The following is a 56,152-nucleotide window of genomic DNA, read 5'->3' as shown; positions in this document are numbered from 1 at the left end:
TCCCCACCTCGCCCCGCCCTTCTGCGGGGAGAGGTCGACCGGCGAAGCCGGTCGGGTGAGGGGCCGGGCATTGCGCTCAATCCAAAATCAGCATTCGCGGGGAGGCCGCAGCCCCTCACCCCACCCCTCTCCCCGCGAAGAGCGGGGCGAGGGAGCGCGCTGCCGATGTTGCGGCCCTGCGGCTCACTTTTCCGCAATTAATCCTGGATCTTCGAGAAATCCGCCACCGCGCGCGTCGCGGCGCGGATCTCATTCAGCAGCTTCAGGCGATTTTCGCGGACGGATTTGTCGTCGGCGTTGACCGTGACGTGCTCGAAGAACGCATCGACCGCCGGCCGCAGCCCGGCCATCGCGGTCATCGCCGCGGCGAAGTCTTCGCGCGCCACGGCCTCGGTCGCCTCCGCCCGCGCCCGATCGATCGCGGCGGCGAGCGCCTTCTCCTCGTCCTGTGCATACAGCGACGCATCCGGCGCACCGTCGAAGGCGCGACCGTCCTTCTTCTCCTCGATGCGCAGAATATTCGCCGCACGCTTGGTACCGGCGAGCAGGTTCTTGCCGTCGTCGGTCGCAAGGAACGCCGCGAGCGCCTCGACGCGGCGGACGATCATCAGGATGTCGTCCTGGCCTTCCAGCGCGAACACGGCGTCGACAAGATCGTGACGGGCACCTTGATCGCGGAGCTGGACTTTCAGGCGATCGGCGAAGAAAGAGAGGAGGTTGAGTTGAGCTGCGTCGGCCTTCGCGAAGATTTCCGAATAGAGACCTTCAATAGAACGTTCCAGGCTACTTATCAGTTCAACCTCAAGAGAAGCATGGTCCTTATCCGAATTGAGAATATCGAGCGTCGACGTAAGTTGTTTTGTGAAACCACGCTCTCGCGCGAGCGCACCAAGGATTCGAAAACGCATCTCAATCAGCAATGACTTTCGTTGAAGATGCATTCGAATGCCGTTATCCACGAGCAGCCTGATTACCCCCAACGCCGCGCGTCGCAGAGCATACGGGTCCTTGCTCCCCGTTGGCTTCTCGTCGATCGCCCAGAAGCCGACCAGCGTATCCAGCTTATCAGCCAACGCCACCGCGATGCTCACCGGATCGGTCGGGACGCGATCAGCCGGGCCTTGCGGCTTGTAGTGCTCTTCGCACGCAGCGGCGACGCTGGCGTCTTCGCCTTGCGCCAGCGCGTAGTATTTGCCCATCAGGCCCTGCAGCTCGGGGAATTCGCCGACCACTTCGGTGACGAGATCGGCCTTCGCCAATTCGGCCGCACGGGCGGCCTTGTCTGGATCGGCTCCGACCAACGGAGCAATCTCACGCGCAAGACGAATGATCCGATCTATACGTTCGCCTTGAGTACCAAGGCTCGCGTGGAAGACGATTTTCTGATCCCGAATCTTCTTGAGACGCTGATCCAGCGGACGCAAGCCGCTATCGCGATACTCCGGAAGGGATTTATGATCGGTCTCCCAGAAATGCCGCGCGTCGCTCAATCGTGCGCGGATCACGCGTTCGTTGCCGGCGGTGATCGCGGCGCCGCCGTCGCTGGCTTCGATGTTCGCGGTCAGGATGAACTTGTTGGCGAGCTTGCCGGTCGCGGGATCAGAGACCACGAAGCACTTCTGGTTGGCGCGGATGGTGGCGCGGATCACTTCGCCGGGGATCGACAGGAAGGCCTCGTCGAACGAGCCCATCAGCGCCACCGGCCATTCGACCAGCCCCGACACTTCGTCGAGCAGCCCCTGATCCTCGACCAGTTCGTAGTTCTGCGCCTGCGCCAGCGTCTTGGCGTCGGCGAGGATGATGTCGCGGCGGCGCTGCGGGTCGAGCACGACCTTGGCGGCATACAGCTTCGCCTCGTAGTCCTCGAAGCGGCGCACGCTGATTTCGTCCGGCGCCATGAATCTGTGGCCGCGCGTCACTTGCCCGGCCTGGATGCCGCTGATGTCGAACGCCACCACGTCCGGCTCTTCGGTGTCGATGCCGAACGTCGCGACGATCGAATGCAGCGGCCGCACCCATTGCAGCGCGCCGGGCTTGGCCGAGCGCTCGCCCCAGCGCATCGATTTCGGCCACGGGAAGGTGCGGACGATCACCGGCAGGATCTCGGCCAGCACGTCGATCGCCGGCTTGCCCGGCTTTTCGATCAGCGCGACGTAGAAGTCGCCCTTCTTCGGGTCCTTCTGGATCGTGGCCTCGTCCAGCGAGGCGAGCCCGGTGGCCTTGAGGAAGCCCTGCACGGCGGCATCCGGCGCGCCGACCTTCGGCCCCTTGCGCTCGTCCTTGAGATCCGGCTGCCGCGCCGGAATGCCGTGCACCGTCAGCGTCAGCCGCCGCGGCGTCGCGAACGCCTTGGCGCCCTCATAGACGAGTCCTTCCGCCACGAGCTTGTCGGTCACCAGCCGCCTGAGATCGTCAGCAGCCTTCGCCTGCATCCGCGCCGGGATTTCTTCGGAGAACAGTTCGAGGAGGAGATCGGGCATTATTCCTTCTCCCCACGCACGGCCCCACCCTCCCCTTGAGGGGGAGGGTCGCTCGCCAACGGCGAGCGGGGTGGGGTGACAGCGATCGCGTTATAGATTGCGTCCATCACGGCGTCGGTCTTGCTCATCACATCATTGTTCCAAAATCGGATCACCCGGTAGCCTTCCGACTGCAGCCATTGCGTTCGCGTTTCGTCACGCCTCAGGCCGTCTTCGTCGCCGTGTTGTGAACCGTCGACCTCGATGATCAATCGCTTCGCGAGGCAGGCGAAATCGGCGATATAGGGCCCGATCACAACCTGCCGTCTGAAGTGACTTCCTTCCACATTCATTCGTCGTAGTTGCCGCCACAGGATGTCTTCGGCAGCGGTGCTGTTCGTCCGCAGTTTGTTCGCGGTGGTGCGCTTGAAGTCGCTGATCTGGCGTTTGACCATGTCGCAACCGCTGTCACCCCACCCCGCTCGCTCACGCGAGCGACCCTCCCCCTCCAGGGGAGGGTGAAGAACCGCCCGCCTCCGTGTGCAGCCACGCCTCGCCGCAGGCTTTCGCCAGGTCGCGGACGCGGAGGATGTAGCTTTGGCGTTCGGTGACCGAGATCACACCGCGGGCGTCGAGCAGGTTGAAGACGTGGCTGGCCTTGATGCACTGGTCGTAGGCCGGCAGCGCCATCAGATGCGCCTCGCGTTTGCCGCCATCAGCAGACATTTGCCAGCCGGCATCGAGGTACTTTTTGCAGGCCTCTTCCGCCATCTTGAACTGCGCGAACAGCATGTCGGTGTCGGCGACCTCGAAATTGTGTTTCGAATATTCCTTCTCGGCCTGCAGGAAGACGTCGCCATAGGTGACTTTATCGGCGCCGTCACGGCCGTTGAAGTTGAGGTCGTAGACCCGGTCGATGCCCTGGACGTACATCGCCAGCCGCTCCAGGCCATAAGTGAGTTCGCCGGCGACCGGGGCGCATTCGACGCCGGCGACCTGCTGAAAATAGGTGAACTGGCTGACTTCCATGCCGTCGCACCAGCACTCCCAGCCGAGCCCCCAGGCGCCCAGCGTCGGGCTCTCCCAATCGTCCTCGACGAAGCGCACATCGTGCAGCGCGGTGTCGACGCCGATCGCCTGCAGCGATTTCAGATAGAGGTCCTGCAGATCCGGCGGCGACGGCTTCAGGATCACCTGGAACTGATAATAGTGCTGCAGCCGGTTCGGGTTCTCGCCATAGCGGCCGTCCTTCGGCCGGCGCGACGGCTGCACATAGGCGGCGCGCCAGGGTTTCGGCCCGAGCGCGCGCAGGGTGGTCGCCGGATGGAAGGTGCCGGCGCCGACCTCCATGTCGTAGGGCTGCAGGATCACGCAGCCGTAGTCGGCCCAGAACCGCTGCAGCGTCAGGATCAGGCCCTGGAACGATCGTTCCGGGCGCATGTGGGGAGGCGTCGGGTCCATGAGCGGCTTTGGATTCGCAAGGGTTTTCGGAAAGCGGCCGGACCGTATCGGCAGGGCCCCCTCAAATCAAGGCGATGCGGACCTCAAACCGCAGCGCCGACGGGCATTAACCCGCCGTCAACCATGACTGACGCGTCCCGGCGGAGCGCTGAAATTCGTTAGCAACTGCCGAGTAACGATCGGACCGTGGGATTTGCGTGCGGCTGGGGAGCCGTGCGCGGACGCGATGGGAGCCCCGGCATGACGACAATTCAGATGATCGGCGCACTGATGGTCGCGCTCACCATCGTCCCGCTGCTCTCCGGCGAAATCCGGGACCGTCGCTAGGATTTCGGCGCGCGCGCCAACTCAGTTGCAACCTCCAAGGTTGCGTGCCGGCCCTGCGGGCGATGCCCAGCCCCGGGGCCGGCGCCGGAAGGTCGGACGCTCGGAATGCGCGGCGATCAGCCCGGCCGATACGCCCCGGTCACCGGGTCCTTGCGTAAAGTCGGAATCTCGGCCGGCTGCGGCTCGGCGAAGATCGCGGAGCGCGCGTCGTCCAGTTCCTGATTGATTCGCCCGGCGGTCCTGAAGGCCCAGCGCACCAGGGCGATGCCTACCAGACTTCCGGCAAGTACAAGCAGCGGCGGCATTGGTCGATCCTCGTCTCGGGTCACGTCACGCCCCGCGGACAGTCTTGCTGAATCGCGCCCCCTCTGCAATCGCCTCCGGCGGGGCGAAACAGCGCGTTTGGGACCTTCTAAAAGCCGTATTTCGCCCAGATCGCGCGCGCCTCCAGCGCCGAGATCAGCTGATCGGGCAGCGCCGCGAAGCCGTCGAGCGAGGCCTCTGTGCCGGCGCCCGACGATTTGCGCATCAGGCCCGACAGCAAGCCGGTCGGCGCCGCGATCACCGGCGTGCGCACCTTGTCGCCGAATTTGTCGCGCAGCACCGCGCGGAGGTCGCCGATCGCATCGGACAGACCCAGCGACACCGAGGTCGCGCCGGCCCAGTACTCGCCGGAGAACAGCTTGGCGTCGTCGCCCTTCAGCCGCGCACCGCGGCTGTCTTTCACCAGCGAAATGAACAGCGCGTGGATCTCCTGCTGCAGCGCCTTGACGCGGGCGACGTCGCCGGGATCTTCCGGCAGAAACGGATCGAGCTGCGCCTTGTGCTCGCCGGCGGTGTACAGCCGGCGCTCGACGCCGATCTTCTTGATCAGTTCCTGAAAGCCGAAACTGCCGCCGACCACGCCGATCGATCCGACGATCGAGGAGGGGTCGCAATAGATCTCGTCGGCGCCGCAGGCGATCATGTAGCCGCCCGAGGCCGCGACATCCTCGACGAAAGCATAGACCGGCAGTTTCTTTTCGGCCGCCAGCGCGCGGATGCGCAGATAGATCAGCCGCGACTGCACCGGCGAGCCGCCCGGCGAGTTGATCGCCAGCGCCACCGCCTTGGCGTTGCGCGTCGCGAACGCACGCTCCAGCAGCTTGGCGACGCCCGCCAGCGACATGCCCGGCCGCAGCGGCGTGACGGCGCCGATCACGCCCGACAGGCGCACCACCGGCACGACCGGAATATCGGAGCGGAACCGGGCCGGAATCCATTTGCCGAAAGTGTCGAGCAGGCTCGCGGAGCTGCGACCACTCGTCGCCGGATCATTCATGCATTCACCCAAATGTTGATCTATTTCCAAACCCGAATCAGCTGTGGTCTGGAACGTGTTTTGCAGAGCAGAGTTTCATATGGGGACGCGGCTGCAACGACGCAGCGGAGACGATCATGAAAATCTATTTGTTGATGCTGCTGATAGGGGCGATTTTGGCCTCGGTACACATCACGGCGAAGCCGGATCCGCGAACCAAGTCGCTTCCGCATTGATCAGGCCGAGCAATTTTTGCCCGGCGCTCGCGATGATGTGACCGCGGGTGGCAGGATCTGCTCACCGTTCAGGACGGCGCGTGCGAGCGCGGTCGGTGTTCCCGATGCCTCGTTCAAATGGACCGCCGCGTGGATCTGAAGCGGCGCACGTCCGCCTTTGACCGCGCGGATCAGCACCCGGATCGCCGGTTCGTCCGGTTTGCCGTGGACGGGTAACAACGCCAGGCTGCCGAAGCCGCGGGCGAGCGCCGCCAGCACTTCGGCCAAGCCATCGGCGCGCCAGATCAGCGTCAGGGCGCCGCCCGATTTCAGCACGCGTCGCGCAGCATGCACCCATGACTCCAAAGTTGTGGCGGTCGCCACATGCGCAGCCTGCCGCGCGCCGTCGGGCGAACCGCGATGCCGCGACGGATCGTTGAACGGTGGATTCATCAGCACGACATCGACGCTGTCGGGCAACAGGTCGACGGCCGCGAAGGCGTCCGCACCGGCCTCCACATCCAGCACCACCGCCGCGGCCCGGATACCGTTGGCTGCGGCGTTTGCGCGCGCAAGCGCGGCCAGTTGTGGATCCCGCTCGACCAGCAGCAGATCGAGGCCCCCGACCCGGGCGGCCAACGCCAGCCCGGCCGCGCCGACGCCGGCGCCGAACTCGACGACTCGGTCCCCCGGCCGCGCTCTAGTCGCCGCTGCCAGCAGGATGGCGTCATGGCCGGCCCGATGACCGAGGACCAGTTGTCGCAGCCGCAACCGCCCGCCGAGAAAGCCATCCTCGGTGGTCGCGGCAGGATCAGTCATCGCCGCGCAATTCATGGGCGAGGCCCGCGTCAGTCAAAACCTGACGCGCGCTTCGGAGATCGTCCGGATGGACCAGAACGCGCCTTGGAATCACCCCGACCGAGCCCTCCAGGATGCTCATGTTCTGGTCCATCACCAGATAGTGGATCTCGGCGCCGTCGAGCAGCGCCCCGACCGCCGAGATCAACACCACGTCATTGGTCCTCACCAGTTCCCGCAACCTTGCGCCTCCCCTGATCCCTGCATTATAGCTCCCGGCGAACGACTTGGGTGGCCGACTTGGGCAACCGACTTGGGCGAATGCTCGTCTCGTGAGGCGGTCGGTCCCATGTTATAGTCGGGATCTGGACGAAGAGCGAAATCGCCGACCGGCACCGCGTCGGCGTCCCCACTTCGCCCCGAGCAACGAAATCAGGGAGTTTTCGCGCGGACTCGATGTGCCGGAAACCTCCCGAATCTGGAGACTGAGCGTGGCCGTAGTCGTACCTTTCGAAGGCCCCCCGCCCGCCTCGATCGATCAATTGGTCGGACTTGTCGCGGCGGACATGGAGCGGGTCAACGCCACCATCCTGTCGCGCACCGGCTCGGACGTCACGATGATCCCCGAGGTCGCGAACCATCTGATCTCCTCGGGCGGCAAGCGGCTGCGGCCGATGCTGACGCTGGCGATGGCCAACCTCACCGGCTATGCCGGCGACGGCCACATCAAGCTCGCCGCGGCGGTCGAATTCATGCACACCGCGACGCTGCTGCACGACGACGTCGTCGACGAGAGCGAGATGCGCCGCGGCAAGAAGTCGGCGCGGATGCTGTGGGGCAACGAGGCCAGCGTGCTGGTCGGCGACTTCCTGCTCGGCCAGGCGTTCCGGATGATGGTCGAGGTCGGCTCGCTGCGCGCACTCGACATTCTGTCGGCGGCCTCGGCGACGATCGCCGAAGGCGAGGTAATGCAGCTCGCCGCCGCCAAGAACACCGCCACCACCGAGGACGAATATCTCGCGGTGATCCGCGGCAAGACCGCCGAACTGTTCGCCGCCGCCTGCGAAGTCGGGCCCGCCATCGCCGACCGGCCGAAGGCCGAGCAGTCGGCCTGCCGCTCGTTCGGCATGAACATCGGCATCGCCTTCCAGCTCGTCGACGACGTGCTCGATTACGGCGGCAAGGCCGCCAAACTCGGCAAGAATGTCGGCGACGATTTCCGCGAGGGCAAGATCACGCTGCCGGTGGTGCTGGCGTTCCGCCGCGGCAACGATTCCGAGCGGGCGTTCTGGATCAAGGCGCTGGAGCGCGGCGAGATCACCGAGGCCGATCTCGACCAGGCGATCAAGCTGATGACCAAGCACCGCGCCCTCGAGGACACCATCCAGCGCGCGCACCACTACGGCGCGATGGCCGTCGACGCATTGGCGCTGTTCCCGTCGTCGCCGATGAAAACCGCGCTGGAGCAGGTGGTGGCGTTCTGCTTGGCGCGGTCGCACTGAGCTGCAGCCGGCGCTGGGACTGCCAGCCGATCACCTGCGACCACGATCCGGCGAGACGCGCGCCCCTTAGGGCGCGCTCCTCATCCTGGCGCTGCGCGCTGTCGACGGTTCAGCGACGGCCGACGCGATTGACCGGACCGCCCATATTGCGCCCGACACCGCCGACACCGACACCCGGACGACCAACGCCGGCACCGACGCGACCGACACCGACCGGCCCGGCAACCGCGGCGCGCGCGACTGGTGCGCCGTAGCCGACGCTACCCGCGACGCAGCCGCGCGGTCCGCAGGCCACCACGGCTTCCGCCGGCTTGGTATCGACGGCGACGAGGCCGAGCATCGACAGCGTGAGAGCGGCGAGAACAAGGCGCGGCGAGAGAACACGATCGGTCATGGCAAGCCTCCATTTGATTTGAGCGGGGTAGTGCTGCGGATGTCCGAAGCGGCGCCCGCAGTCGCCGGGTCTCAACTCAGAGCGGCGAATCCGCTCGCGTCATCCCTGAACGCGGGAGGCCGACATCGCGAATTGTCCGGTAGCCTGTCGTCGGCGCGCAGCCGCCTTTTTGGGCTGGCCTTGCAATGCGCCGGAGTTTCCTCGCCGACCACCATGACGCGCAAACATGACGAATGCCTTGGTGATTTCGATTGTATTAGTTCAATCACGATCAAAAGGCCTGCGCCAATCCGACGACAACGCAAGCGGCGGCGCCCCGAGGCGCGCCGTCTCGGGCGGTGGGCTCGGCATGACGCTGCGGAGATGGTCGGTTCGGCCGTCAGCGGCGTGGCGGGAACTAGCTCAGGCTGCCGGCGTGGATCCACCAGCCGGGATGCGCGGCGCGTAGCACCTCGGCGCCGGCCTTCGTATCTTCATCGCTGGCGAACAGCGCAAAGCAGGTCGCGCCGGAGCCGGACATCCGCGACATCCGCACCCCCGGCAGCGCGGCGAGCGCCCGCAGCACATCGCCGACGATCGGCTCGACCTTCAGCGCCGGGGCCTCGAGATCGTTCGTGCCGCGCCTCACCGCCACGATCCAGTCGGCAACGGACGCATCCACCGCGGGCCAGCCCTTCGATTTCAGCACGTCGACAATGCCGACATTGAGCTGACCGGCACGCAGGCCGAGCGCCTTGAACACGTCCTTGGTCGCCACCGGCACGCGCGGATTGACCATCACCGCCGGCAGCCGCGGCAGCGGCAACGGCGTCAGCGTATCGCCGACTCCGGTCATGACGCAGGGCCGGGACGGCAGGCATACCGGCACGTCGGCCCCGGTGAGACGCGCCGCCTCGACCACGCGCGGATCGTCGGCCGCCAGATCGTTGGCGCGGGCGAGCAGCCGCAACGCCGCGGCGGCGTCGGCCGAGCCGCCACCGATCCCGGCCGCGACCGGCAGATGCTTGTCGAGGACGAAGGCGCCGCTGCGCAGTTTCGGGACGCGCTCGGCGAGCAGTCGGGTCGCCTTGAGCACCAGATTGTCGGCGGTGTCGCCGCAATCCTGCGCGCCGGGGCCGGAGGTGACGAGGCTCAGTTCGGCACCCGGATGCAACGTCAGGCGGTCGGCGCAATCGGCGAAGGCCACCACGCTTTCGAGGTCGTGATAGCCGTCGACGCGGCGGCCCACGACTCGCAAAGTGAGATTGACCTTGGCGCGGGCCTGGTCGCTCAACGCCGTTGTCGGCAATGCGTCACTCACCTCAGCCGCCCTTGTCGTCGTCTTTTTTCTTGTCCGCCGACGCCGCCGACGAGGTGTCCTCCGGGAGACCGTTGGCGAGCTTGGCCTCGATCTTCGGCAACTCTTCCGGATCCGGCTTGAGATCGCGGGCGTGCGCCCACTGGAAGCGCGCCTCCAGCGTTCGCCCGACGCGCCAATAGGCGTCGCCGAGGTGATCGTTGATGGTCGGATCTTCCGGCTTCAGATCGATGGCGCGCTCCAGCGTCTTCACCGCCTCTTCGTAATTGCCGATGCGGAAATAAGCCCAGCCGAGCGAGTCGACGATGTAGCCGTCGTCGGGGCGCTGATCGACGGCGCGCTTGATCATCTTCATCGCTTCGTCGAGATTGATGCCCTGGTCGATCCAGGAATAGCCGAGATAGTTCAGAACATGCGGCTGCTCGGGCTGCAGCTGCAGCGCCTTCTTCATGTCGACCTCGGCCTTGGCCCACTGCTTGGAACGCTCCTCGCAGATGCCGCGGAAATAATAATAGACCCAGCTGTTCTTCTCGGTGCCGGTGAGCGCATCGATGCCCTGGCTGTAGGTGACCGCGCAATCGGCGAACTTCTTGCGGCCGCGCTCGATGTTGCCGAGCGCCATGATCGCCTCGAGGTCCTTGCCGTCCTCGGCGATAACCGTCTTCAGGATCTTGATCGCTTCCTCGCTGCGGTCGATCGCGTCGAGATCGGTGGCGAGCTGGATCTGGGCGTTGCGCTTGAGCGGCGAATCCGCCGGCACGCGCTCGTAGACCTTCACCGCCATCTGCGGCTTCTTCACCGATTCGTACAGATCGCCGAGCGCCAGCAGCGCCAGCGCGTGATCGGGCTTCAGATACAGCGCGAGCTGCAGATAGACCAGCGCGAGGTCCTCGCCGCCACGGCGGGTCAGCGACGCTCCGATACCGTACAGCGCTTCGGCAGCGCCGGCCTGCGGGCTGTCGACCAGCGGCGGCAGCTTCTTGCCGGCCTTGGCGTCACGCAATCCCTCCAACACCAACGGATGGCGCGACAGCTTCTTGTCGAAGCCCTCGTAGATCGCGACCGCGGAGCCGTCGTCCTTGTTGCGCGACAGCCAGCGCGCATAGGCATCCGTCACCCGAAGCGCGGAATCGTCGAGCTTGTAGGCCCGCTCGAAGCGGACGCCGGCGTCCTTCTGCTTGTTGGCGAGCTCGAGCATCATGCCGGAATGCAGATCCTTGAAGATCGGATACCATTCCGGACCGGCGAGCTTGTCGATATTGGCGACGGCGCCCTTGACGTCGCCGGCGCCCTCCATCGCCCAGCTCGACAGCAGCGTCGCGACCAGATCGGTGATCGGGCCGCGGACCGACAGATTCACGTTCTGGACCGCTGCGGCGTATTTCTTGGTCTTCAGATCGCGCACGCCGATCACCAGCCGCGCCACGCGGTTGGTCTTGTCGATCTTGAGAATCCGGTCGGCGAGCTTGACCGACTCCTCGATATTGCCTTCGGCCAGCGAAGAGATGAAGGCGCGGTCGAGCAATTCGTTGTTCTTCGGGTCGGTGCGCAGCGCCGACCGATAGAACGCCGCGGCCGAGGCGGCGTCGCGCTCGACGCTGGCGTGGCGGGCGGCGAGATAGCTGCCCGCCGTGGTCATCGACCGCAGATCCTGGCTGGTCGGAAACTGCGCGGAATTGTCGCCCGGATGGTCCGGAGTCTGCGCCAGCGCCTGCCCCGCGATCGGCAGCGCCGCGACGGTGACGGCGACAAACATCGAACGACGGAAGCGGTGAAGAAGCATCAAATGCCTAGCTCCAGGAAAGGGCTCGGATGTCCCGGCCGCCGAGCCGGCAGCGTTTGGCCGACGACAATGCCGGGTTTGGCGCCCGATCGCAAGGATCGGACCAGGCACGCATCGACCGCACCGCTCCGCAAAGTGTCGCGGCGCGGCCCTCGATCCGATTGAGACGGTGGCAACATGGCAGCATCGTGACCGGCGCGTCGCTCGCAGCGCGCCGGCGCTCACGACATCGTGGCTTACATGCCCTGATAATTCGGGCCGCCGCCGCCTTCCGGAGGCACCCAGGTGATGTTGCCGTTCGGATCCTTGATGTCGCAGGTTTTGCAGTGGACGCAGTTCTGCGCGTTGATCACGAAGCGCGGACCCGACGGCTCCTCGACCCATTCGTACACCGCCGCCGGGCAATAGCGCCCCGACGGTCCGGCGAAGACGTCGTGCTCCGACGTCTTCTGCAGGGCCATGTCGGCGACCTTCAGATGCACCGGCTGGTCTTCCTCGTGATTGGTGTTCGACAGGAACACCGAGGACAGCCGGTCGAAGGTCAGCTTGCCGTCCGGCTTCGCGGCCGGATGCCGCTCGTGCGACTTGGCGGGATCGAGCGTCGAGCGGTCCGGCTTGCCGTGCGACAGGGTGCCGAACACCGAGAAGCCGAGAGTCGAACACCACATCTCGAATCCGGCCAGCACCACGCCGACCGCGGTGCCGAACCTCGACCACAGCGGCTTGACGTTGCGGATCCTGAACAGGTCGCGGCCGATCGCGGAGTCGCGCCACGATTCCTCGTAGCTCTTGACCTCGTCGTTGCTGCGCCCCGCGGCGAGTGCGGCGGCAACGTGCTCGGCGGCGAGCATGCCGCTGCCGATCGCGTTGTGCACGCCCTTGATGCGCGGCACGTTGACGAAGCCCGCGGCGCAGCCGACAAGCGCGCCGCCGGGGAAGGTCAGCCGCGGCACCGACTGCCAGCCGCCTTCGGTGATGGCGCGCGCGCCGTAGGAAATCCGCTTGCCGCCCTCGAAGGTCGGCGCCACCGAGCGATGCGTCTTGAATTTCTGGAACTGCTCGAACGGCGACAGATAAGGATCGTCGTAGTTGAGATGCACGACGAAGCCGACCGCGACGAGGTTGGTGCCGTAGTGATAAAGAAACGAGCCGCCGCCGATATTGTTGCTGAGCGGCCAGCCGAACGAATGCGCGATCCGGCCCTTGCGGTGTTTCGCCGGATCGATCTCCCAGACTTCCTTCAGGCCGATGCCGAATTTCGGCGGGTCGCTGTCCTTGTCGAGCTTGTACTTGGCGATCAGCTGCTTCGCCAGGCTGCCGCGCGCGCCCTCGGCGAACAGCGTGTACTTGCCCAGTAGCTCCATGCCGCGCGTGAACGAATCCTTGGGCTGACCGTCGCGGCCGATGCCCATGTCGCCGGTGGCGATGCCGCGCACTTCGCCGTTGTCGCCGTACAGCACTTCGGTGGCGGCGAAGCCGGGATAGATTTCGACGCCGAGTTCTTCGGCCTTGGGGCCGAGCCAGCGGCACAGATCGCCGAGCGACCCGATGAAGTTCTTGTGGTTGTTGAGCATCGGCGGGACCATGATGCCCGGGACCTTGTAGGCCTTGTCCGCCGTCATGACGTAGAAATGATCGTCCTCGACATGGGTCTTGAGCGGACAGGTCTCGTCCTCACGCCAGCCCGGCATCAGCTTGTCGAGCGCGCTGACGTCGATCACCGCCCCGGAGAGGATGTGCGCGCCGACCTCGGAGCCTTTCTCGACCACGACCACCGACAGTTCGGGGTTGATCTGTTTCAGGTGGATGGCGGAAGCCAGTCCCGAGGGTCCCGCGCCCACGATCACAACGTCGAATTCCATCGATTCGCGGGGGGGCAGCGTTTCATCGCTCATTTAATTTTCTCGCAGGGACACTCTTGAACGTTTCCAGCCGGTGTTCTTTCTTATTTTTCCGCGAAGGACAACCTCCCAAATGTACCGGCTGCCCGATCGTTCCGGCTTTCATGCGGGGTTTTTCTCGGGCAGAGTCCGCTCTGCGAAACCGCCGGGCGCGTCCGGCCGTGCCCTCCCATCGCCGATCGACCGCCTATCATGACGCCCGAACCCGCGCCGAGTCTGAAGCAGCTGCTGGCATTCTATCTCGAGGCCGGGGTGGACTGCGCGCTGACCGACGAGCCGATCAACCGGATGCTCGACGACGAGACCGCCACGCCGGCCATAGCCGACGCGCCGGTCGCGCGGGCAGACACAATTCGGCCGCCGGCGCCGCGGCCGACAGCGTTGCCCGGCGTTGCGCCGCCGTCGCCGGAGGCCGCGATCGTGTCGGCCCGCGAGGCCGCCGCCACCGCGCCGACGCTCGAAGCATTGCGCGCATTGATGGAGCAGTTCGAGGGTTGCGCGCTACGCTCGACGGCGACGCGGCTGGTGTTCGCCGACGGCAATCCGCAAGCGCGGCTGATGCTGGTCGGCGAAGCGCCGGGCCGCGAGGAGGATATCGAGGGGCTGCCCTTCGTCGGCCGCTCCGGCAAGCTGCTCGACCTGATGCTCGCGGCGATCGGCCTCGACCGCAGCCAAGTCTACATCGCCAATGTGATCCCGTGGCGGCCGCCGGGCAATCGCACGCCGACGCCGCAGGAGACTCAGATCTGCCTGCCGTTCATCAAGCGGCAGATCGAGCTCGTGAATCCCGCAATCCTGGTGACGCTCGGCAATCCCTCGACCCAGACGCTGCTGTCCACCCGCGACGGCATCACCCGGACCCGCGGACGCTGGTTCGACTACGACAACGGCACGCGCATGATCCGCGCGATGCCGACGCTGCACCCGGCCTATCTGTTGCGGCAGCCGACCTACAAGCGGCTGGCGTGGCAGGATCTTCGCGCGATCGCGACGGCGCTCGCGGCAAGCGAGTCGCCGGCGGACTGATCGCGACGACAGCTACGGCGACGCCTTCGGCCGCACGATCGCCCAGCCGATCCGCAACGGCGGCTGGCGTCCGGCGATCATCCGCTCGAACGCGCGCGGCAGCTCCGGCACGATGTCCGGAAACCGCTGCGCGATCTCCGGCGGCGGCTTGCCGGCGGTGTCGGCGGCGCGCCAGACCACGAGGCCGCCGCGCTCGCTGAACGTCGCCGGTGTTACCCAGGGCGTGCGGGCCGGCGCCGCATCGAGAAACAGATGCGGCCGCGACCTGCCCATCGCGATCAGTCCGGCGAGTTCGGGATCGCCCGCCACCGCCGGCAGCGGCCGGCCGGTGCGGCGCTCGAAGCTCTCGCCGAAGAACCGGGCGATATCGCTGGCCGGCAGCGACGTCGCGCGTTCAGTGGGGCTCGCCCAGGGCTGCACCACCGCAGCAAGGATCACCGCCACCGCCGGTGCGGCCACCAGCGCGGCCCAGGCGGTGCGCAGCACGCGTTGCCGGCGCAGGCGGATCAGGTCCCCGGTCGCCATCACCACCGCGAGCCCGACCAGCAGCAGCGCGATGCCGGCGCCGCCGAGGACGTGAGACAGACCGAACAGGCCCGCGGCGATGCAGCCGAGCAGCGCTGGCGCCAGCGCGAAGACATACACGAACTGCCGCGCCAGCGGATCGACCGGCGCCCGATAGACCACCGGCGCGTCGTCCGACCCGCGATCGAACCTGGTGTTGAGCAACGCCAGCAGCGCAACGCCACCGAGCGCGACCAGCAGGCCGCCGAACAATTCGGCAGCGAGGATCGCACGATCACCGAGTTCAGTGGACGCCGGCAGCGGTGGCAGCGCGAAGATATCGGCACGGACCAGCCAGATGCCATAGGGCAGCACCAGCACCGCGATCACCAGCAGGCCGAACAGCGGATCGAACGACATCAGCGCGCGGCGGCTGCGTGCGGTCGCGAGCGCGAAGCCGATCGGCAGTAGCAACAGCGCGGGCGCGGCAACTGTCGTCAGCAGGAGAAGCCCGACCTCGATCGACAGCGCGAACCAGGCGCTGCGCCGACCCCGGCCGATGATCTCCCAGCTGTGCCACAGCACCAGCGCCCACAGCGGCCGCGCCAGCACCAGCGGCCCGAAGGCGACGCCGGGCTCCGCGAACGCCGTGATGGTCGCGGTCAGCAGCACCGCGATCACGGCGTGCTGCGGGCCGACCATGCTGCGCGCGAGCTGGAACAGAGCGTAGAATGTGACGATGAAGCAGAGCTGCGCCAGGATATAGACGCCGACGATGTGGCCGCCCGCGGCGCGAAAGGCGATGTCGGCGAGCCAGAACGCCAGCGGCGGGCCGAGGTCACTGCCGACCTGATATTCGCGGCCGTAGGCGAGCACGGTGGCGACACCCTCGGGCGGGCTGGCATAGACCAGCAGCGGCACCACCAGCCACAGCAGCGCCTGCGCTGACACCACCAGCCAGAACATCAGCCGCGGCCGGGCGCGGATCAATTCGATGATCAGGGAGGTGAAGCGCATGCGGGGCCAGCGGAGTTCGGTTCGCCCGTGATAGAGGCCACCGGCGCACCAGGCAACCGGCTTGGCCCCGCCTACAGCGTGGCTGCGTGACCGGAATCAGCCGGTGTGCCGAACAGATCACCGGTGAGACCTGTCGGTTCGGCCGGCGCCCCCTCGATCTTCTGCCAGGCGGCGGCCACTGGCGCGAAGAAACGGCGGTGATGCACGGACGGGCCGAGCCGTGCCAGCGCCGCGAGATGCTCCGGCACGCCGTAGCCCTTGTGCTGCTCGAAGCCGTAGCCGGGGCAGTCCTGCGCCAGCCGGCACATCAGCCGGTCGCGCGTGACCTTGGCGATGATCGAGGCCGCGGCGATCGACGCGATCAGCCCGTCGCCGCCGATCACCGCCTCGCTTTCGCAGCGCGTCGCGAGCCGATCGCGGCCGTCGACGAAGACGTGCTGCGGCAGGTCCGGCAGCGCATGCACCGCGCGGGTCAATGCCCACAGCGAGGCACGCAGGATGTTGTCGCGGTTGATCCGCTCCGGCGAGGCGCACGCCACCGAGACCTGCGCGCTGGCGCAGATTTCCTCGAACAGCTCTTCGCGCTTCTCGGCTGAGAGCCGCTTGGAGTCGTCGAGCCCCTTGGGCACCCGCTTGGGATCGAGCACCACCGCAGCCGCGACCACCGGGCCGGCGAGCGGCCCGCGACCCGCCTCGTCGCAGCCGGCGACCGGCCAGATGCCGCGCTTGATCAGCGCCCGTTCGCGCCGAAAGCTCGGCGGCGCGACGGCGATCACGCCCTTGCCCAGTCCCTTGGCGGGCGAGGCTTTGACGGCCTGCGCCGTTCCGGTGGCTTTGCTTGACGTCGCGGCAGACTTCGCCGCCTTGGGCGTCGTCTTCGCCTTGCCGGGCGCGGCCTTGGCAGGCTTCGTGGAATTCCGAATCATGTGGCGATGCTGCGGGCAGGCACCGGCACGCGCAACCGGAAATTCAGCGCCATGCCCGCTATTCAAGCGACCTCGAAGCCGCCGGAACTTGCCCCCTCCCCATCAGTCCCGCGCGCGTGGCAGCCCCGCTAGAACAAACTCAGCTGCTGCCCCGCCCGCTCCGGCTTTTCGAAATGATCCGTCGTCAATTTCGAGCGGCGCTTGTTGAGGCCGAGCCGCGCGCAGGCGGTCTCGAAGCGGCGACCGATCATCCAGGCGATCGGGCCGGTGCCTTTCATCCGCGTGCCCCATTGCGAATCGTAGTCGCGGCCGCCGCGCATGTCGCGGATCAGGGTGAAGACGTGGCGGTAGCGATCCGGATAGTTCGCCATCAGCCATTCGCGGAACAGGTCGCGCACTTCCAGCGGCAGCCGCAGCATCACGTAGCTGGCCTCCTTGACGCCGGCATGGGCGGCGGCGTCGAGGATGCGCTCGATCTCCACATCGTTGAGCGCCGGGATCACCGGCGCCACCATCACGGTGGTCGGAATCCCGGCCTCGGAGAGCCGCTTCAGCGCTTCCAGCCGCTTCTCAGGCGCGGAGGCGCGCGGCTCCATGGTGCGCGCCAGTTTCGGATCCAGCGATGTCACCGACAGCGCGACCTTGGCGAGCTGGCGCTTCGCCATCCGCGCCAGAATGTCGATGTCACGCGTGACCAGCGCCGATTTGGTGACGATGCCGACCGGATGGCCGGTCTTCTCCAGCACTTCGAGAACGCCCCGCATGATCTTGTGCTCGCGCTCGATCGGCTGATACGGGTCGGTATTGGTACCGATCGCGATCATCCGCGGCTGATAGTCGGCAGCGGCGAGTTCTTTCTCCAGCAGCGCCGGCGCATCCGGCTTGGCGAACAGCCGCGATTCGAAATCCAGCCCCGGCGACAGGCCGAGATAGGCATGGGTCGGCCGCGCGAAGCAATAGACGCAGCCGTGCTCGCAGCCGCGATACGGATTGATCGAACGATCGAAGCCGATATCCGGCGACTCGTTGCGGGTGATGACTTTCCGCGCGGTGTCGAGCGCGACCGTGGTCTTGAACGGCGGCAGCTCGTCGAGGCTCTGCCAGCCATCATCGAACGCGACCCGCGCCTCGGCTTCGTAGCGGCCCGACTCGTTGGATTGCGCGCCGCGGCCGCGCCGCCGCTGCTTGTCGATCGCAATTTCAATCTCAGGAAACGGAGAGATTGCGCCCACCGGCTCGGAGGGCGCCGTGACCGGCGGGCGCTTGAGGGCATTGGATGCTCTGCTCATGGTTCGAAGATAGCGGGTCGCAGGAACAAATCAAGAACATATTTGGCGGATCCACAGCGGGCCGCTGCGGTCGACCGCCGCCTGCGATCTGTGCATCGCAATTCCCGGCTGATTTCGGCGGCACGAGGTGCTAAGCGTGCACCAAATGGTCGTAACCACGTCATTTGGCGGACATGCTGAGCGTCATCATTCCCACCGACGGAGTTGAGCGGACCGCGGTCGCCACCTTGGCGGCGCTGGTGCCTGGCGCTGCCGCCGGCGTCGTCCGCGAGGTGGTGCTGGTCGATCGCAAGAATGACGGGGTGATCGAGCGGGTCGCGGACGTCGCCGGCTGCGGCTTCCTCGCGGTGCAGGGCAGCCGCGCCGCGGCGCTGGCGGCGGGCGCGCGGCAGTCGCGGTCGCCATGGCTGATGTTCCTGCATGCCGGCGCGGTGCTGGACTCCGGCTGGATCGAGGAAACCTCGCAGTTCATCCAGGGCGTGTCGCTGAGCGGCCACCCCCGCGCGGGGATTTTCCGCTATGCGCGATCGCCCTATGCGGAGCCGAGCTGGCGCGAGACGTTCCGCAGCCTGCGCAGACAGATCGCGGGACCGCGGGCCGATCAGGGCCTACTGATCGCCCGCGACCACTACGACCAGCTCGGCGGTCACGATCCGGAGCGCTCCGAGGCTCGGCTGCTGCGGCAGCTCGGCCGCTCGTCGCGCACCCTGCTGCGCAGCCGGATCGTGCTGGTCTGACGGCAGCGCCGCTGCGCTTCCCTCCACGTTTCTATGAACTCTCTCCCCGCCCCGGCGCACCAGCCGAATGGTGTCCGCTCGAGGCAACTCGACGGCCCAAGCCGCTTCGCAAAAATTACTTGCCATCGGCAACTATATATTTGACAATGGCAACCATTGAGGAGTTGCCATGTCCAGCCCCGTCCCGCCCGATCAGGTCGACACCGTCCGCGGCTTCAACCGGTTCTACACCCGCCGGCTCGGCGTGCTCGAGCAGCATCTGCTGAATACGCCTTTCTCGCTCACCGAAGCCCGCGTGCTGTACGAGCTGGCGTATCGCGAGGCCCCGCTCGCCAAGGAAATCGGCGCAGAGCTGGGCATCGACGCCGGCTATCTCAGCCGGATCCTGCAGAGCTTCGACGATCAGGGCCTGATCAGCCGCAAGCCGTCGCCGGACGACCGGCGGCAGTCGCGGATCGGCCTGACGGCGAAAGGCCGGACCACCTACGGCCGGCTCGAGCAGCGCTCGCAACAGGAGATCGCGGCGATGCTCGCGGGCCTGCAGCCGTCCGAGCGATCGCGTCTGGTGGCGTCGATGACGACCATCGAGCGGCTGCTCCGCGCAGCCCCGTCCCAAGGCCCGGTCCTGCGCGGCCCGCAGCCCGGCGACATCGGCTGGGTGGTGCAGAGCCACGGCGCGTTCTACGCCGCCGAATACGGTTTCGACACCTCGTTCGAGGCGCTGGTCGCCGAGATCGCCGGCCGGTTTCTCGCCTCGCACGATCCCAGGCGCGAGCGCTGCTGGATCGCCGAGCTCGACGGCGCGCAGGCCGGCTCGCTGTTTCTGGTGCAGGCCAGCGACGAGGTCGCCAAGCTGCGGCTGCTGCTGGTGACGCCGCAGGCGCGCGGCCACCGGCTCGGGCAACGGATGGTGCAGGAGGCGATCTGCTTCGCCCGGCAATGCGGCTATCGCAAAGTGACGCTGTGGACCCAGAGCATCCTCGTCGCCGCGCGAAAAATCTATCAGGACGCCGGCTTCATCCTGGTCGCGACCGAGCCGCATCGCAGCTTCGGCACCGACCTGATCGGCGAGACCTGGGAGCTGACACTGTAATGGCGCCGCGTCGCGACCAGTCGCGGCGCGTCACACCCGAACTGATCGCGTTCCACGCCCGGCGTGGGCGGGAGCTGCAACGCGTCGCGATCCATGCGGCTTTGCGGGCGCTGATCGGCTGGCTGCGCGCGGCGCTCGGCCGGCGCCGCCTCTGAGCGGCCGCGTCACGCGGCGCGATCGGCCACCATCGTCTCGACGAATTGCGGATAGCACTCGGCGAGTTCGGTGGTGACCCGGCCGCGCAGCAGCGAAAGCGTTTCCGCATCCGGCTCCGGCGTGAACGGCACCTCGTCCGGCACGTCGTAGTCGAAGCCGGTGGCGGCGCGGACAGCGGCAGCCGAGCCGCCGCGATGCACGCTGCGCAGCGCAAAGCGCTTGTTCTCCTTGTCGAAGTCGAACAGCGCGAGGCCAGTCAGCAGCGCATGCGGCCCGCCGCTGCGATGAATGCCCTCGCTCGATCCCGGCGCGCTGACGAAATCGACCTTGTCGACCAGCACCCGCGGCGAGTGTTCCTCGCGGAACAGGATCACCCGCGGGATCAGATAATACATGAAGGCGGAGCCGAACGAGCCCGGCCAGCGCACAGTGCTCGCCGGATAGTCGCCGGTGCCGACCAGATTGATGTTGGCCTGCCCGTCGATCTGCCCGCCGCCAAGGAAGAACGCGTCGATGCGGCCTTGGGCGGTGGCGTCGAACAGTTCGAACGAGCCGTTGGTGAAGAAATTATGCTGGCGCGAGCCGAGCACGATCACCCGCACGCGCTCGCGGCCGCGGCTCTCGTTGCGGGCACGCAGCAGCATCGCGCCGGCTGCCGGCATCGGCGACGACGCGCCGACCGCGACGGTGCGGACGCCGTCGAGCAGATCGGCGATGGTGGCGATCAGGATTTCGCGGGACGTCGCAGGCAGCGCGCTCATGCCACCGCCTCGAATGCCTGCGCGAAGCCCTTCATGTAGGCCGCGAAGCCGTCGGCCGAGCGCGCCATCTTGGCGTAGCGTGCGACTTCGGCCGAGTCGGTGACGTATTCACCGGCGAGGCCCAGCGGCCAGGCGCCGTGCTTCGCCTCGGCGATCGCGCCGACATACAGCGCCGGCAACACGCCCGCCGCAGAGCGTTCGTCGGCGAGCAGCGAGGTCTCGACGATGCGCTCGACCGTCACCAGCGTGGTCTTGGCCGCATAGGCCATCGCCGCGAGCTCGGTCTGCCGTCCGATCCGGACATTGCCGAAGCGATCGGCCTCGGGGGCGTGAAACAGCGCGATGTCGGGCCGGATCGCCGACACCACGACGATCGGGTCGTTCTCAGCGAACGGATTGTCGATCACCTTCCAGTCCGGCCGCGAGGCCAGCAGGTCGCTGCCGATGATGCCGCGGATCGGCATGAACGGCACGCCCTTCTGACCGGCGACGAGGCCGGCGAGAATCGCCGGGCAGGTCGCATCCATCATCTTGAACGCGCCGTTGCGAATCCCGTCGGCGAATCGCGGCGCGCCGCCGGCTTCACCCAGCGTCACCGCGCTGGTCTCGAGCGTGCCGACCAGCCCCTCGCCGATCAGCATGTCGGCCTGCATGCCGCTGATCGGAACGCAAACGAGGTGCAGATTTTTCGGGCGGTTGGCGAGGATGGCGGCGGTGGCGGCCATCGCGACGCCGGCATTGTCGGACGACAGCGCCACCGTCATGCCGTCGCGCACCTGCGCGGCCAGTTGCTGCAGCGAAACGATCTCTCCCACGGCATCCTCCCTCGTCGCCGCGTGGTCGCGGCTGTCGTTGGGACGGATGGTTTCGTGAGCCGGCGGAACTGTCAAGCCGCGGCGCCGCTCACCACGCATGCGGCGGGATTAGGCCTTGTCGCGGCGCAGGTGTTCGTCGAGTCGCGGCATGATCTCGACGAAGTTGCACGGCCGGGTGCGGTAATCGAGCTGTGCGGCCAGAATGCCGTCCCAGCCGTCGCGGCAGGCGCCGGGCGAGCCCGGCAGGCAGAAGAGGTAGGTCGCGCCGGCGACGCCGGCGGTGGCGCGCGACTGGATCGTCGAGGTGCCGATCTTGGCGTAGCTCATCATGTGGAACGCGATCGAGAAGCCGTCCATGCGCTTTTCGAACAGCGGCTCGATCGCCTCCGGCGTGACGTCGCGGCCGGTGAAGCCGGTGCCGCCGGTGGTGATGATCGCGTCGACGCCATCGTCGGCGATCCAGCGCCGCACGACATCGCGAATCGCCGCGATATCGTCCTTCACGATCTCCCGCGCCGCGAGATGGTGTCCCGCCGCCGTCAGCCGCTCGACCAGCGTCGCGCCCGACTTGTCGTCGTCGAGCGAACGCGTATCGGACACGGTGAGCACCGCGATGTTGAGCGGGATGAAAGTCTTCGGCTGTTCGGAGGAGGCCATCATCGGTCCTTGCTGCATCTCAACTCTGCGGCCGTCATCCTGAGGTGCGAGCGAAGCGAGCCTCGAAGGATGAATGCTGTGCGCGTTTTCCATCCTTCGAGGCGCGCCCGTCGGGCGCACACCTCAGGATGACGCTGTGCGCGTCTCAGCCTCTCTTACAGCCTCTCCGCCGCGAAGGTGTTGCACGACTGGATCGTGCCCTGCTGATAGCCGGTCATGAACCAGCGCTTGCGCTGCGCGGCCGAGCCGTGGGTGAAGGAATCCGGCACCACGTCCCGGCCGGCGTTGCGCTGCAGCGTGTCGTCGCCGATCGCGCTCGCCGTGGTCAACGCCGCGTCGATATCGCCGGGCTCCAGGAAGTTCGGCCGCTTCTTCTCCTCCCGGTTGACCCAGACGCCGGACAGGCAATCGGCCTGCAATTCGACGCGCACCTGCAGCGCGTTGGATTCGGCGCGCGAGCCCGCCTGCTGCTGCAGGCGCGTCACGCGCGGCAGGATACCGAGCAGGTTCTGGACGTGGTGACCGGCCTCGTGGGCGATGATGTAGGCCGCCGTGAACCGGCAGGCGCTGCCGGAGCAGCCCTTGAAGCGGGTTTCGACCTGCTTGAAGAAATTGGTGTCGATGAAGATCTGCTTGTCCGGCGGACAATAGAACGGCCCCATCGCCGATTGCGCCATGCCGCAGCGACCGCCATTGGTGGAATTGCGGAACAGCACGATCTTCGGCCCGACATAGGTCTGGCCATTGGCCTTGAAGATTTCGGTCCAGCGATCATCGATCTCGCCGAGCACGCCGGAGATCATCTTGCCCATGTCGTCGGTCGGCGCGCCCTGCTTGCCGGGCGAGGACCGCTCGCTCTGCTGGGTCGGCGCGCCGCCGGTGAGCATCTCGGCGCCGCTGATCAGCAGCCGCGGATCGATGCCCGTGGCCCAGCCGATCAGGCCGAGCACGACGATCGCGCCGATCCCCAATCCGCCGCCGCCCATCGGAAATCCGCCGCCGCCGCCACCACCGCTGTCGCGTCGGTCGTCGATATTGTCGCTGCGACGGAAATCATCGTCACGCATCAGCTTTACCCCGGTTCACGGCGTCCGCCGGCCGCACGATGCGGTCGGCACGAACGCATTCGCGACAATTAGAAATAACCTGCCCGGCAAATATTGCCTAGTGCGCAGATCAGCGGCCTCACGCGCGCTCATCGATCGTCGACCTCCCTCGGGCCTTGGACGGGCCTTGGAAATGACCCGCAAACTCGGTCCCCGACGCATGGTAGCAGGCGACCGAGAGAACGACGGCGCGCCCAGGTCGTTCCCGTCGCGACGAATTCGATTTCAATTAAGTCGATTTTTACTTTGCCGGGGCATGGTGTCGCCAGTCGGTTGTTTAGTCCCGCGTCTCCGACGGCGTCACATGAGTCAGAGTAGTTGAGTCATGATTTTGTCGCGTCGCGGGGCGTCTGCAAGGGCGCCCCGCACTCAATTCGAGTCCGCTCCGGAGAATCGAATCATCGTCGGCGATTGCGTCGCCGAGATGTCGAAGCTTCCGGCCAAATCGGTCGATCTGGTGTTCGCCGATCCGCCGTACAATCTTCAACTCAAGGGCGCGCTCAAACGCCCCGACGAATCGCAGGTCGACGCGGTCGACGACGATTGGGACAAGTTCTCGTCGTTCGCCGCCTATGACGACTTCACCCGCGCCTGGCTGCTCGCGGCACGCCGGATCATGAAGCCGTCTGCGACGATCTGGGTGATCGGCTCGTATCACAACATCTTCCGCGTCGGCGCGATCATGCAGGACCTCGGGTTCTGGGTGCTCAACGACATCGTCTGGCGCAAGACCAACCCGATGCCGAATTTCCGCGGCCGCAGATTCACCAATGCCCACGAGACCATGATCTGGGCAGCGCGCGACGAGAACGCCAAGGGCTACACCTTCAACTACGACGCGCTGAAGGCCTCGAACGAGGACGTCCAGGCACGCTCCGACTGGCTGATTCCGCTGTGCACCGGCGACGAACGGCTGAAGGGCAAGGACGGCAAGAAGGTGCATCCGACGCAGAAGCCGGAAGGCCTGCTGGCGCGCGTGCTGTTGAGTTCGTCGAAGCCCGGCGATCTGGTGATCGATCCGTTCAATGGAACCGGCACCACCGGCGCCGTCGCCAAGCGTCTGCGCCGCAACTACATCGGCTTCGAGCGCGACCGCACCTATGCGGACGCGGCGCGGGCGCGAATCGATGCGGTCGAACCGCTCCCGGAAGACACGCTGAAACCGTTCCTCACCGCGCGCGACGCGCCGCGGGTGGCGTTCTCCGAACTGATCGAGCGCGGCATGATCTCGCCGGGCGCCAAACTGGTCGACTCGAAGAAGCGCCACGGCGCGCTGGTCCGCGCCGACGGCGCGATCATGCTCGGCGACAAGGTCGGCTCCATCCACCGCATCGGCGCAATGGCGCAGGGCTCCGAAGCCTGCAACGGCTGGACCTTCTGGCACGTCGAGACCACCAAGGGCCTGCGCCTGATCGACGAACTGCGCGCCGAAGTGCGCAGCGCGATGGCCGTCGGCTGAGGTTCGGAGTCAGAAGAGGTCTCTGCCCGTCATTGCGAGGAGCGAAGCGACGAAGCAATCCAGCGCAGTGCACTGGGCTGGATTGCTTCGCTTCGCTCGCAATGACGGATGTGGTGGGGTCTAGTCTTTAAATGACAGGCCGAGCCGCGAAGCTGCCGCTACGTCCACTAGCACAGCCTCATGGTGAGGAGGCGCGTAGCGCCGTCTCGAACCATGAATTGATCCGGTCTGGCTCGACTTCACACGACCGAGACCAACGCAGCGCGGCTTCAGATCCGCGTGGCGCCGAACGCGACTACGCCGCGTTCTGCTCGATCAGGTCCTTGCGCACCTGGTCGAGATAGTCGCGGATCTGCCGTGCCAGCGTCCCCGAATTGGACGACAGGTGATTCGACGTCGTCATTGTCGCGGCGGCGTAGCTCTCGGTTTCGCGCGCGGTCGCGGTGACGGTCTGGATGCTGCTGGCGATATCGCTCACCATCGCGAACGCCTGCTCGATGTTCTGCGCGATCTCCGCGGTCGCGACCGACTGTGCCTCGGCGGCTTCGGCGATGGTTCCGGTGATGCCGACGACTTCCGTCATCACCGCGCCGATCTCGCCGATCGACGTGCTGACCGCGTCCGCGGCGCCGTGGACGTGATCGACCTGCGCCTCGATCTCGCCGGTGAACTTCGCGGTCTGTTCGGCGAGCGACTTGACTTCGTGGGCGACGACGGCGAAGCCGCGGCCGGCATCGCCGGCGCGCGCCGCTTCGATGGTGGCATTGAGCGCCAGCAGATTGGTCTGGCTGGCGATGGTCTCGATCGACTTCACCACCTGACTGATCCGTTCGGCGACGTCGCGCAACTTGGCGACGTCGGCGGAGGCTTCCGACACGCGCGTGACGGCGCGGCTGACGATCTCGGACGAACGGCCGATATCCGCGCCGACCGCGCGGGCGCTGGACGACAAGCCGGCGGTGGCGTTCGCCACCGAGCGCATGTTGCCGCTGGCCTGTTCCGACGCCACGGCGACCGCGGTGAGGCTCTCGCGGGTCGTTGATGCGCCGCGGGTCAGATTGCTCGCGGTGTCGCGCATGCCGGAAGAATCCTCGTCGAGCGCGCCGACGACGTCACTGACGGCCCGCTCGAGTCCGGCGGCCTGTTGATCGAAGCTCCGGATGCGGGCTTCGATGCTGTCGGTGGCGTGGTTGATCGTGGTGGCGCCGCGCAGCAGCGCGCCGTGCAGGCCGCCGGGCAGGATCCGCCGGAAATAGTGGTGATGCTGAACGGCATGCATCGACGCGGTGGCTTCCCGCACGAAGGCATCGCAATCGTCGACCACGTCGTTGATCGCGCCGAGCATTTCGCCGAGGCGGCCGGAGGTCGGAATGTGCAGGATGCGGGCCTCGAAATCGCCGTCGGCGACCCGCCGGCAGACGTCGCGCGCCTGCTCGATCCGCCGCGCCGTTCCGGTCACGCCGATAAACGCCAGCGCCGCCGCCACGAGCGCGACCGCCTGCAGCGACAACGCCGCCGTCGGATAATTCATCCAGGCCAGCGCGGCTGCGAGCGCCGCAGAGGCGATTACGACCGCGAGGCTAAGCTGCGCTCTGGAGAGCGAACATGAGTTCGTCATAGCTGACCTTCTTGGAAGCCACGAAATCCACCAGCGCCCGGGTGCCGGCCTCGACCGCGTCCTTGCCGTTGGCATGACTGTTTTCGATGCGGAGCACCTCGGCATAGAGCGGCGCGATCGCAGTCTCGACCACGCTGCGATCCGGCGCGCGTCGATTGGAGTGATAGCCGATGATCTTGCCGGCATCGTCGAACGACGGGGTGATATGCGCGAACACCCAGTAATGGTCGCCCGAATGCGCCATGTTCTTGACATAGCCGAACATCTCGCGACCGGCGGCGATGGTTTCCCACACCAGGCGGAACACCGCGCGCGGCATGTCGGGATGGCGGATGATGCTGTGCGGCTGGCCGAGTAGTTCGGCCTCGCTGTAACCGGCGATCCGGCAAAACGTCCGGTTCGCGTAAGTGATGCGCCCCTTGAGATCGGTCTTGGAGACGATTAGTTCCGCGGCGGGAAACACGACTTCCTTGCCGGTGGGCCGGATTTTTGTGGCCATCGCCGGTCTCCGATGTGATTGACGTGACAACCGTCCTTAGAAGCAGCCGGATTAAGGACGGCTTAAAATACCATCGGCGGAAATCTACAAAATCCGCCGCATCCGGAATGCTACGAGCTAAAACCGTGATTAGTCGAGCGCATGCGCGATCACCTTGCGCATCAGATTGGGCAGCGCTTCGCCGGCGAGCGTGGCGATCTTCTCCCAGCGCATGCCCTTCGGCGCGTGCGTCCCGGCCGGCGCCTGCGCGGTGTAGACCACGAGCTCGAGCGGGAAATGCGTGAACACGTGGCTGACGACTCCTGCCTTGCGATGCCAGCGCGTGGCGCCTGTCACAGCCGGCGCCTGCGCACGCGCCGCGGCGTCGTCCTGATCGGACAGCCAGTCCGAATTCGGCACCTCGGTCATGCCGCCGAGCAGGCCTTTGGCGACGCGGCTGCGGAGCAGCACCTGATCGCCGCGGATCACCACGAAGGCCGCGCCGCGGCGCAGCGCGCCGGTCTTCTTCGGCGCCTTGCGCGGAAACGTCTCCGCGTCGCCGCGGCGCCTCGCCGCGCAATCATCGTCGATCGGGCACAGCGCGCAGGCCGGCTTCTTCGGCGTGCAGATGGTGGCGCCGAGATCCATCAGCGCCTGCGCGCTGTCGCCGGCGCGCGACGGCCCGAGCAGCGTGCGCGCCAGTTCCTGGATCCGCGGCTTGGCCTTCGGCATCTCGTCTTCGACCGCGTAGAGCCGCGACACCACGCGCTCGATATTGCCGTCGACCGGCATGGTCTGCCGGCCGAAGGCGATCGCCGCGATTGCCGCCGCGGTGTAAGGCCCGACGCCCGGCAAGGCGCGCAGGCCGTCTTCCGTATCGGGAAAGCGGCCGCCGTGCTGCGTCGCCACCGCGACCGCGCAGGCGTGCAGATTGCGCGCCCGCGAGTAGTAGCCGAGCCCGGCCCACATCCGCAGCACGTCGTCGAGCGAGGCTTGGCCGAGCGCCGTCACGCTGGGCCAGCGCGCCATGAACTTCTCGAAATACGGGCCGACCGCGCGGACGGTGGTTTGCTGCAGCATGATTTCCGACAGCCACACCGCATAGGGGTCGGCGGCGACGCCGGCGGGCGGGCGCCACGGCAACACGCGGCGATGGCGGTCGTACCAGACCAGCAGCGCCGCCGGGCGGCCGCCGGAGGCGCCGTCGTCGTCCGCTGTGATCACCGGGGATGGTTCCCGCCGCGCCGCCGCGCCGGCCGGACTCTGTGCTGGACTCATGGGCCATATCGTCGCAAAGCATCCCGTCATGAGCAAGCCCGGCCCGATCTACAAGCCCGGCCCGATCAGCGCCAGGCCGCTGTCGGGGCTGCTCGGCGCGACGCTCAACGAGGCGTTCGCCAAGCAGGGTTTTGCCGCGCGGGAACTGGTGACGCGCTGGCCGGAGATCGCCGGCGCGCAGATCGCCGCGCATTGCGAGCCGCTGAAGATGCAATGGCCGCGCCCGGTCGAGGGCCAGCCGCAGGAGCCGGCCACGCTGGTGCTGCGGGTCGAAGGCCCGATGGCGCTGGAAATCCAGCATTCGTCCGACCAGATCCTGCAGCGGGTCAACCGCTTCTTCGGCTGGGCCGCGGTCGGCAAACTGGCGCTGCGCCAGGCGCCGTTGACGCGCAAGAGTCGCAAGCCGCTGCCGCAGCCGCCGGACCCCGCCGCCGTCGCGCAGATCGCGGCCGGCCTCGACGCCGTCGCGGACGACGATCTGCGCACCGCGCTGGCCCGGCTCGGCGCCACGATCAAGCGGAATTGACGCTTCCGCGACGACGCGCGGTTCGGCCCGGCATTGCCACAATTGCCGTTTCAAGCTAGCCAACGGCCTATCTGCGGCGGCCGCGCCGCGCCCCCTTATGCCTCGGCGGCGCGACCGCCGCGTTGGAGCACCTGATGATCACGCGCCGCACCTTCACCGCCGCTCTGTCGCTGACCGGTCTCGCCGCCGTCGCCGGCGTCTCGCCGTTCCGCCTGATCGGCGACGCCTTCGCCCAGAGCAGCGCTGCCGCGACCGCCGCCGACGTCGCCAAGCCGATGTCGCTGCCCGACATGGCGCTCGGCCCCAAGGACGCCGCCGTCACCATCACCGAATACGCCTCGATGACCTGCTCGCACTGCGCGACGTTCAACGAGGAAGTATTTCCGAAGCTGAAGGCCGCCTATATCGACACCGGCAAGGTCCGCTACGTGTTCCGCGAGTTCCCGCTCGACATCAAGGCCGCCGCCGGCTCGATGCTGTCGCGCTGCATCGCCAAGGACGATTCGGCGAAGTACTTCGCCGTCACCGACCTGTTGTTCAAGACCCAGGCCGACTGGGTGATGAAGGACACCACCGAGCAGCTCAAGCGCATCGGCAAGCAGGCCGGCCTGTCGGCCGCGGACGTCGAGGCCTGCCTGAAGGACCAGGCGCTGCTCGACAAGATCGCCGCCGACCAGAAATACGCCAACGAAGTTCTCAAGGTGAACTCGACTCCGAGCTTCTTCGTCAACGGCGAAATGCTTCGCGGCGAAACCTCGCTGGAAGAATTCGCCAAGCGCATCGACCCCTTGCTGCAGAAGAAGAGCTGAGCTCGCGCGCGCTCCGCGCCTCCGAGAGCGTCATCCTGAGGTACGTCGCCCGATCAGGTCGGGCGATGACGCAGAGAGCGTGGGGCGAGCGCTGCTACCATCCCGGCGCCGTCATCCTGAGGTGCTCGCCCGCAGGGCGAGCCTCGAAGGATGCGGACACGAGGGCCGAGCTTGCGGCTCATCCTTCGAGGCTCGCTGCGCTCGCGCCTCAGGATGACGGCGTGCAAGTTGAGAACCCACACGCGCCGACAGATTCAGATATCAAACAGCCACGTCCATTCGCTCTCGCGGCGCATGATGCGTCCGAGGTGTGCACCCGTCGCTTCACAGCGAGGGGTGGGGGCGCGCCGCGTGGCGCAAAGGTGGTGAGTTCGCGATGGCTTCTGTCGAAGTCATCGCGCAACGCCTCGTCGGCGCGCCCACCTGCGGCGGTTTTTGGCTTTCAGGCCCGTGCTTCCGTTGACAGGCAAGGGTAATGAAACCCCACGGTCCGGCAGATTACGCCGCCTTCACCTGCCCCCGTGCAGCGAACTAACAGGTCGCAGAGCCTCGTAGTAGGCCCGGACGGGTCCCCGAAGCCTCCCGGACGTGCGGGTGCGAACCGCAACGCGCAGGACGCCGCGTCCGCCCGACTTCGCCGACCAAGGTCAGCTTCACCGGGCCATCGTTCCGGGCTGGTTTCCCAACCCGTCGATCTGTCCCGCTTGTACGACGCCTCGCGAAGCGCCCCTCACGGACAGGACAACGCGGACTATAATCATAATAGGATTATTGTCAAGAGGCGATCTTTCCCCCGTGTCCCGGACGCGCTGCGGCACGCAGTGCCGCTGCGCAGAGCCGGGACCCCGCTTCGCAGGCTCACAACACTTGCTACTCGAGAAGAAACCGGGGTCCCGCATCTGCGGAGCAGCGCTCCGCGCTGCACCGCGTGCGGGACACCAAAACCTCGGTTGCGCGGTGCTGGGCATGGTCCTATTTTCATTCGACCGCAGCGCTCTGCGGAGGATTCGATGAGCCCTATCCTATATGGACTCGCTACTCTGCTTGTCGTGATGCTAATGGCCGCCGGCGTGATCCGGCGCAGAAAACGCCGTGCCGGCAAATCCGTGCGCGCGCGTCTGCACAGCCGCACCGAAACGGCCCCCTCGGTTGCGCCGGCCGATGTGCTGCGCGCCGAGCGCGATCGGGAGTGATTGCGAGTCTTTAGGAGTAATTCAAATCACTGACGCAGGCCAGCCGCAAGACATTGGAAGCCCGCACATTCGTCGCCCCTCGACCTGGCAATTAACCCATGTCCATCGAAGAACATTTAGCCTCACCGCACGTGTCTCTTGAACAGTACGTGAAGAACCGCACCGTTGAATTAGGCCAATCAATCGAAAGAAGAACTCCGGTCTATCTCGACACCAAATTCTGGATTCTACTCCGCAATGGAGCCCTGCATGGAGGAGCAGCGGGCAATCTTCTGAATGAACTTCGGATTCAAGTGAAAGACGGCGCAGCATTCTGCCCGATCAGCGACAGCACGTTCGCGGAGATTCTAAAACAGACAGACATCTCATCGCGACGGCGTACCGCAGAGATTGTGGATGAACTCAGTCTCGGCATAAGTCTGCTAACTAGCGAGCAGAGAGTAGCAACAGAGACCGCCCATTTCTTTTTTTCTTTGATGACGCCAGACACTCGGCTTCACCCTCTAAGATTTCTAGTTTGGACGAAGGTAGGTTATGTATTAGGCTTCGTTCATCCTCAGTCAGATCTTTTTGAGAAGAGCACTCAACTGGCGCTGCAGAAAGCGTTTTTCGATGAGATGTGGCAGATCCGACTGACGCAGATCATGGGTCTGCTCGATACTTCGGCTCTTGAGGACCTCTCATTCGCGAATACTGCTGGCAGGCTAAACGCCGGTAACGCGGAGCATTCTGACAGTATACGTAGCTTCGAGCAGGCGTGGTCGCATGAACTCCAGGGCGCGGCCGATCTTTGTGCGGACAAAGCCGCCGACGTCCTTTGCGATATGGGAAAGAAACAGGGATTAGCAACACCAAAACGCGGAGACGCTGCATGGATGAAAACGCGCAATGTCTGCGCCAATGCAGTTTTTCATGCTCTGAAGAACAAGCCGGAAATGCGACGAAGCCTTCCAACTCTCTATATCGACGCTTGCCTTCACGCCGACATCAGACGAGACAAAACTCGGAAACTCAACGGGAATGACATATACGATTTTCAGCACGCTAGCGCAGCACTTGGCTATTGCGGAGCTTTCTTCACTGAGGCCCCCCTGCGAACAGCGATATCGCGTTTGCGACCGAAACTAGCCGATGAATTCTCGTGCCGGGTGATTTCTGACGTCGAAGAAGCGCTTGAGTTTACCTGTACCCTAAAGAACGACGCGCTTTAGTCCGCCGCTCTTTGGCCGGCGAAACTCGTCCTCGGCCTGAACGACAGAGAGTAGACCCCCCATAATCCCCAGCTTTCTCGCGGCTTCGTCACGAATCCCCCCGTGGAAAAGCCCGGTTCCGCGGTTGCTCAGTCTGTTCCGGGCGGCCATTGTCGCCGGCTAATGACGCCGCCGGTTGCGAGCGAATCGCGCCGCCGCGATGCCCTCTATGGTATTGTCCGGCTTGAGAGATTCGCACGCGTCGCCCGAATCGCGGCCAAACGAGCATCGGACCTGATGAAACTCACGCGTCTCCGCCTTCACGGCTTCAAGTCGTTCGTCGAGCCCACCGACTTCATGATCGAGCCGGGTCTCACCGGCGTGGTCGGGCCGAACGGCTGCGGCAAGTCCAATCTGGTCGAGGCGCTGCGCTGGGCGATGGGCGAGACCTCGCACAAATCGCTGCGCGCGACCGACATGGACGCGGTGATCTTCGCGGGCTCCGGCAACCGGCCGTCGCGCAACCACGCCGAAGTGGTGATGTCGATCGACAACACCGACCGCACCGCGCCGGCGGCGCTGAACGATTCGGAAGTGCTGGAAATCTCCCGCCGGATCGAACGCGAGGCCGGCTCGCAATATCGCATCAACGGCCGCGAAGTCCGCGCCCGCGACGTGCAGCTGTTGTTCGCCGATGCCGCCACCGGCGCGCGCTCGCCGGCGCTGGTCCACCAGGGCAAGATCGGCGAAATCATCCAGGCCAAGCCGGAACAGCGCCGCCGCGTGCTGGAAGACGCCGCCGGCGTCGCCGGCCTGCACGCCCGCCGCCACGAGGCCGAACTGCGGCTGAAGGCGGCCGAAACCAACCTGACCCGCGTCGAGGACGTGATCGGACAACTCTCGTCGCAGGTCGACGGGCTGAAGAAGCAGGCGCGGCAGGCGATCCGATTCAGGGAAGTCGCCGCCAAGGTGCGCAAGACCGAGGCGACGCTGTATCATCTGCGCTGGCGCGACGCCAACACCGAGGTCACCACCGCCGCCCAGGTGCACGATCTCGGCGTCCGCGAACTCGCCGAGCGTACCCGCGAGCAAGCCGAGGCCGCCCGCATCCAGGCCGACCGCGCCTCGACGCTGCCCGGCCTGCGCGAGGCCGAGGCCCGCGCCGCCGCAGGATTGCAGCGGCTGATCAACGCCCGCGAATTGCTCGACCGCGAGGAGGCCCGCGCCAAGGAGCGCGTCGTCGAGCTCGAGCGCCGGCTGGCGCAGTTCTCCTCCGACGTCGAGCGCGAGCAGCAACAGGCGATCGATGCCGACGCCGCACTGGAGCGGCTGCAGGCCGAGGACATCGAGCTGCGTGAAGAGATTCTCGAACGCGTCGAGAAGCGCGGCGGCGTCGACGAGCGCGTCGGCCTCGCCGAGGAAGCGCTCGGCGAAGCCGAGCGGCTGTTCGCCGAACTCACCACCCAGCTCGCCCAGCTCACCGCGCGGCGCAACCAGTTCGAGCAGGCGGTGCGCAGCCATCGCGACCGGCTCGGCCGGCTCGACACCGAGATCAGGAACGTCGACAGCGAAATCGAGCGGCTGACGGCGGAAACCAGCGGCGCCGGCAATGTCGACGAACTCGCCGAAGCGGTGGCGATGGCGCAGGAGACGCTGGCCGAACTCGAAGCCTCGGTGCAGCAGGCCGAGGCTGCGCAGGTCGCCGCCCGGCACAAGCTCGACGGCTCGCGCAGCCCGCTGGTCGACGCCGAAAAGCGCGTGCAGCGGCTCGAGACCGAAGCCAAGACGATCAGCAAGATCCTCAACGGCGAGACCAAGAATCTGTGGCCGCCGATCATCGACGGCATCACCGTCGCCAAGGGTTACGAGAAGGCGATCGGCGCCGTGCTGGGCGACGATCTCGACGCGCCGGTGGACCCGACCGCGCCGATGCGCTGGACCGATATCGGCGTGCAGGCCGACGATCCGGCGCTGCCGGACGGCGTCGAGGCGCTGAGCCAACACGTCAACGCGCCACCGGAGTTGGCGCGGCGTCTGGCGCAGATCGGCGTGGTGACGAAGGAGCGCGGCGGCGAACTGGTCGGGCAGTTGAAAACCGGCCAGCGGCTGGTGTCGCTCGACGGCGACGTCTGGCGCTGGGACGGCTTCGTCGCCTCGGCCCATGCGCCGACCGGCGCGGCGCGGCGTCTGGCGGAGCGCGCCCGTCTGGTCGATATCGAGAACGAACTGGAGCAGGCCCGGATCGACGCGAGCGCCAAGCGCGACGCGCTGGAAATGGCCGAAGCCGAACTGCGCAACGCTGCGCAGGCCGAGTCCGCGTCGCGCGAGTCGCTGCGCGGCGCCCGCCGCGAGGTCGATGCCGCGCGCGAGCGCCATGCCGCCGCCGAGCGCGAGATCAACCGCCACGCCGCGCGCCGCTCGGCGCTGACCGAAGCGCAGTCGCGCCTCGCCGCCGACCGTCTCGAAGCCGAGATGGCCTGCGAGACCGCCGAGAACGCGCTGGCGGAGCTTGCGCCGAACGACGATTCCGAGCAGCGGCTGTCGGCCGTGCGCGGCGACATCGAAAATCATCGGCGCAACGCCGCGCAGGTCCGCGCCGAGGCGCAGGCGCTGGCGCGCGAGGCCGAGCTCGCCGACAAGCGGCTGCAGGCGATCGTCGGCGAGCGCAACCAGTGGATCCAGCGCAAGCAGAGCGCGGCGTCGCAGATCGCGACCGTCGAGGAGCGCGTCGCCGAACTGATCGCCGAGCGCGCCGAGCTCGACAATGCGCCGACGGTGTTCGCCGAGAAGCGCAGCGCGATCATCACCGAGATCGAATACGCCGAGGCCGACCGCCGCACCGCCGCCGACGCGCTCGCCACCGCCGAACAGGCGATGGCCGACACCGACCGCGCCGCGAAAGCGACGCTCGAACAGCTCTCCCGCGCCCGCGAAGCCTGCGCCCGCGCCGAGGAGCGGATGGAAGCGGCGCGCCGCCGGCTCGAGGACATCGAGCGCGAGATCCGCGACATGCTCGAAGTCGAGCCGCAGGCCGCCGCCTCGCTCGCCGAGATCGTCGAGGGCACCGAACTGCCGCCGCTCGCCGAGATCGAAGCCGATCTGGAGAAGCTGCGCCGCGACCGCGAACGGCTCGGCGCAGTCAATCTGCGCGCCGAGGAAGAGCTCAACGAGGTCGAAACCCAGCACGGCTCGCTCGCCGCCGAGCGCGACGATCTGGTCGAGGCGATCAAGAAGCTGCGCACCGGCATCCAGAGCCTCAACAAGGAAGCGCGCGAGCGCCTCCTGGCGTCGTTCGAAGTCGTCAACGGCCACTTCAAGCGGCTGTTCACCACGCTGTTCGGCGGCGGCGAGGCCGAATTGAAACTGATCGAGAGCGACGACCCGCTGGAAGCCGGCCTCGAAATCATCGCCAAGCCGCCGGGGAAGAAGCCGCAATCGCTGTCGCTATTGTCCGGCGGCGAGCAGGCGCTGACCGCGATGGCGCTGATCTTCGCGGTGTTCCTCACCAACCCGTCGCCGATCTGCGTGCTGGACGAAGTCGACGCGCCGCTCGACGACCACAACGTCGAACGGTTCTGCGACCTGTTGAACGAGATGACCGCGACCACCGAGACGCGGTTCATCATTATCACCCACAACCCGATCACCATGGCGCGGATGAACCGGCTGTTCGGCGTCACCATGGCGGAGCGCGGCGTCTCGCAGCTGGTCTCGGTCGACCTGCAAGGCGCGGTGGATATTCTGGATCAGAACGTGGCGTGAGCTCCCCCTCCCCTCGAGGGCTGGGTAACCGTACATGGAACATCTCGCGCTGCTGCGCCGATGCTACCTTCACCCTCCCCTGGAGGGGGAGGGTCGGCATGCAGCCCGCGCAGCGGGATGCGGGACGGGGTGGGGTGAGCCACGGGCACCGCGTTTCGTAACTTCGCCACCCCACCCCGCTCGCTACGCGAGCGACCCTCCCCCTCCAGGGGAGGGTGAAGCATGATCCCGCCGTCCCTCCCCGCCGAACTGAAGGCCGCGCTGGAGCAGGCGCTGCACCGCTTGCCGCGCGACGCGGCGGCGACGCGGGCGGCTGCTATCTCACAGACCTATCGCGACGGCGGCAACTCTTCCCCGATCAAGACCACGACCGACGCGCTGGCCTATGCGGGCGCGCGGATGCCGGCGACTTACGCGGCGGTGGCGGCGAGCCTGAATGCGCTGCGCGAGATCCGCCCGGACTTCGCCCCGCGCACGCTGCTCGATGTCGGCGCCGGACCGGGCACCGCGAGCTGGGCCGCCGCGCAGGCGTTCGACACGCTGCAGAGCTTCACCCTGCTCGATGCCAACACGGCGTTACGCGCATTGGCGCTGACGCTGGCGCAAGGCAGCCCGCTCGCGGGTGCGGACTACCAACTCGGCGACGCGCGCAAACTGCTCGGCGGGGCGCCGGACGCGGCCTTGGTGATCGCCAGCTACGTCATCAACGAACTCGACGACAAAGCGCGCGACGACTTCGCCGATGCGGCGTGGCGCAAGACCAGCGACACGCTGCTGATCGTCGAGCCCGGCACGCCGGCCGGCTATGCCCGCATCCTCGCGGTCCGCGCGCGGCTGATCGCACAGGGCGCGCGCGTGATCGCGCCGTGCCCGCACGAGCACGCCTGTCCGCTGACCGCGCCGGACTGGTGTCACTTCGTGCAGCGGCTACCGCGGTCGAGACTGCATCAACACCTCAAGGGCGCCGAACTTCCCTATGAGGACGAAAAATTCATCTATCTGGCGCTGAGCCGCACGGCGCCGCCGTCGCGGCCCTCGCGCGTGCTGACGCAGCCGGTGCAGACCAAGGTGGCGATCACCGCCAAGCTGTGCACGCCGCAGGGGCTCGACCATGCGGTCGCGCCGCGGCGTGACAAGCCGTCTTATGCGCGATTCCGCCGCCTGAGTTGGGGCGACACGATCAGCACCGACACCGCACGGGAATAATCGGCGCGCGGCGCTGTTGGTGAAGACGACGCGCCCCGCGTCGCCCCGTTCACCAGGAGTCACCATGTCCCGCACGCTCACGCTTTTCACCGCCGCCGTTTTCGCGCTCGCCGCTTCCGCGGCCTCGGCCATGACGCTCAAGACCGCCGACACCGCCGCCGGCAAGACCTTCGTCGACGCCAAGGGCATGACGCTCTACACCTTCGACAAGGACGCCGGCGGCAAGTCGATGTGCAACGGCCCCTGCGCCACCAACTGGCCGCCGCTCGCCGCCGCAGCCGACGCCAAGCCGACCGCCGACATGACCATCGTGACGCGCGACGACGGCAGCAAGATGTGGGCCTACAAGGGCAAGCCGCTGTATACCTTCGCCAAGGACATGAAGCCCGGCGACACCACCGGCGACGGCTTCCTCAACGGCGCCTGGCACATCGCCAAGCCGTAAGTCATCGCTCACGTCCGTCATGCCCGGCCTTGTGCCGGGCATCCACGCCTTGCTGCAGATGCGGCGGGACAGACGTGGATGGCCGGGACAAGCCCGGCCATGACGACGTAACGGGACGTGGTGCGACGTCGCGATGCTCCGCGTTCGCACCGCAACTACGCGTCCCATTACAAATCCGTCAGGAGTCCGATCGGGCTTTGCAATCCGATTTGGCATGCTGTTGAATGCCGCCTGCGCAGCAGTCACAACAACAACGCGCAGGGGGTAAACGATGAGCGACGCTGGTCACAAGCCCGATTCAGCACGCGTCGCCAAGGATGCGACCGCGCCGGTGATCGCGCGGCACGCGACGGTGCTGAACGAATTGCCGTTTTCCGACACGCGGGATTTCGACGAGGCGCGGCGCGGCTTTCTCGGCACCATCGACGACGCGATGATTACGTCGCCGCAGGGCCGCACGGTGTGGAGCCTGGCGCCTTACGCATTTCTCGCCGCGGAAACAGCGCCACCGAGCGTCGATCCGAGCCTGTGGCGGCAATCGCGGCTCAACATGAATCACGGCCTGTTCGAGGTGGTGCCCGGGGTCTATCAGGTGCGCGGCTTCGACATCGCCAACATGACGCTGATCGAGGGCGACCGCGGCGTCATCGTGGTCGATACGCTGACCTCGATCGAGGGCGCGCGCGCGGCGCTGCAACTTTATTATCGGCATCGCGGCGAGCGGCCGGTCAGCGCGGTGATCTTCACCCACACCCACGCCGACCATTGGGGCGGCGCGCGCGGTGTGCTCGACGACGCGGCGCTGTCGCGCGGCGCCGTGCCGATCATCGCGCCGGACCAGTTCATGGAGCACGCCGTCTCGGAGAACATCATCGCCGGGCCGGCGATGCTGCGGCGCGCGCAGTATCAGTTCGGCCCGCTGCTCGCCAAGGGCCCGCGCGGCCAGGTCGATTGCGGGCTCGGCAAGTCGATGGCGGCGGGCTCGGTGGCGCTGCTGCGGCCGACCGATCTGATCCGGGCGACCGGCGACACGCGGACCATCGACGGCGTAACGCTCGAATTCCAGATGGCGCCGAATTCAGAGGCGCCGGCCGAGATGCATTTCTACGTCCCGCGCTGCAAGCTCCTGAACCTCGCCGAGAACTGCACGCACAATTTCCACAATCTGCTGCCGTTTCGCGGCGCCGATGTCCGCGACGCGCTGGCGTGGTCGAAATATCTCAGCGAGGCGCTGCAGCTGTGGGGCGGCAAGGCCGAGGCGATGTGCGGGCAGCATCACTGGCCGGTGTGGGGCGCCGAGCGGATCGACACGATGATCCGGCAACAGCGCGACCTCTACAAATTCGCCCACGACCAGACGCTGCGGCTGATCAACCACGGCCTCACCGCCGCCGAGATCGCCGAGACCATCCGGCTGCCGAAGAGTCTCGACGGCGCCTGGCACACGCGCGGCTATTACGGCCACATCCGCCACAATGTGAAGGCGATCTACCAGAAATATCTCGGCTGGTACGACGCCAACCCGGCCAATCTCGATCCGCTGCCGCCGGTCGAGGCCGGCAGGAAGTATGTGGAGTACATGGGCGGCGCCGACGCGCTGCTGGCGAAGGCCCGCGCCGATTTCGCACGCGGCGAATTCCGCTTCGTGGCGCAGGCGCTGAGCCATCTGGTGTTCGCCGAGCCGGACAACCAGGACGGCCGGCATCTGCTCGCCGACACCTTCGAACAATTGGGCTATCAGTCCGAGAGCGCGACGTGGCGCAACGCCTATCTGTTCGGCGCGCAGGAGCTGCGCGCCGGCATGCCCAAGGTGCCGGCGCGGCCGCCGATGCCGCGCGAGACGCTGGCGGCGCTGAAGACCTCGCAGCTCTGGGACGTGCTCGGCGTCCGGCTCAACGGACCGAAGGCCGAAGGCAAGACCATCGTGCTGAACTGGACATTCACCGACACCGCCGAGCGCTGGGTGCTGACGCTGGAGAATTGCGCACTGACCTATCTGGAGGGCGCGGCGGCGGACAACGCCGATGCCGGCTTCGAATTGCCGCGCGGCGTGCTCGACGAGGTGATCGCCAAGCAGACCTCGTTCCCCGAGGCGGTGGTGGCCGGCCGGATCAAGGTCCGCGGCAATCCGATGAAGCTCGCCGAACTGATGGCGCTGATGGACGAGTTCCCGCGGATGTTCGAGATCGTCGAGCCGAAGCGGACGATCATGAGCTGAACGGCAGCCTGCCAACTCCGTTGAACGTCATTGCGCGCGCAGCGAAGCAATCCAGAGACGCTATGCACGGCGCTGGATTGCTTCGTCGCTCCGCTCCTCGCAATGACGCGATCGCACGGCGCTACGCCGCGTTGCGTGATTCTGCACGCTCGACCGCCATCTCCAGCCGCAGCGGGCTGCGGAAGGTCGAGGACGGCATCCAGTCGAGCCGCGGCTGCACCCGCGTGTAGTCCGGCACCACCTTGTGAAACTCGTCGAACGCGATTTTGATCGCCATTCTGGCGATCGCCGAGCCGAGGCAGCCGTGGACGCCGCCGCCGAAGCCGAGATGGCCCTTCGGCTTGCGCGCCAGATCGTAGACGTCCGGATTGGGAAACTGCCGCTCGTCGCGATTGGCGGAGCCGTAGGCGAGGCAGACGAAATCGCCGGCCTTCATGGTGACGCCGTGCAGCGTCAGGTCGGTCTGCAGGCAGCGTTTGAAGCGCTGCGCCGAGGTGTTGTAGCGCAGCGACTCCTCGACCGCGTCCGGCAGCCGCGCCGGATCGGCGACCACCGCGCGGCGGGCATCGGCATAGTCGGCGAGATTCAGCGCCAGCATGCTCATGAAGCCGCCGAGCGATTCGATCCCGGCCATGATCAGCGTCGTCGTCGTCAGCAGCACCTCGCGCTCGTCCAATTTGTCGCCGTCGATCTCCGCCATGCTGAAATGCGAGATCAGGTCGTTCTGTGGTTCGGCGCGCCGCTGCGCGATCACCTTGGCCGCGTAGTCCTGCATCCACGCATAGGCGGCGAGATGTTCCGGCCCCTTGGCGCGGCTGACCGGGTCGCTCTGCACCATCAGCACCGCCTTGTCGCGCACCGTCTGCTCGTCGCCGAGCGGCAGGCCCAAGGCGGCGAACAGCACCCGCACGGTGAATTTCGACGAGAAGTCGGCGATGAAGTCGAACTGCTCGCGGCCGCGCAGCGCCTCGGCCGCCTCGCGCGCGATGTCGCGCATCGGCTCGGCCAGCGCCTCGAGATTGCGCTTCATGAAGGCGTGCTGGACGAGACCGCGCAGCCGGTCGTGGCGCGGCGGGTCGGTGGTGCCGAGCGTGGCGCCGGCGCGGCCCGGCAGCTCGGTCATCAGATTGCCCTTGGCCGAGGAGAACACCTGCCAATTGGTGCCGGCGGAGGCGACGTCGATGTAGCGCGACAGCACCCACATCTGCGCCGGTTCGCTCCAATACACCGGATGCTCGTCGCGCAGGGTCTTGTACAGCGGAAAGGGGTCGGCATCGACCGCGGGGGAGTAGGGATCGAAGCTGAACATCGGGCGATTCCTCGGGTGTTGATGCGGCTGCACCTCCCACCGCGTCATGGCCGGGCTTGACCCGGCCATCGACGTCAACAGGCACCGCGCTGCTTGGCTTCGTGGATGCCCGGGTCAAGCCCGGGCATGACGGTGGTTGGTTGGGCGAGTGCGGCGAACCGACGAAGCGCTACGCCGCCTGCGCCAGCTTCGGCCTATTCTCCAGCAGCATGATTCCCGACGCGGTGTTGGAGATCGGCAGATGATAGTTGCGGTGCAGCTCGTGGACGTCGCCGGTGAGCGCGCCGCGCATTGCCACCCAGTTCATCACTTCGACGCCCTGGCTGCCGGCGAGTTCGACCAGCTCGTGCGGGTCGATCGTCAAGAGGCTGTCGATATCGCCGGTCATCGCGTCCATGCAGCGGCGGTCGAAGGCGGTGTTGATGAAGCCGGCGCGCTCGCCTTCGAGCTGGTGCGACAGCCCGCCGGTGCCGATCACCACGACTTTCAGATCTTCAGGATAGGATTCGATGGCGCGGCCGATCGCCTGGCCGAGCTTGAAGCAGCGGCGCAGCGACGGCAGCGGATGCTGCACGGTGTTGACGACCACCGGCACGGTCGGGATGTCGTGCGCCCTTTCGCGAAAGAACAGTTCCATCGGCAGGCTGTAGGCGTGGTCGACCAGCATCTCCTGGCAGGTGACCGGATCGAATTCGGCGCCGACCAGCGTCTCGATGATGTGCCACGACAGCGCGGTGTCGCCGCGGAACGGCGCGCGCACCGGGATGCCCCAGCCCTCGTCGTCGTTGCGATACTCCGGCGCCGCGCCGACCGCGAAGGTCGGCATCTTGTCGAGGAAGAAGTTGAGGCCGTGATCGTTGTAGATCACCACCGCGGCGTCGGGCTTCACCGCGTCGAGCCAGCGATGCGTGGCGTCGAAGCCGTCGAAGAACGGCGCCCAATACGGGTCCTTCTGCAGGCCCTTGGCGATCGCGCCGCCGATCGCGGGCACGTGGGAGGCGGCGAGGCCGCCGATGATCGTCGCCATCTCGGCTCTCCCCTTCAACTATCTCTGGCGGCCAAAAGCTTGGCCTTGAACTGCTCGACGCTCATGCCGGTCTGCAGCGCCCCGATGTCCTGCATGTTGAGGCCGAGGATGCCGGCGAATTTGGCGAGGTAGTAGGCGTTGCCGCCGTGATCGAGCAGCTTCAGCAGATCGCGCTTCAGGATCGCCTCGGTCTGCGTGGCGGTGAGGCCGTAGCGCGCGCAATAGGCCGCCTCGTCCGCGACGAAGTCGGCGCGGGCGGCGGCGGAATTGAAGGAGAAGCACATCTTGTTGAGAGCGTAGCCCTTCTGCGCCGCTTCCGGGCCGAAGATCGGCGTGCCGAAGATGTCGCGCTTCAAATAGGCGCCTGCTTCTGGCTGTTTGGCCAAAGCCTGGCTCATCGCCGTCCCCTCCCGATCGTTTCCGCCTGCGGCCGTGGCGCCGCGTTTCGCGAACGATAGGCGGGGGCGGGAACCCGGAATTGAGCTGGATCAAATCGACAACGCGAGGCAAGGCGGCGCTACCGCGCCGTGCCGCGCCACCAGTTTCGGATGCGCTGCAGCATGGTGGGCTGCGCATCGTGCGGCTGCTCCAGCGCCAGCGACGGCGACACGGTCAGTTCGGCGAGTGGCTGGTCGTCGAGCGGCTGGTCGTCGAACGGCGCGCGATGCTGGGCCGCCGCGAGCGGCGGCGCGGTGCGCGCGGCGGTGTCGAGCACCAGCGGCCCAACATGGGCGAGAAAAGCCCGCTCGTGGATGCGCGTCAACCGTTCGACCGCCTGGTGAAGCGGCAGCCAGTCGACCGCGCGGATGTCCTTCATCAGCGGGTGGGTCTGCACCGGCGCCGCCTCCATCCGCCAGAAATGCACCACTTTGGTGCGACCGCCGGCCTCGCAGGCGAGCGTGCCGATGAATTCGTGGACCTCGACCAGGTGCCCGGTCTCTTCCAGCACCTCGCGCATGGCGGCCTGCCGCGGGGTCTCGCCGTCGTCGAGCTTGCCCTTCGGCAGCACCCAGTCGTTGCGCTTGCGCATGCGGACGACGGCGAACAGCGGCTCGCCGCCGCGCCGCAACACAATCCCGCCCGCTGCCAGCACAGGTGCCCGCAAGGTCACATCCTCGTCCGCTGCATGAAACTGCGTCGCGTCAGTATAGGCCGCGCATCAGCACAGAGCGAGGTCCCACGCCGGCGCCGGCCGGATCACGGCGACGGCGGCGGCACCACCACCGGATAGCCGCGGTCCGGTGCAATCACGCAGCGATACACCCGCTTGTGGGGGCTCGCCCAATGCACGACGATCTGACCGCAACTCGAGCAGTTCAGCGTTCCCGGCTCGCCTTTCAGCGTCTCGGATTCGGCGCAGCGATATTCCGCGCCGCATTCGCACTTCAGTTCGGTCAGAATCATCGTGATGTCCTCAGTGTGAGTTGGCCCGCCGCGCGGGCCTGTATTTGCCATCAGACGCCAAGCTAACGCTTCGATGTGACGGCCTCCCCAATGCCGACGGCAAGTTCAGGGGCGGAGGAGGGGTCAGAGGCACGTTCCGACTGGTGGTATGCAAGTCCGCCGGGATAGTGTGTCGGTGGAAGGACAGAGAGCCTCCGCCGGGGAGATCGCGGGTTCACCGCGGCTCCGTGAACACAACGAGGAAACGCGCATGAAGTTCTGGGGAGATTCCGGCATCGGCGGAGCGCTGCGCCGCGAGACCCATTATGGCGACCGGACGATGCTGTGCTTCGCCGAGCGCCCGCCGACGCTGGCGGCGATGTTCGACGATCTGGTGACGAAATTCGGCGACCGGCCGGCGATCGTCGACGAGGACGTCACGCTGAGCTATCGCGACCTCGACGGACGCGTGCGCAGCATCGCCGCGTCGCTGATCGGCCTCGGCGTCGCGCCGGGCGATCGGGTCGCGCTGTTTCTCGGCAATTGCTGGGAATTCGTCGCCTGCGCGCTGGCCTGCAACCGGATCGGCGCGCGGCTGGTGCCGATCGGCACGCGGCAGCGCAAGGCCGAGCTGGACTTCCTGCTGACCAACAGCGGCGCCAAGGTGCTGGTGTTCGAGGCCGACCTCGCCGATCAGATTCCGGCGCAGGCCGACGTCCCGACGCTGACGCATCGCTTCGCCGCGCATGGCGACGCCGCCGGCGCGCGGCCGTTTGCCGATCTGCTGGCGGCGTCGCCGGCCGATGCGCCGGTCGTGGCGATGCACGAGGACGACACCGCGGTGATCCTCTACACCTCCGGCACCACCGGCAAGCCCAAGGGCGCCGAGCTGACGCATCTCAGCATCCTGCATTCGGCCTACGCCTTCGCGCGCGCGCATGAACTGACCGAGCACGATCGCGGCCTGGTCGCCGTGCCGCTGTCGCATGTCACCGGCCTGGTCGGCGTCACCTATGCCACGCTCGCCGCCGGCGGCTGCGTCGTGCTGATGCGGCAGTCCTACAAGACACCCGACTTTCTGGCGCTGGCGAGCCGCGAGAAAATCACCTGGTCGATTCTGGTGCCGGCGATCTACACGCTGGTGGCGATGGCGCCGGAGTTCGACAGGCACGATTTGTCGGCGTGGCGGATCGGCTGCTTCGGCGGTGCGCCGATGCCGGTGCCGACCATCGAGATGCTGAGCAAGCGGCTGCCGAATCTACAATTGCGCAACGCCTATGGGGCGACCGAGACGACCTCGCCGACCACGATCATGCCGCAGGCCCATTGGCGCGATCACATGGACAGCGTCGGACAGCCGATCCCCTATGCGCAGGTCCGGGTCGTCGATGCCGATGGCAACGAGGTCGCGCCCGGCCAGCCGGGCGAATTGCTGATCGCCGGGCCGATGGTGGTGCCGCGCTATTGGCAGCGCGAGGATGCCAACGCGGCGGAATTCATCGGCGGCTATTGGCGCAGCGGCGATATCGGTTCGATCGACGCGGAGGGATTTGTGCGGGTGTTCGACCGCAAGAAGGACATGATCAACCGCGGCGGCTTCAAGATCTTCTCGGCCGAGGTCGAGAACGTGATCTGCGGCCTCGACGGCGTGCTGGAGACCGCGATCGTCGGCACGCCCGACCCGGTGCTCGGCGAACGCGTCAACGCCATCGTGGTCACGAGCGAAGGCGCGCAGTTGAGCGAAGGCGATGTCGCCGCCTACTGCGCGGCGCGGATGTCGGACTACAAGGTGCCGGAAAGCATCATCCTCCGCACCGAGCCACTGCCGCGCAACGCCAACGGCAAGATCCAGAAGACGATGCTGCGCGAGACGATCGCCGAGCGGGCAGCGCGTCACAGCGCAGCGTAGATCTCATCCGCACGCGTATCGAGCACTCCGTCGCCCCAGCCGCTGCGCAACCTCTCCCGCGTGCGGGAGAGGTCGACGCGCGTAGCGCGGCGGGTGAGGGCACTCCTCTCCGCGAAACGCGGACTCACTGCTCGGCGCGCCCTCACCCCAACCCTCTCCCGCAAGCGGGAGAGGGAGCGCGCTGTGCTCGGCGCGCCCTCACCCCAGCCCTCTCCCGCAGGCGGGAGAGGGGGCTCGCTGTGCCTGGGGTGGCTTTGTCACTCAACTCGTTACTTTGTAGTTGCCCGCCTGATCCGCACCTGCACGTCCCTCGGCTTGGCCATGTACGGCGCCGACGTCACCAGCACCTGCGCGCCGGCCGCAGCATAGGCGGCGGCGTTGCTTGCGTTGACGCCGCCGGCGGCGGCGATCACCGGGCGCAGCGGCGTCTCGGCGAGACGCGCGACCAGCGTCGCGACGTCGGCGGGCGCGAATTTCTCGAGCTGCAACACGTCGTAGCCGGCCGCGGCCGCGGCCAGCGCCGCGTCGATCGTGGACACTTCGGTGACCAGTTTCTTCTCCGGCGCGGCAGCGCGCAGCCGCGCCACCGTCGCCGCCGCGGGCTCGTCGAGAAAGCCGCGATGCTCGGCGAACACCAGAATGGTTTCCGACAGCCCGAGCCGGTGCATGCCGGCGCCGCCGGCCTTCACCGCGGCGACCGCGAAGCGCTTGGTGCCGGGCGTGTTCTTGCGGGTGCAGGCAATCGCGATGCCGGGCGACACCGCGCGCGCGGCCTCGACGATCTCGCGGGTGGCAGTCGCGACCCCCGACCAGATCTCGATCAGCGTCTGCGCCACCTTCCAGCCGCGCAGCAGGCCGGACGCCGCGCCGCGCGCGATCAGGATCGGCGCGCCGGGCGCGAGCTTGGTGCCCGTGGCCGCCAGCAGTTCGACCTCGCAGCCGCACAGACGCAGGATCGCCGCGGCATCCTCGGCCAGCGCCAGCACCATCGGATCGCGGGCGGTGAACGCCATCACCCCGGCCTCACCGCCGATGCCGAGCAACTCGGTGGTGAGGTCGCCATGCGGCACGTCGTCGTCGAGCAGGCGCTCCAGTTCGGTGGTGGCGGCCGCGGGCATCGGGTCATCCTTCAGGTGGGCAATGGCGGGGGCAGGACCATTCCCGGTCGCAACCGTTGTGTCTATGATTATACAACGCTGTCGGATTCGTGACGGCGGTATCATGCCGCTCCGCGGCGAATAAACCCGTCGGATCAACGCGCTGGCCGATCACCCGACGGTCGGCACGTGCGGCACGGAGATTGCTAGTCTGCTTATCAGCAGCGATCCACCCCGCCGACCGAGGACGCAGGCCATGACCGAGACCCCGCCCGATTCCGACCCCGCGCGCATCGCCGCGATCGTCTATCGCGCCGAGGACGACGTCGACGGCCTGCTGGCGGCGTTCGCGTTCGAGCGGCTGCGCGCCGGCGACCGGCTCGGCGGCCTGGTACAGCGGAACATCAAGGACGCCACCGGCCGCAGGGTCGATATGCAACTGATCGACCTGATGACCGGGCAGGCGATCGGCATCTCGCAGATGCTCGGCGGCAGCGCCGGATCGTGCAAGCTCGACGCCGCCGGGCTCGCGGAATCGGCGCAGGCGGTGAGCCGCGCCGTCGCGGCCGAGGTCGCGCTCGTCGTCATCAACAAATTCTCCAAGCAGGAGGCCACCGGCCACGGGCTGCGCAGCGAATTCGCCGAGGCGATGGTCGCCGGGCTGCCGCTGCTGACCGCGGTGCCGGAGAAATGCGCCGACGCCTGGCGCGACTTCATCGGCGATGGCGGCGCCGAACTGCCGTGCACGCGCGCCGCCGTCGAGGCGTGGTGGCGCGAGGCGGCGCCGGCCGACAGCCACCACGCCTTGTGCGCGCAGGCCCCCACCGCGCGCACCGCCGAGCAGCCCGCGGACGACCGCGACTGGCTGTGGCGAACGATCTGCTGACGGAGCACGCAATGGCCCGACTGGTATTCTACGAAAAGCCCGGCTGTGTCGGCAACGCGCGGCAGAAGGCGCTGCTGGTCGCGTCGGGCCACGAGCTCGACGTCCGCAACCTGCTGAGCGAGAGCTGGACGCCAGAGACGCTGCGGCCGTTCTTCGGCAGCAAGCCGCTGGCGGAATGGTTCAACGCATCGTCGCCGAAAGTGAAAGCCGGCGCGATCGACTTCGCCGCACTCACGGACGAATCGGCGCTGGCGCTGATGATCGCCGACCCGCTGCTGATCCGCCGGCCGCTGCTGCAGGCCGGCGACCGCCGCGAGTCCGGCTTCGATCAGCCGACCATCGACGCCTGGATCGGCCTCAAGCCCACCGACATTCCGGTGACCGATCGCTGCGCAATGGCGTAGTTCGCGGCGGGGCCCGCCGCTATTTCGGTTTCCAACCGATCAGATCGATCAGCGCCGACATCCCGACATGGCCGCTGCCCTCGGCGATCTCGCTGTCGTGCTCGCGGATGCTGAGATTGTCGAAATCGCCGAATGCGGCTTCGAGCAGTTCGTGGGTGTAGAGATTGTCGGCGCGGCTCGGGCCGCCGGTCTTGTAGATCAGTTGCTTCGGCCGATAGCCCTCGATCAGCAATAGCCCGCCGGGCTTCAAGGCGTCGCGGATCGCCTGGAAGATCCGCGGGCGCTCGTCGGCCTCGACGAACTGGAAGAAGATCCCGGCGATGACATCGAAATCGCCCGGCCAGTCCCAGGTCAGGAGATCGGCGGTCTGGGTTTCGATCGTGACGCCGCGCGCGGCGGCGAGCCGCTGCGCCTTGCCCTGCGCGGCCGGGGAAAAATCCACCGACAGCACCGACAATCCACATTCCGCCAGGAACACGCCGTTGCGGCCCTCGCCATCGGCGATCGACAGCGCCCGCCCCTGTTTCGGCAGGATGTCCCGGCACGACGACAGAAACGCGTTCGGCGCAGTGCCGAATACATAATCCTCGACCGCGAACCGGCCTTCCCAGCGGTTGAATTCGTCCGATGCCATCAGCGTCCCGACTTTCCCTGCGCCAGCGCGCAGCGCCATGCCGCCCCGCCCGCGCCGCGAGCTTGGCCGCACCAGCGGTTCCGCGCAATCCCCGATCCGTCGATGGCAGCCATCGGACGCGGCCGCGGTGACATCGTCACAGACGCTCCCGCGCCGCCGTGCGAGCCGTGGGGCGCAGAGGCGGAGACCGCCGAAGCCAACAGGAACGCCAGCGATGACCAACATCACCATCATCGGCTCGGGCTTCGCGGCGCTCACCGCAGCGCGCGCGCTGCGCAAGCGCAAGGTCGATGCGTCGATCACCATGATCTCGCCGCGTCGCGAGCTGCATTTCCTGCCGAGCACGATCTGGATCCCGGCCGGCATCCGCAGCGGCGCGCGGCTGAAAGTGCCGCTGGGGCATTTCTTCGAGAAGTACCGGATCGACTTCGTCGAGGCCTCGGTGACCGGGCTGAAAGACGGCGGCCGAATCGTCGAGACCGATCGCGGCGATTTTTCCAACGATCATCTGATCGTCGCCTGCGGCGCCCGCTTCATCCGCAAGCTGCCGGGCATCGAGCACGCGCTGATCCCATGCGAGGGCATCGCGGTCGGCGAGGAGATCGGCCGGCGGCTCGACGCGATGAAGGGCGGCACCATCGCGGTCGGGTTCTCCACCAATCCGGAGGAGCCCGGCGCGATGCGCGGCGGGCCGATGTTCGAATTCCTGTTCATCATCGATACGCTGCTGCGCCAGCGCGGCAAACGGCCGGGGTTCCAGATCGTGTTCTTCAGCCCGTCGCCGCGGCCGGGCGCGCGGCTCGGCGAGCGCGCCGTGGACGGACTGCTGCGGGAGATGAAGGATCGCGGCATCGCCACGCAGCTCGGCCGCAAGATTCTGCGCATCGAAGAGCGCAAGGTCGTGCTCGACGGCGGCGGCGAGATCGAGGCCGATCTGATCCTGTTCATGCCGGGGCTGACCGGCCCGGCTTGGCTGGCGAATACCGAACTGCCGCTGTCGCCCGGCGGCATGATCAAGGCCGACGAGATGTGCCGGGTCGACGGCCTGCCCAATGTCTGGGTCGCCGGCGATGCCGGGTCGTTTCCGGGGCCGGACTGGATGCCGAAACAGGCGCATCAGGCCGACCTGCAGGCGCTCGCGGTGGCGGCCAACATCGCCGCGGTCGAGAGCGGCGACGCGCCGTCGACGCGGTTCAAGCCGGAGCTGGTGTGCATCGTCGACACGCTGGATTCCGGCATGCTGGTTTTCCGCAACGAGAAGTTCAATTTCGTCGGGCCGAAGATGAAGCTGTTCCACTGGCTGAAGCGGCTGTTCGAACGGCACTATCTGACGACGTTCCGCTGATGCGACCTGCCGGGAGCCGACGACGATGGGTGTGAAGACGATATCGCCGATCGAGGCGCAGCGGTTGCTGGACGCCGGCGCGGTGCTGGTCGACGTCCGCGAGCGCCACGAGATCGAGCGCGAGCGCATCGACGGCGCGATCGAACTGCCGCTGACCGGCTTCAGGCACGGCGACCTGCGCGACGCGCACGGCCGCAAGGCGATCTTCTTCTGCCATTCCGGCGGACGCACGCGGATGTATGCCGGCCAGATCGCGGCGAAAGCGAACGGAGTCTGCGAGCCCTATGTGCTGGGCGGCGGCATTCTGGCGTGGCGCAAGGCCGGCTTCGACACCGTGAAGGGGCCGCAACCGCCGGGCCTGTTCAAGCGGCTGTTCGGGTCCAAGGCGGACTGATCGCCGCTCCGCTCCGAGCTATCGGCGCGCGGCGGTCTTCTTCGCGGCGACCGTCTTGACCGGCCGCAGCACCGTGACCTTGGCCGCCTTGCCGCGCGGCTTGGCGCAGAAGATCGCGTGCAGCACGAGAATCAGGCTGCGGACTTCATCGCTCGCGAGCGAATAGAACACCTGCTGCCCGTCGCGGCGGGTCTCCACCAGCCGCTCGCCGCGCAGCCGCGCGAGCTGCTGCGACACCGTCGGCTGACGCTCGTCCAGCGTGGTTGCGAGTTCCGACACCGACCTCTCGCCCTCGGCGAGCAGGCACAGCATCACCAGCCGCGACGGGTTCGACAACGTCTTGAGGAATTCACTGGCGACCAACGCGTTGTCGCGCAGCTCGCCGGTGTCGACATGCGTAAGCCCATCGGTCGATGGTCTCCGGGCTCGCTTCGGCACGGGCATCGGTTCGCCTCTTGCAGGAACAGGGAGTTGGAAATTCACCGCTCGTAGGATAATCCGACGATCGATCCGATGTTGCAACCCATAGTCGCCTGAGCAAGCCTGTTGTTGCGCCACCACGCGCGCGTCATCGCGCCCCGCGCGCGACGGCCCGGCAGATTCATTCGCGAGAGACCATGCAGAATCCGGAAAGTCGCTTCTATCGGTCGCACGGGCTGCGGCTGCATTACGCCGATTGGGGCAACGACACCGCGCCGCCGCTGCTGCTGATCCACGGCGGCGCCGACCATGCGCGCAGCTGGGATCACCTGGCGCGATCGCTGCGGGCGGATTTCCACGTCGTCGCGCCGGATCTGCGCGGCCACGGCGATTCCGACTGGACGCTCGGCGGCAGCTACAGCCTGCCGGAATATGTCTACGACCTCACCCGGCTGCCGGCGTTCGAAGGCCGCGGGCCGATCACGATCGTCGGCCATTCGATGGGCGGCATGGTGAGCCTGATCTATGCCGGCACCTTTCCCGAGCAGGTCGCGCGGCTGGTCGTGCTCGACGGCGTCACCGTGAGGCCGGATGCGGCGAAGCCGCCGGTGCACGAGCGCACCCGCAAATGGATCGGCCAGCTCGAAGCGCTCGAGAACCGCGAGCCGCGGCGCTATCGCGACATCGCCGAGGCGGCCGCGCAGATGCAGGCGCACAACAAGCGGCTGGCGCCGGAGCTGGCGCTGCATCTGGCCACTTACGGCGTGAAGCAGAACGACGACGGCAGCTACTCCTGGAAGTTCGATCCGCATCAGCGGGTGATGGCGCCGCACCGGCTGTGGCCGGACGATCACGTCGCGCTGTGGGGCCGCATCACCTGCCCGACGCTGCTGCTGTTCGCCGGCGAGAGTTTTCTCTCCGATGCGGCCGAAGCGGGGATCGCCGATCATTTCCCACAGGCGCGCGCCGAGACCGTCGCCGGCGCCGGGCACTGGCTGCAGCACGACAGGCCCGACGAGGTGCTGCGGCTGATCCGCGACTTCCTGCTCGTGTAGTTCCGCGGATTGGTCAGCGATCGGCGAAAATCCGGTAGCGCTGCGGCTGCAGGCCGATGCGGTCGCCGACCTTGAGTGAGTGGTCGCGCGGCGCGTCGATCTCGACCAGCGTGTCGCCGCCGACGCCTTGCAGCACGATATCGGCGCGCTGCATCGGGCCGAACGCGCGCACCGACTTGACCGCGCCCTCGAACACGCCGCTGCCGCTGGGGCCGACCGCGACATCGTGGCGGCGGACGAACAGTTTCGACGGGCCGGAGGCCGTGTCGGTCGGCGCCAGATCGAGCACGCGGTCGCCCAATCGCACGCGGCCGTCGCGCACCTCGACCGGCAGCACGATGGATTCGCCGATGAAGCCGTGCACGAAGGCCGAGGCCGGGCGCTCGTAGACGTCGCCGGGCGAGCCGATCTGTTCGATCCGGCCCTTGTCCATCACCACCACGCGGTTGGCGACTTCGAGCGCCTCTTCCTGATCGTGGGTGACGAAGATCGAGGTGACGTGGATCTCCTCGTGCAGATTGCGCAGCCAGGCGCGTAGTTCCTTGCGCACCTTGGCGTCGAGCGCGCCGAACGGCTCGTCGAGCAGCAGGATGCGCGGCTCGATCGCCAGCGCGCGGGCGAGCGCGATGCGCTGGCGCTGGCCGCCGGAGAGCTGGTTCGGATAGCGGTCGGCGAGCCAGCCGAGCTGCACCAGATCGAGCAGATCGCCGACGCGCTTTCTGATCTCCGCCTCGCTCTTGCGGATCTTGCGCGGCTGCACCCGCAGACCGAAGGCGACGTTCTCGAACACGCTCATGTGCCGGAACAGCGCGTAGTGCTGGAACACGAAGCCGACATGGCGCTCGGCGGCGCCGCGCGCCAGCGCGTCCTCGCCGTCGAACGCGATCGAGCCGGCGTCGGGCCATTCCAGCCCGGCGATGATCCGCAGCAGCGTGGTCTTGCCGGAGCCGGAGGGGCCGAGCAGCGCCATCAGCTCGCCGGTCTCGACCCGCAGGTCGACATTGTCGAGCGCGCGGAAACTGCCGAATTGCTTGACGATGTTGCGGACTTCAATGGTCATCGGTGTGCAGCCCTTCCTCGATACGGCCTTCCAAGATGGTCTTGACGATCAGCGTCACCAGCGCCAGCAGCGCCAGCAGCGAGGCGATCGCGAAGGCGGCGACCATCTGATACTCGTTGTAGAGAATTTCGACCAGCAGCGGCATGGTGTTGGTCTCGCCGCGGATGTGACCCGACACCACCGACACCGCGCCGAACTCGCCCATCGCCCGCGCATTGCACAGCAGCACGCCGTACAGCAGGCCCCATTTGATGTTCGGCAGCGTCACCCGCCAGAAGGTTTTCCAGCCGCTGGCGCCGAGCGAGATCGCGGCTTCTTCCTCGTGCTGGCCCTGCTCCTGCATCAGCGGGATCAGTTCGCGCGCGACGAACGGGAAGGTCACGAAGGTGGTCGCCAGCACGATCGCCGGCAGCGCGAACAGGATTCGCACGTCGTGGGCCATCAGCCACGGGCCGACAAAGCCCTGCGCGCCGAACAGCAGCACGAATACCAGGCCGGAGATCACCGGGCTGACCGAGAACGGCAGATCGATCAGCGTGATCAGCAGCGTCTTGCCGCGAAACTCGAACTTCGCGATCGCCCAGGCGGCGATCACGCCGAACACCAGATTGAGCCCGACCGAGATCGCCGCCGCGACCAGCGTCAGCCGGATCGCCGCCAGCGCTTCGTCTCCCGCCAGCGCGTCGAGATAGAACGAGACGCCCTTCGACAGCGCCTCCGAGAACACCAGGATCAGCGGCAGCACCACGAAGACGGTGAGAAAACTCACGGCGAAGCCGATGATCAGCAGGCGCACCCAGGCCGGCTCGCCATGCGCCGGGCGCCGCGCCGGCTGCCCGGCACGTGCGCCGGCCGCGACGGCAGGCTTGCGCGGGGAGCGCCTCACGGATGTGGTCGCGACCAGCGTCATCGCCTCACGCTCCCGCCAGCGACCGGGTCTGCGCCCAATGCTGCAGCCGGTTCAGAACGAGAATGATCAGGAAGGAGAAGAGCAGCATCACCACCGCGATCGCGGTGGCGTCGGCATAGCGGAACTCCGCCAGCCGGATCACGATCAGCAGCGGCGCGATCTCCGAGACGTTGGGCAGGTTGCCGGCGATGAAGATCACCGAACCGTATTCGCCGACCGCGCGGGCGAAGGCGAGCGCGAAGCCGGTCATCACCGCCGGCGTCAGCGACGGCAGGATGACGCGGCGGATGGTCTGTAGCCGCGACGCCCCGAGCGATTCCGCGGCCTCCTCGAGTTCGGCGTCGAGATCGATCAGCACCGGCTGCACGGTGCGCACCACGAACGGAATCCCGATGAACACCATCGCCAGAAAAATCCCGAGCGGCGTGAACGCCACCTTGATGCCGAGTTCGGCGAGCGGCGCGCCGAGCCAGCCGTTCTGCGCGAACAGCGTCGTCAGCGCGATGCCGGCGACCGCGGTCGGCAGCGCGAACGGGATGTCGACGATGGCGTCGAAGATCCGCCGGCCGGGGAAGCTGTAACGCACCAGCGCCCAGACGATCAGCAGGCCGGCGACCAGATTGACGCAGGCGGCGGCGAAGGCCAGCCCGAACGAGATCTTCAAGGCATGCAGCGTGCGCGGCGCGGTCACCGTCGCCCAGAATTCGGAGAGGCTGAGTTCGGCCGTCTTCACGAACAGCCCGGCCAGCGGAATCAGGATCATCAGCGACAGCCACATCAGGGTCAGGCCCATGGTGAGGCCGAAGCCCGGCAACGACCGTCGTCGTGCGATCGCGCTCACTGCAGCACACGACGGCGCGCCGGACGAACGACAGCGTTCGCCGAGCGCAACCTCACCTCTCCCCGCCTGCGGGGAGAGGTCGACGCGCATCGCCAGATGCGCGGCGGGTGAGGGGGCGTCTCCACACGGCCGAGCGGCTCAGACTCGTGGAAACGCCCCCTCACCCGGGCCCTCTCCCCGCGGGCGGGGAGAGGGAGCGCGCTGTGATTGCTGCGAAGCACATCATCCCCCAAAATCGATCGCACGGCGATCGCGTCGCTCAGTTCTTGTAGATCTTGTCGAACACCCCACCGTCGGTGAAGTGCGTCGTCTGCGCCTTGGTCCAGCCGCCGAACAATTCGTCGATGGTGAACAACTCGACCTTCGCGAAGGCGTGCTTGTTGGCAATCTCCGAATCGCGCGGACGATAGAAGTTCCGTGCGGCGATTTCCTGACCTTCCTTGGTGTACCAATACTGCAGATAGGCTTCGGCCACTGCCCGGGTACCTTTCTTGTCGACCACGCTGTCGACCAGCGCCACCGGCGGCTCGGCGCGAATCGAGATCGACGGCACCACGATCTCGAATCTGTCCTTGCCGAATTCCTTGACCGCCAGGAATGCCTCGTTCTCCCACGCCAGCAGCACGTCGCCGACGCCACGCTGGACGAAGGTCATGGTCGCGCCGCGGGCGCCGGTGTCCAGCACCGGCACATTCTTGTAAATGTTCCCGACGAAGTCGCGCGCCTTGTCCTCCGATCCCTCCGTCTTCAGCGCGTAGCCCCAGGCCGCCAGATAATTCCAGCGCGCGCCGCCGGAGGTCTTCGGGTTCGGCGTGATCACGCTGATTCCGGGCCTGATCAGATCGTGCCAGTCCTTGATGCCCTTCGGATTGCCCTTGCGCACCAGGAACACGATGGTCGAGGTGTAGGGCGACGCATTCTGCGGCAGACGCTTCTGCCAGTCCTTGGTCAGCAGCCCCTTGTTGGCGATCGCGTCGATGTCGTAGGCCAGCGCCAGCGTCACGACGTCGGCCTGCAGACCGTCGATCACCGAGCGCGCCTGCGAGCCGGAGCCGCCGTGCGACTGCTTGATCGTGACGGTGTCGCCGGTTTCCTTCTGATACGCGGCGGCGAAGGATTTGTTGAACTCGCTGTAGAGTTCGCGGGTCGGGTCGTACGAGACGTTGAGCAGCGACACGTCGGCGGCCTGCGCGGAGGTCGCGACCATCAGGCCGGCGAGCAGCGGAACAATTCGGCGAAACATCTCGAATCTCCTTTGTCCGGACGACATCCGCGTCGTCTGCGGAGGAGGTACGAAGCTCGTCAACAAACCATCGCAAGTCAATGAAACGGCATTTCTTTGTCGGCTTCGCGCCGACAGCAATCTGCTACGACGTCTTCATCGTGTGAATGCCGCATTCCGTCTTGCCGCGGCCCTGCCAACGGCCGGAGCGCGTATCCTGGTCCGACTCGGCGCGGCTGGTGCACGGCATGCAGCCGACCGACAGAAAGCCCGACGCCAGCAGCGGATGCGGCGGCAGCTTGCCGAGCGCATAGATCGCGTTGATGTCCTCGCGCGAAACGTTGGCGAACGGATTGAACTTCATCCGCACGCCGTCGGCTTCGACCACCGGGATCTCGGCGCGGGCGCCGCCCTGGAAGCGCTTGCGGCCGTTGAGCCACGCCTCGAACGGCGCCAGCGCGCGGCGCAGCGGCTCGACCTTGCGGATGAAGCAGCATTGGTCCGGATCGGAGAACCACAGATCGCGCGCCGGATCGTCGCGATCGAGATC

54 protein-coding genes (1 of these 54 cut by a window edge) are annotated in these 56,152 nt (G+C 67.0%); 20 read left to right on the top strand and 34 right to left on the bottom strand.

Translation table 11 applies throughout. From position 1 onward, the window contains the following. Window positions 1-197: 197 nt before the first annotated feature. From glyS to RPB_RS05505, 7 genes are all read right to left on the bottom strand, one after another. A complete protein-coding gene (glyS, locus tag RPB_RS05540; RefSeq protein ID WP_011439994.1) occupies window positions 198-2,480 on the bottom strand; it encodes a glycine--tRNA ligase subunit beta in 2,283 nt (760 codons plus the stop codon). Continuing rightward, on the bottom strand, window positions 2,480-2,914 hold the full coding sequence (locus tag RPB_RS05535) for an endonuclease domain-containing protein (RefSeq protein ID WP_011439993.1): 435 nt from the start codon (window positions 2,912-2,914) through the stop codon (window positions 2,480-2,482). The genes glyS and RPB_RS05535 overlap by 1 nt, the downstream gene beginning before the upstream one ends. A 31-nt stretch (window positions 2,915-2,945) precedes the next feature. Next, window positions 2,946-3,920 carry a glycine--tRNA ligase subunit alpha gene (locus RPB_RS05530; RefSeq protein WP_011439992.1) on the bottom strand — a complete coding sequence of 325 codons (975 nt, stop codon included), beginning with the start codon at window positions 3,918-3,920 and terminating at the stop codon, window positions 2,946-2,948. A 443-nt stretch (window positions 3,921-4,363) separates the two neighbouring features. Then, entirely contained in the window at window positions 4,364-4,552 is a 189-nt protein-coding gene (locus RPB_RS05525; protein ID WP_011439991.1) for a DUF4234 domain-containing protein, read from the bottom strand. 107 nt (window positions 4,553-4,659) lie between these two features. After that, on the bottom strand, window positions 4,660-5,568 hold the full coding sequence (locus RPB_RS05515; protein ID WP_011439990.1) for a S49 family peptidase: 909 nt from the start codon (window positions 5,566-5,568) through the stop codon (window positions 4,660-4,662). Window positions 5,569-5,783: 215 nt separating this feature from the next. Continuing rightward, window positions 5,784-6,581: a tRNA1(Val) (adenine(37)-N6)-methyltransferase gene (locus RPB_RS05510; RefSeq protein ID WP_011439989.1), complete on the bottom strand. Its 798-nt coding sequence runs from the start codon at window positions 6,579-6,581 to the stop codon at window positions 5,784-5,786. After that, on the bottom strand, window positions 6,574-6,801 hold the full coding sequence (locus RPB_RS05505) for a DUF2007 domain-containing protein (RefSeq protein ID WP_011439988.1): 228 nt from the start codon (window positions 6,799-6,801) through the stop codon (window positions 6,574-6,576). The genes RPB_RS05510 and RPB_RS05505 overlap by 8 nt, the downstream gene beginning before the upstream one ends. A gap of 250 nt (window positions 6,802-7,051) precedes the next feature. Here RPB_RS05505 and RPB_RS05500 point away from each other — a divergent pair, with 250 nt between their 5' ends. Beyond that, the gene (locus RPB_RS05500) at window positions 7,052-8,062 is read left to right on the top strand and encodes a polyprenyl synthetase family protein (RefSeq protein ID WP_011439987.1); all 1,011 of its coding nucleotides are present in this window, start codon (window positions 7,052-7,054) and stop codon (window positions 8,060-8,062) included. 109 nt (window positions 8,063-8,171) lie between these two features. On the opposite strand, the gene RPB_RS05495 is transcribed toward RPB_RS05500, so the two are convergent. From RPB_RS05495 to RPB_RS05480, 4 genes are all read right to left on the bottom strand, one after another. Then, window positions 8,172-8,456 carry a hypothetical protein gene (locus tag RPB_RS05495; protein WP_049824655.1) on the bottom strand — a complete coding sequence of 95 codons (285 nt, stop codon included), beginning with the start codon at window positions 8,454-8,456 and terminating at the stop codon, window positions 8,172-8,174. A gap of 397 nt (window positions 8,457-8,853) precedes the next feature. Continuing rightward, complete coding sequence (locus RPB_RS05490; protein ID WP_011439985.1) at window positions 8,854-9,744, bottom strand: 4-(cytidine 5'-diphospho)-2-C-methyl-D-erythritol kinase; 891 nt, start codon at window positions 9,742-9,744, stop codon at window positions 8,854-8,856. Window positions 9,745-9,757: 13 nt separating this feature from the next. After that, window positions 9,758-11,536 carry a tetratricopeptide repeat protein gene (locus RPB_RS05485; protein ID WP_011439984.1) on the bottom strand — a complete coding sequence of 593 codons (1,779 nt, stop codon included), beginning with the start codon at window positions 11,534-11,536 and terminating at the stop codon, window positions 9,758-9,760. A 236-nt stretch (window positions 11,537-11,772) separates the two neighbouring features. After that, the gene (locus tag RPB_RS05480; RefSeq protein WP_011439983.1) at window positions 11,773-13,431 is read right to left on the bottom strand and encodes an electron transfer flavoprotein-ubiquinone oxidoreductase; all 1,659 of its coding nucleotides are present in this window, start codon (window positions 13,429-13,431) and stop codon (window positions 11,773-11,775) included. Window positions 13,432-13,629: 198 nt separating this feature from the next. Between RPB_RS05480 and RPB_RS05475 the strand changes: the two genes are divergently transcribed. Beyond that, entirely contained in the window at window positions 13,630-14,463 is an 834-nt protein-coding gene (locus RPB_RS05475) for a uracil-DNA glycosylase (RefSeq protein ID WP_011439982.1), read from the top strand. A 12-nt stretch (window positions 14,464-14,475) separates the two neighbouring features. On the opposite strand, the gene RPB_RS05470 is transcribed toward RPB_RS05475, so the two are convergent. The 3 genes from RPB_RS05470 to RPB_RS05460 form a co-directional block, all read right to left on the bottom strand. Beyond that, window positions 14,476-15,984 carry a glycosyltransferase family 39 protein gene (locus RPB_RS05470; RefSeq protein WP_011439981.1) on the bottom strand — a complete coding sequence of 503 codons (1,509 nt, stop codon included), beginning with the start codon at window positions 15,982-15,984 and terminating at the stop codon, window positions 14,476-14,478. A 71-nt stretch (window positions 15,985-16,055) separates the two neighbouring features. Further along, window positions 16,056-16,910 (bottom strand): ribonuclease HII, encoded by an 855-nt coding sequence (locus RPB_RS05465; RefSeq protein WP_011439980.1) that lies wholly within the window; start codon window positions 16,908-16,910, stop codon window positions 16,056-16,058. Window positions 16,911-17,038: 128 nt separating this feature from the next. After that, window positions 17,039-18,199, bottom strand: coding sequence for a PA0069 family radical SAM protein (locus RPB_RS05460; RefSeq protein WP_011439979.1), 1,161 nt, complete (start codon window positions 18,197-18,199; stop codon window positions 17,039-17,041). A gap of 173 nt (window positions 18,200-18,372) precedes the next feature. On the opposite strand from RPB_RS05460, the gene RPB_RS05455 reads away from it, so the two are divergent. The 3 genes from RPB_RS05455 to RPB_RS24500 all read left to right on the top strand — a co-directional run bounded on the left by RPB_RS05455 (window position 18,373) and on the right by RPB_RS24500 (window position 20,184). After that, window positions 18,373-18,936 (top strand): glycosyl transferase, encoded by a 564-nt coding sequence (locus RPB_RS05455; protein WP_011439978.1) that lies wholly within the window; start codon window positions 18,373-18,375, stop codon window positions 18,934-18,936. 169 nt (window positions 18,937-19,105) lie between these two features. Next, window positions 19,106-20,029: a bifunctional helix-turn-helix transcriptional regulator/GNAT family N-acetyltransferase gene (locus RPB_RS05450; protein WP_011439977.1), complete on the top strand. Its 924-nt coding sequence runs from the start codon at window positions 19,106-19,108 to the stop codon at window positions 20,027-20,029. Next, entirely contained in the window at window positions 20,029-20,184 is a 156-nt protein-coding gene (locus RPB_RS24500; protein ID WP_157038779.1) for a hypothetical protein, read from the top strand. The genes RPB_RS05450 and RPB_RS24500 overlap by 1 nt, the downstream gene beginning before the upstream one ends. A 9-nt stretch (window positions 20,185-20,193) precedes the next feature. Here the strand turns inward: RPB_RS24500 and RPB_RS05445 are convergent, their stop codons facing one another. From RPB_RS05445 to ypfJ, 4 genes are all read right to left on the bottom strand, one after another. Beyond that, window positions 20,194-20,946 (bottom strand): CoA transferase, encoded by a 753-nt coding sequence (locus RPB_RS05445; RefSeq protein ID WP_011439976.1) that lies wholly within the window; start codon window positions 20,944-20,946, stop codon window positions 20,194-20,196. Next, window positions 20,943-21,761 (bottom strand): CoA transferase subunit A, encoded by an 819-nt coding sequence (locus RPB_RS05440; RefSeq protein ID WP_011439975.1) that lies wholly within the window; start codon window positions 21,759-21,761, stop codon window positions 20,943-20,945. Before RPB_RS05440 ends, RPB_RS05445 begins: the two co-directional genes overlap by 4 nt. A 108-nt stretch (window positions 21,762-21,869) precedes the next feature. Next, window positions 21,870-22,418: a molybdenum cofactor biosynthesis protein B gene (gene moaB / locus RPB_RS05435; protein WP_011439974.1), complete on the bottom strand. Its 549-nt coding sequence runs from the start codon at window positions 22,416-22,418 to the stop codon at window positions 21,870-21,872. Window positions 22,419-22,573: 155 nt separating this feature from the next. After that, a complete protein-coding gene (ypfJ, locus tag RPB_RS05430) occupies window positions 22,574-23,485 on the bottom strand; it encodes a KPN_02809 family neutral zinc metallopeptidase (protein WP_011439973.1) in 912 nt (303 codons plus the stop codon). Window positions 23,486-23,849: 364 nt separating this feature from the next. On the opposite strand from ypfJ, the gene RPB_RS05425 reads away from it, so the two are divergent. Further along, the gene (locus RPB_RS05425; protein WP_011439972.1) at window positions 23,850-24,983 is read left to right on the top strand and encodes a site-specific DNA-methyltransferase; all 1,134 of its coding nucleotides are present in this window, start codon (window positions 23,850-23,852) and stop codon (window positions 24,981-24,983) included. Between the two features lie 295 nt (window positions 24,984-25,278). Here RPB_RS05425 and RPB_RS05420 read toward each other — a convergent pair whose 3' ends face one another. From RPB_RS05420 to mutY, 3 genes are all read right to left on the bottom strand, one after another. Continuing rightward, complete coding sequence (locus RPB_RS05420; protein WP_011439971.1) at window positions 25,279-26,514, bottom strand: methyl-accepting chemotaxis protein; 1,236 nt, start codon at window positions 26,512-26,514, stop codon at window positions 25,279-25,281. A gap of 49 nt (window positions 26,515-26,563) precedes the next feature. Beyond that, window positions 26,564-27,100, bottom strand: coding sequence for a PAS domain-containing protein (locus RPB_RS05415; protein WP_011439970.1), 537 nt, complete (start codon window positions 27,098-27,100; stop codon window positions 26,564-26,566). Between the two features lie 129 nt (window positions 27,101-27,229). Next, complete coding sequence (gene mutY / locus RPB_RS05410) at window positions 27,230-28,357, bottom strand: A/G-specific adenine glycosylase (RefSeq protein WP_080507734.1); 1,128 nt, start codon at window positions 28,355-28,357, stop codon at window positions 27,230-27,232. 28 nt (window positions 28,358-28,385) lie between these two features. Here mutY and RPB_RS05405 point away from each other — a divergent pair, with 28 nt between their 5' ends. The 8 genes from RPB_RS05405 to RPB_RS05380 all read left to right on the top strand — a co-directional run bounded on the left by RPB_RS05405 (window position 28,386) and on the right by RPB_RS05380 (window position 39,706). Further along, window positions 28,386-28,883: a DUF721 domain-containing protein gene (locus RPB_RS05405; RefSeq protein ID WP_041797980.1), complete on the top strand. Its 498-nt coding sequence runs from the start codon at window positions 28,386-28,388 to the stop codon at window positions 28,881-28,883. Between the two features lie 131 nt (window positions 28,884-29,014). Continuing rightward, window positions 29,015-29,692, top strand: coding sequence for a DsbA family protein (locus RPB_RS05400; protein WP_041798572.1), 678 nt, complete (start codon window positions 29,015-29,017; stop codon window positions 29,690-29,692). A 1,058-nt stretch (window positions 29,693-30,750) separates the two neighbouring features. After that, window positions 30,751-30,885, top strand: coding sequence for a hypothetical protein (locus tag RPB_RS25140; RefSeq protein ID WP_283804837.1), 135 nt, complete (start codon window positions 30,751-30,753; stop codon window positions 30,883-30,885). 98 nt (window positions 30,886-30,983) lie between these two features. Continuing rightward, the gene (locus RPB_RS24495; RefSeq protein WP_011439966.1) at window positions 30,984-32,096 is read left to right on the top strand and encodes a hypothetical protein; all 1,113 of its coding nucleotides are present in this window, start codon (window positions 30,984-30,986) and stop codon (window positions 32,094-32,096) included. Window positions 32,097-32,372: 276 nt separating this feature from the next. Next, the gene (gene smc / locus RPB_RS05395) at window positions 32,373-35,837 is read left to right on the top strand and encodes a chromosome segregation protein SMC (protein ID WP_011439965.1); all 3,465 of its coding nucleotides are present in this window, start codon (window positions 32,373-32,375) and stop codon (window positions 35,835-35,837) included. Between the two features lie 222 nt (window positions 35,838-36,059). Further along, window positions 36,060-37,043, top strand: coding sequence for a small ribosomal subunit Rsm22 family protein (locus RPB_RS05390; protein WP_011439964.1), 984 nt, complete (start codon window positions 36,060-36,062; stop codon window positions 37,041-37,043). Between the two features lie 64 nt (window positions 37,044-37,107). Beyond that, on the top strand, window positions 37,108-37,488 hold the full coding sequence (locus tag RPB_RS05385) for a COG4315 family predicted lipoprotein (protein WP_011439963.1): 381 nt from the start codon (window positions 37,108-37,110) through the stop codon (window positions 37,486-37,488). A gap of 271 nt (window positions 37,489-37,759) precedes the next feature. After that, a complete protein-coding gene (locus tag RPB_RS05380) occupies window positions 37,760-39,706 on the top strand; it encodes an alkyl/aryl-sulfatase (RefSeq protein WP_011439962.1) in 1,947 nt (648 codons plus the stop codon). A gap of 121 nt (window positions 39,707-39,827) precedes the next feature. Here RPB_RS05380 and RPB_RS05375 read toward each other — a convergent pair whose 3' ends face one another. The 5 genes from RPB_RS05375 to RPB_RS05355 form a co-directional block, all read right to left on the bottom strand. Next, the gene (locus RPB_RS05375; RefSeq protein WP_041797977.1) at window positions 39,828-41,015 is read right to left on the bottom strand and encodes a cytochrome P450; all 1,188 of its coding nucleotides are present in this window, start codon (window positions 41,013-41,015) and stop codon (window positions 39,828-39,830) included. Window positions 41,016-41,184: 169 nt separating this feature from the next. Next, window positions 41,185-42,042 (bottom strand): class III extradiol dioxygenase family protein, encoded by an 858-nt coding sequence (locus tag RPB_RS05370; RefSeq protein WP_011439960.1) that lies wholly within the window; start codon window positions 42,040-42,042, stop codon window positions 41,185-41,187. A 14-nt stretch (window positions 42,043-42,056) separates the two neighbouring features. Beyond that, entirely contained in the window at window positions 42,057-42,440 is a 384-nt protein-coding gene (locus RPB_RS05365; RefSeq protein ID WP_011439959.1) for a protocatechuate 4,5-dioxygenase subunit alpha, read from the bottom strand. Between the two features lie 119 nt (window positions 42,441-42,559). Further along, entirely contained in the window at window positions 42,560-43,147 is a 588-nt protein-coding gene (locus RPB_RS05360) for an NUDIX hydrolase (RefSeq protein ID WP_011439958.1), read from the bottom strand. 92 nt (window positions 43,148-43,239) lie between these two features. Then, window positions 43,240-43,446 (bottom strand): hypothetical protein, encoded by a 207-nt coding sequence (locus tag RPB_RS05355; protein WP_011439957.1) that lies wholly within the window; start codon window positions 43,444-43,446, stop codon window positions 43,240-43,242. A 250-nt stretch (window positions 43,447-43,696) separates the two neighbouring features. Here RPB_RS05355 and RPB_RS05350 point away from each other — a divergent pair, with 250 nt between their 5' ends. Next, entirely contained in the window at window positions 43,697-45,334 is a 1,638-nt protein-coding gene (locus tag RPB_RS05350; protein ID WP_011439956.1) for a class I adenylate-forming enzyme family protein, read from the top strand. Between the two features lie 269 nt (window positions 45,335-45,603). On the opposite strand, the gene modD is transcribed toward RPB_RS05350, so the two are convergent. Further along, window positions 45,604-46,452, bottom strand: a complete 849-nt coding sequence (gene modD / locus RPB_RS05345) for a ModD protein (protein ID WP_011439955.1) — start codon at window positions 46,450-46,452, stop codon at window positions 45,604-45,606. Between the two features lie 235 nt (window positions 46,453-46,687). Between modD and RPB_RS05340 the strand changes: the two genes are divergently transcribed. Both RPB_RS05340 and RPB_RS05335 read left to right on the top strand, forming a co-directional pair. After that, a complete protein-coding gene (locus RPB_RS05340) occupies window positions 46,688-47,317 on the top strand; it encodes a DUF2478 domain-containing protein (RefSeq protein WP_011439954.1) in 630 nt (209 codons plus the stop codon). An 11-nt stretch (window positions 47,318-47,328) separates the two neighbouring features. Next, window positions 47,329-47,721 (top strand): ArsC/Spx/MgsR family protein, encoded by a 393-nt coding sequence (locus tag RPB_RS05335; RefSeq protein ID WP_011439953.1) that lies wholly within the window; start codon window positions 47,329-47,331, stop codon window positions 47,719-47,721. Between the two features lie 19 nt (window positions 47,722-47,740). On the opposite strand, the gene RPB_RS05330 is transcribed toward RPB_RS05335, so the two are convergent. Next, a complete protein-coding gene (locus tag RPB_RS05330; protein ID WP_041798571.1) occupies window positions 47,741-48,355 on the bottom strand; it encodes an SAM-dependent methyltransferase in 615 nt (204 codons plus the stop codon). Between the two features lie 214 nt (window positions 48,356-48,569). Here RPB_RS05330 and RPB_RS05325 point away from each other — a divergent pair, with 214 nt between their 5' ends. Together RPB_RS05325 and RPB_RS05320 are read left to right on the top strand one after the other, a co-directional pair. Continuing rightward, a complete protein-coding gene (locus tag RPB_RS05325) occupies window positions 48,570-49,700 on the top strand; it encodes an NAD(P)/FAD-dependent oxidoreductase (RefSeq protein ID WP_011439951.1) in 1,131 nt (376 codons plus the stop codon). A 25-nt stretch (window positions 49,701-49,725) separates the two neighbouring features. Continuing rightward, entirely contained in the window at window positions 49,726-50,094 is a 369-nt protein-coding gene (locus RPB_RS05320) for a rhodanese-like domain-containing protein (RefSeq protein ID WP_011439950.1), read from the top strand. Window positions 50,095-50,112: 18 nt separating this feature from the next. Here the strand turns inward: RPB_RS05320 and RPB_RS05315 are convergent, their stop codons facing one another. Continuing rightward, on the bottom strand, window positions 50,113-50,538 hold the full coding sequence (locus tag RPB_RS05315; protein ID WP_011439949.1) for an ArsR/SmtB family transcription factor: 426 nt from the start codon (window positions 50,536-50,538) through the stop codon (window positions 50,113-50,115). Window positions 50,539-50,711: 173 nt separating this feature from the next. Here RPB_RS05315 and RPB_RS05310 point away from each other — a divergent pair, with 173 nt between their 5' ends. Beyond that, window positions 50,712-51,569 carry an alpha/beta fold hydrolase gene (locus RPB_RS05310; protein ID WP_011439948.1) on the top strand — a complete coding sequence of 286 codons (858 nt, stop codon included), beginning with the start codon at window positions 50,712-50,714 and terminating at the stop codon, window positions 51,567-51,569. A 13-nt stretch (window positions 51,570-51,582) separates the two neighbouring features. Here the strand turns inward: RPB_RS05310 and RPB_RS05305 are convergent, their stop codons facing one another. The 5 genes from RPB_RS05305 to RPB_RS05285 form a co-directional block, all read right to left on the bottom strand. Then, window positions 51,583-52,629, bottom strand: coding sequence for a sulfate/molybdate ABC transporter ATP-binding protein (locus tag RPB_RS05305; protein ID WP_011439947.1), 1,047 nt, complete (start codon window positions 52,627-52,629; stop codon window positions 51,583-51,585). Then, window positions 52,619-53,539: a sulfate ABC transporter permease subunit CysW gene (gene cysW / locus RPB_RS05300; protein ID WP_011439946.1), complete on the bottom strand. Its 921-nt coding sequence runs from the start codon at window positions 53,537-53,539 to the stop codon at window positions 52,619-52,621. The genes RPB_RS05305 and cysW overlap by 11 nt, the downstream gene beginning before the upstream one ends. A 4-nt stretch (window positions 53,540-53,543) precedes the next feature. After that, window positions 53,544-54,380, bottom strand: coding sequence for a sulfate ABC transporter permease subunit CysT (cysT, locus tag RPB_RS05295; protein WP_041797974.1), 837 nt, complete (start codon window positions 54,378-54,380; stop codon window positions 53,544-53,546). 259 nt (window positions 54,381-54,639) lie between these two features. After that, entirely contained in the window at window positions 54,640-55,623 is a 984-nt protein-coding gene (locus tag RPB_RS05290) for a sulfate ABC transporter substrate-binding protein (protein WP_011439944.1), read from the bottom strand. Between the two features lie 124 nt (window positions 55,624-55,747). After that, window positions 55,748-56,152: the 3' portion of a phosphoadenylyl-sulfate reductase gene (locus tag RPB_RS05285; protein WP_011439943.1), read on the bottom strand. It continues 330 nt past the right edge of the window; 405 of the gene's 735 nt are visible here — the last part of the coding sequence; its start codon lies off the right edge, out of view — the gene reads right to left on this strand; the stop codon is at window positions 55,748-55,750.

Origin of the sequence: Rhodopseudomonas palustris HaA2 (genome assembly GCF_000013365.1) — a bacterium.
Taxonomy (GTDB): domain Bacteria; phylum Pseudomonadota; class Alphaproteobacteria; order Rhizobiales; family Xanthobacteraceae; genus Rhodopseudomonas; species Rhodopseudomonas palustris_J.
This window is presented reverse-complemented; position numbering and strand designations above follow the sequence as displayed.

Coding starts and splice junctions, on each gene's coding strand:
- glyS (WP_011439994.1), bottom strand. CDS start 2,480: ATGCCCGATCTCCTCCTCGAACTGTTCTCCGAAGAAATCCCGGCGCGG.
- RPB_RS05535 (WP_011439993.1), bottom strand. CDS start 2,914: ATGGTCAAACGCCAGATCAGCGACTTCAAGCGCACCACCGCGAACAAA.
- RPB_RS05530 (WP_011439992.1), bottom strand. CDS start 3,920: ATGGACCCGACGCCTCCCCACATGCGCCCGGAACGATCGTTCCAGGGC.
- RPB_RS05525 (WP_011439991.1), bottom strand. CDS start 4,552: ATGCCGCCGCTGCTTGTACTTGCCGGAAGTCTGGTAGGCATCGCCCTG.
- RPB_RS05515 (WP_011439990.1), bottom strand. CDS start 5,568: ATGAATGATCCGGCGACGAGTGGTCGCAGCTCCGCGAGCCTGCTCGAC.
- RPB_RS05510 (WP_011439989.1), bottom strand. CDS start 6,581: ATGACTGATCCTGCCGCGACCACCGAGGATGGCTTTCTCGGCGGGCGG.
- RPB_RS05495 (WP_049824655.1), bottom strand. CDS start 8,456: ATGACCGATCGTGTTCTCTCGCCGCGCCTTGTTCTCGCCGCTCTCACG.
- RPB_RS05485 (WP_011439984.1), bottom strand. CDS start 11,536: ATGCTTCTTCACCGCTTCCGTCGTTCGATGTTTGTCGCCGTCACCGTC.
- RPB_RS05480 (WP_011439983.1), bottom strand. CDS start 13,431: ATGAGCGATGAAACGCTGCCCCCCCGCGAATCGATGGAATTCGACGTT.
- RPB_RS05475 (WP_011439982.1), top strand. CDS start 13,630: ATGACGCCCGAACCCGCGCCGAGTCTGAAGCAGCTGCTGGCATTCTAT.
- RPB_RS05470 (WP_011439981.1), bottom strand. CDS start 15,984: ATGCGCTTCACCTCCCTGATCATCGAATTGATCCGCGCCCGGCCGCGG.
- RPB_RS05465 (WP_011439980.1), bottom strand. CDS start 16,910: ATGATTCGGAATTCCACGAAGCCTGCCAAGGCCGCGCCCGGCAAGGCG.
- RPB_RS05460 (WP_011439979.1), bottom strand. CDS start 18,199: ATGAGCAGAGCATCCAATGCCCTCAAGCGCCCGCCGGTCACGGCGCCC.
- RPB_RS05455 (WP_011439978.1), top strand. CDS start 18,373: ATGCTGAGCGTCATCATTCCCACCGACGGAGTTGAGCGGACCGCGGTC.
- RPB_RS05450 (WP_011439977.1), top strand. CDS start 19,106: ATGTCCAGCCCCGTCCCGCCCGATCAGGTCGACACCGTCCGCGGCTTC.
- RPB_RS24500 (WP_157038779.1), top strand. CDS start 20,029: ATGGCGCCGCGTCGCGACCAGTCGCGGCGCGTCACACCCGAACTGATC.
- RPB_RS05445 (WP_011439976.1), bottom strand. CDS start 20,946: ATGAGCGCGCTGCCTGCGACGTCCCGCGAAATCCTGATCGCCACCATC.
- moaB (WP_011439974.1), bottom strand. CDS start 22,418: ATGGCCTCCTCCGAACAGCCGAAGACTTTCATCCCGCTCAACATCGCG.
- ypfJ (WP_011439973.1), bottom strand. CDS start 23,485: ATGCGTGACGATGATTTCCGTCGCAGCGACAATATCGACGACCGACGC.
- RPB_RS05425 (WP_011439972.1), top strand. CDS start 23,850: ATGATTTTGTCGCGTCGCGGGGCGTCTGCAAGGGCGCCCCGCACTCAA.
- RPB_RS05420 (WP_011439971.1), bottom strand. CDS start 26,514: ATGAATTATCCGACGGCGGCGTTGTCGCTGCAGGCGGTCGCGCTCGTG.
- RPB_RS05415 (WP_011439970.1), bottom strand. CDS start 27,100: ATGGCCACAAAAATCCGGCCCACCGGCAAGGAAGTCGTGTTTCCCGCC.
- mutY (WP_080507734.1), bottom strand. CDS start 28,357: ATGAGTCCAGCACAGAGTCCGGCCGGCGCGGCGGCGCGGCGGGAACCA.
- RPB_RS05405 (WP_041797980.1), top strand. CDS start 28,386: ATGAGCAAGCCCGGCCCGATCTACAAGCCCGGCCCGATCAGCGCCAGG.
- RPB_RS25140 (WP_283804837.1), top strand. CDS start 30,751: ATGGCCGCCGGCGTGATCCGGCGCAGAAAACGCCGTGCCGGCAAATCC.
- RPB_RS24495 (WP_011439966.1), top strand. CDS start 30,984: ATGTCCATCGAAGAACATTTAGCCTCACCGCACGTGTCTCTTGAACAG.
- smc (WP_011439965.1), top strand. CDS start 32,373: ATGAAACTCACGCGTCTCCGCCTTCACGGCTTCAAGTCGTTCGTCGAG.
- RPB_RS05390 (WP_011439964.1), top strand. CDS start 36,060: ATGATCCCGCCGTCCCTCCCCGCCGAACTGAAGGCCGCGCTGGAGCAG.
- RPB_RS05385 (WP_011439963.1), top strand. CDS start 37,108: ATGTCCCGCACGCTCACGCTTTTCACCGCCGCCGTTTTCGCGCTCGCC.
- RPB_RS05380 (WP_011439962.1), top strand. CDS start 37,760: ATGAGCGACGCTGGTCACAAGCCCGATTCAGCACGCGTCGCCAAGGAT.
- RPB_RS05375 (WP_041797977.1), bottom strand. CDS start 41,015: ATGTTCAGCTTCGATCCCTACTCCCCCGCGGTCGATGCCGACCCCTTT.
- RPB_RS05370 (WP_011439960.1), bottom strand. CDS start 42,042: ATGGCGACGATCATCGGCGGCCTCGCCGCCTCCCACGTGCCCGCGATC.
- RPB_RS05365 (WP_011439959.1), bottom strand. CDS start 42,440: ATGAGCCAGGCTTTGGCCAAACAGCCAGAAGCAGGCGCCTATTTGAAG.
- RPB_RS05355 (WP_011439957.1), bottom strand. CDS start 43,446: ATGATTCTGACCGAACTGAAGTGCGAATGCGGCGCGGAATATCGCTGC.
- RPB_RS05350 (WP_011439956.1), top strand. CDS start 43,697: ATGAAGTTCTGGGGAGATTCCGGCATCGGCGGAGCGCTGCGCCGCGAG.
- modD (WP_011439955.1), bottom strand. CDS start 46,452: ATGCCCGCGGCCGCCACCACCGAACTGGAGCGCCTGCTCGACGACGAC.
- RPB_RS05340 (WP_011439954.1), top strand. CDS start 46,688: ATGACCGAGACCCCGCCCGATTCCGACCCCGCGCGCATCGCCGCGATC.
- RPB_RS05335 (WP_011439953.1), top strand. CDS start 47,329: ATGGCCCGACTGGTATTCTACGAAAAGCCCGGCTGTGTCGGCAACGCG.
- RPB_RS05330 (WP_041798571.1), bottom strand. CDS start 48,355: ATGGCATCGGACGAATTCAACCGCTGGGAAGGCCGGTTCGCGGTCGAG.
- RPB_RS05325 (WP_011439951.1), top strand. CDS start 48,570: ATGACCAACATCACCATCATCGGCTCGGGCTTCGCGGCGCTCACCGCA.
- RPB_RS05320 (WP_011439950.1), top strand. CDS start 49,726: ATGGGTGTGAAGACGATATCGCCGATCGAGGCGCAGCGGTTGCTGGAC.
- RPB_RS05315 (WP_011439949.1), bottom strand. CDS start 50,538: ATGCCCGTGCCGAAGCGAGCCCGGAGACCATCGACCGATGGGCTTACG.
- RPB_RS05310 (WP_011439948.1), top strand. CDS start 50,712: ATGCAGAATCCGGAAAGTCGCTTCTATCGGTCGCACGGGCTGCGGCTG.
- RPB_RS05305 (WP_011439947.1), bottom strand. CDS start 52,629: ATGACCATTGAAGTCCGCAACATCGTCAAGCAATTCGGCAGTTTCCGC.
- cysW (WP_011439946.1), bottom strand. CDS start 53,539: ATGACGCTGGTCGCGACCACATCCGTGAGGCGCTCCCCGCGCAAGCCT.
- RPB_RS05290 (WP_011439944.1), bottom strand. CDS start 55,623: ATGTTTCGCCGAATTGTTCCGCTGCTCGCCGGCCTGATGGTCGCGACC.